Genomic DNA, 54,815 nt, shown 5'->3' on the forward strand with positions numbered 1-54,815 from the left:
CACGCGTAACTTCGGGATAAGCGTGACTCACCTTGCGCAAGCAGGACTGAGTGGCACAAGCCAGGGGGTAGCGACTGTTTATCAAAAACACAGGGCTCTGCGAAGCTGTAAAGCGACGTATAGGGTCTGACGCCTGCCCGGTGCCGGAAGGTTAAAAGGAGGGGTGCAAGCTCCGAATTGAAGCCCCGGTAAACGGCGGCCGTAACTATAACGGTCCTAAGGTAGCGAAATTCCTTGTCGGGTAAGTTCCGACCTGCACGAATGGCGTAACGACTTCCCCACTGTCTCCAGCATAGGCTCAGCGAAATTGAATTCCCCGTGAAGATGCGGGGTTCCCGCGGTCAGACGGAAAGACCCTATGAACCTTTACTATAGCTTCGCCTTGGCGTTAGCAGCAACATGTGTAGGATAGGTGGGAGGCTATGAAGCAGGGGCGCCAGTCTCTGTGGAGCCATCCTTGAAATACCACCCTTATTGCTGTTGGCGTCTAACCGCGGCCCGTCTATCCGGGTCCGGGACATGGCGTGGTGGGTAGTTTGACTGGGGCGGTCGCCTCCCAAAGTGTAACGGAGGCGCGCGATGGTGGGCTCAGAACGGTCGGAAATCGTTCGCTGAGTGCAATGGCATAAGCCCGCCTGACTGCGAGACTGACAAGTCGAGCAGAGACGAAAGTCGGCCATAGTGATCCGGTGGTCCTGCGTGGAAGGGCCATCGCTCAACGGATAAAAGGTACTCTAGGGATAACAGGCTGATTTTGCCCAAGAGTCCATATCGACGGCAAAGTTTGGCACCTCGATGTCGGCTCATCACATCCTGGGGCTGGAGCAGGTCCCAAGGGTATGGCTGTTCGCCATTTAAAGTGGTACGTGAGCTGGGTTCAGAACGTCGTGAGACAGTTTGGTCCCTATCTGCCGTGGGTGTTCGAGACTTGAGAGGATCTGTCCCTAGTACGAGAGGACCGGGATGGACATACCTCTGGTGGACCTGTCGTGGCGCCAGCCGCGCAGCAGGGTAGCTAAGTATGGAATAGATAACCGCTGAAAGCATCTAAGCGGGAAACTAACCTCAAAACAAGGTCTCGCTGAGGATCGTGGTAGACGACCACGTTGATAGGCTGGGTGTGGAAGCTCCGTGAGGAGTGAAGCTAACCAGTACTAATAATCCGATCGGCTTGATCGTTCCCTCAAATAAACGCACCCTACAGTGCTCGTTCTTCATACAATGTCTTCGCTTAACAAAGCCAAAAATATCGAAGGGGCGCCCCGAGATGTTTTTGTCGATGTTGTTCCCACTTCAAAGTACCGCAGGCAAAGCCGAGGACACTTTGATGTGAGAGCCATATCTTGTGTTCGATTGACCTGGTGGCTATGCCGGCCGGTCCCCACCCGATCCCATTCCGAACTCGGTCGTTAAGCCTGCCTGGGCCAATGGTACTTCGTCTTAAGGCGCGGGAGAGTAGGTCGCCGCCAGGTCTATCAAACACAAGAAAATAACCCTTCAGGCACACATATATAAAAGGCCGTATCGCTCAGCGTTCGGCCTTTTTTGTTGTCCAAAGCCCTGTTGGCGTGACTATGAATGTCGTGGCAAAAGTCGTGGGCGACTGCGTTTTTAGGATTGAGCGCCCAAGCGGTTTAGCTTAGGGTCCGCCCTGTCCAAGGCCCCCACGGGCCTTACGCCCTAACGGGCACCCGTAGCTCAGCTGGATAGAGCGTTGCCCTCCGAAGGCAAAGGTCGTGCGTTCGAATCGCGCCGGGTGCGCCATAAACAAACAGCCTCCCTCAAAAGGGGAGGCTGTTTGTTTATGGGGGACTCTGCCGGTTGGAGGCACCTGCGTTCGGCGCGACCCGGAAGGGCGCGCGACGCCGAAGGCGCCCCGAAGGGGTAAGCCGCGTTAAAACGCGGCGCATCAATCGCGCCGGGGGTGTAAATCTCAATAGATTGTCCTGTCTGGCTGAGGCTGCCGACGTTTTTTGAGCGGAATGTCTCTGGTTCCAACCGTCATTCCGCTCGTGTTCGCTCACCTGTTATAAGGCGGTTTTTGCAAACGCTACCTTGCAAAAGGTTTTGCGCAGAAGATCATTATTGGCCTGCATATTGGTGCGGCAGGCAACGATACCGTCCGGTCGCACCAGAACCGCACCGTGCGCCCCTACGCCGAAATGGGTGGAAAAGGCGTTGTCGGACGCGAACACAATATCACGCCCTACGGCGATGCCGTCGATAGGCAGGTCGCCGATAGCCGAAAGCCATGCCGGGTCTTCGCTGAGCATCACAAAACCCTTGCCGAACAGATCAAGTGTTGACAGGCGCTGTTCGTTGCGTCGGCCCCACAGATGGGGCGCGCGCGTACCCGGCTGACCGGCCCATTCGACGGGCGAAGCTGCCGCGGGCAGCTCACGTCCTGCGCCGATGACGGCGGCAGAGCGGACCAGTTGGCCAAACTCCATGGACTCATCACTCAACAGAGTATCAGGGATGAAGTCAGAACCTACCCACTTGGCATAATCCGGACGTGAGAAAGTCTGCTGATGACGCAACCAGCCAATAGGACGGCGTTCGGCGTCATAGGTCTCCAGCAGGGCTGGCGAGGCCGTGCCCGCCAATACGTACTGGAGTTTCCAAGTCAGATTCCACACATCGTCTATACCGGTGTTGGCTCCGAAGCCCCCGCGCGTTGGGGGAAGCTGGTGCGCCGCATCGCCAGCCAGAAAGATGCGACCTTGCGCATACTGGTCAGCAATGCGACCCGCCATCTCCCAGCGTCCGGTGGTAATCATTTCAAAAGGCATTTCCTGACCCAGGGCGCGCAAAACCGCCGTGTGCAGTTCCGTTTCGCTGCGTTCACGGTCGTCATCGAACATCAGGACCCAACGGCTGTCGCTATAGGTGGTCAGGAAGGCGTGGAAGTCGCTTTGCTCGATTTCATATTGCTGTATGCCGGAAACTAGGGCGGCATCGGCTTGCGGACAGTGAAAGAGAAGGCTTCGCAGGGTGCGCAGGTGGCCCACGCCGCTGCGGGTGATGCCGAGGCTTTCGCGTATAGGGCTGTTGGCCCCATCGGCGGCGATCAGGTAATCCGCAAAAATGTCATAGGCGGGGGAGCCATCGAGTGGGCGCACCCGAACCGTGACTCCGGCGTCTGTCTGGCCAAACGACAGGCATTCGACCCCTAGGCGCAGATCCGCGCCGCGATCCAGCGCCGCCTGACGCAAAATCGGCTCAAGCTTGTCCTGTGCGATTGAAGCGCCAGTGCAGGGTGAAAGTTCACCCGAATGCCGTGCGGATTGTCCCGGTGTCCAGTCCGTTTCTGCCAACCGCTCACCCGTCAGGCTTGTGACCGTGGCGCGGCGCAGACGCGTTTGGGGGGGAACCTGCGGGATATGATCGGCGATTCCCACAGTGCGAAAGTGTTCAAGCGTGGTCTCGGTAAAGCCGATGGCGCGCGGATGAGGTGAACTGCCCCTGTGTTTTTCGATCAGAATGTGAGGTACGCCTCGCCAGGCCAGAAAAAGCGAAGCCGACAACCCGACAAGGCTGCCGCCGATAATGATAACGGATGTCCGTTCCATGTGTTTTAAGGTCCTTCAGTCGTAAAGCCGCAGGCACGGCGAAGGACGAATACCTGACAACAGGGAAGGGCAAGTCGAACGCCCGGTTTTACCCTACGAACAAAGGCACACGTCCGCCTTTGTCGTGGTCCGCGGCCCTATGGGGCTGGATTATCACTCATGGCCAGAGCCACGAGTTGACCGGGGCTCACCACGCCGGTCCACCATTTTCGACTTTGATATCATAGGCCATGAGGAACTAATCTGCAAGCGTCGGCACAAAGGTGCGCAAAAACCCCCTGCGTCTTCGGACGCAGGGGGCGCAGAACGCTTCAAAATAAAAGCCCTTAGTCCAGCTTTACCACCACGACCGACTTGGCCGGGATGGTCAGTTCCAGCGTGCCGTTCTTGATCTTGCCGCCCTTGAAGGGGGCCAGAGAGATGGTTTCCGGCTGGCCCGGCACATTGTGAGCGTCCATCTTGTCCGCGGTCAGCACGTCACCCGACACCGATTTGGCTTTCAGCGTGCCGAGATTGATGTTCAGCACATAGCCTTCGGTCAGGTTGGTATTGGCGACGCCGATATAGGTCTTGCCGTCCTTGGCCCTGGCGGCGGTGACGTTAAAGGCCGGATAGTCCTGAAGCACGCCCTTGCCGTCCTTGCCTTGCAGGTTCGGGGCGGTGACGTCGAGCGGGAGGACGGTGGCGTCCTGGAAGGGCACGTACATCTTGTAGGCGTAATAGGTCGGCGTCAGGGCCATCTTTTCCTTGTCGGTCAGGATCATGGCCTGAAGGACGTTGATGGTCTGGGCGATATTGGTCATCTTCACGCGGTCGGTATGGCGGTGGAAGATGTTGAAATTATAGGCCGCCACAATGCCGTCGCGCAGGGTGTTCTGCTGATAGAGGTGGCCGGGATTGGTGCCGGGCTCGACATCGTACCAGGTGCCCCATTCATCGACATAGAGGGCGATGCGCTTTTTCGGATCGTGCTTGTCCATGGCCGCGCTGTGGTCACGGATGATCTGATCCATGCGTGAGGTCTGATAGAAGGTCGAGTACCACTGATCGACGGGGAAGTTGGTCGCCGGCCCCTTCTTGTCCCAGTTGGACGTCGGCAGGGTGTAGTAGTGCAGCGAGATGGCGTCCATGCGGTTGCCGGCGCGGCCGACCACGACGTCGGTCCAGTTGATGTCGCCGGCGTTGGAGCCCGAAGCGACGCGCACGGCCGAATTGTCGGCGCCCTTATGGAAGAAGGCGGAGAAGCGGCGGTATTCGTCGGCATAGTATTCCGGGCGCATTTCGCCGCCACAGCCCCAGCTTTCGTTGCCGATGCCGATGAAGGGCACTTTGAAGGGTTTGTCACGGCCATTGGCGCGGCGTTCCTGCGCCAGCGTGTCGTCGCCGGGCGAGGTCATATATTCGATCCATTCGCGCATCTCGGTCGGGTTGGACGAGCCGACATTGATCGAGACATAGGCTTCGGTGCCGACCTGCTCGACGAAATCGAAGAATTCGTGCGTGCCGAAGGCGTTGGTTTCCGGCGTGCCGCCCCACCAGTTGTTCTTGCGCGACGGGCGCTTGGCCGGATCGCCGATGCCGTCGCGCCAGTGATATTCGTCAGCGAAGCAGCCGCCGGGCCAGCGCACGACCGGCATCTTGATGGCTTTCAGCGCCGCCACCACGTCATTGCGGATGCCGCGCGTGTTGGGGATCGACGAGTCCTTACCCACCCAGATGCCTTCATAGACGCCAAGGCCAAGGTGTTCGGAAAACTGACCGTAGATCTGACGCGGGATTTCCAGACCCGGCTGATCCGGCTTCAGCGTGGCGTCGATTTTGGCCGGAGCCGCGAAGGCCACGGAGGCCGAACAGCCGATGGCGGCCGTCAGCGCCAGGGCGGTGAGTGTTTTGAACATGGGCTTACCTCTTTTGGGTGATGTGTCGGGCGGGATAGCTCTCTGGCAGGTGGCACTGCATCCCCGGCTTCTTATTATGTCCTACAATTAGCATGGCATTGGGTGAAATCAACTCTGTTCAAGCGCATTCCGAAAAGTGTGAGGCGGTTTTGGCTTCGCCGAACTCCGTTTCGCAGTCCAATGCGCGACCCCGTCCTATGCAACCGATTGAAGGACGGTCACGTGCGCATGACGGCTTTTTGAGCGCTGCGTGAACGCCAAAAGTGTAGGATGGTCAAAGGTTTGCGGCTCGGACTCAGCGACCGCATAGCGAAGCGACCTTTAATAATGGCATCCTTATGGCCCGTGCCGCCATTTAGAGCCCACGACATTGCGGTGCACCCCTGAGGGCTTACGCACCGCTTAACGGCCCGATTGTGTGGCCTGTGGCTTCCTTTGCGAAGTCCTTAAGACTGACGGTTTGACAGATGAGATTACCTGAGCGGCTGGACGCGCGGACAACGGCGCTGTTCCTCGATATCGACGGCACCCTGGCCCATATTCGACCGCGTCCGGAGGATGTCGGCCCGGAACCGCGCCGGACCGACCTGCTGGGCCGGGCGCGTCGGGTGCTGACCGGACGGCTGGCCATATTGTCGGGGCGTTCGATTGCGGAGATTGACTATATTACCGGTAATACGGTGCGGGCTGTGGCGGGTGTGCATGGGCTTGAGCGCCGCGATGCGGAGGGGGAGCGTCGCGATCAGATACTGACCGAGGCGGTGCGCCACGCGCTGGAACAGGCGTTGCTGGTGCTGGGGGCGCTGGCGGAGCAGAAGCCCGGTGTCCTGATCGAAACCAAGGGGCAGTCGATCGGTGTACACTACCGCCTCAATCCGCAGGCAGAGGGCATGGTGCGCACCATCACGGCCAATATCGCGCAAAATTCGCCTCTGGTGCTGCAACCGGGCGACCGCGTGGTCGAGCTGCGCGCGCCGGGCCCGGACAAGGGCGATGCCCTACGTGCCTTTATGAATGAGCCGCCGTTTGAAGGCTTCAGGCCGGTGTTTGTCGGCGACGACCTGACCGACGAACACGCCTTTCGGGCTGCCGCGCAATTGGGCGGCTTCGGCATATTGGTGGGGGAGGCGAGGGACAGTGCCGCGTCCTTCCGTCTGCCCAATGTGCAGGCCGTGCTCGACTGGCTGGAAGCGGGGGTAACCCATCATGCCTGATCAGTCGCCCTCCGTGCCGGTCACCGCGACCGCCTCCGCCCCGCGCAGCGGACCGCTCAGCCATACGCTCGATCTGGGGCTGATCGGCAATGGCACGGTGTCGGCCCTGATCGACGACCGCGGTAACTGGGTATGGGCCTGCATCCCGCGCTTTGACGGCGACCCGGTGTTCAGCAACCTTTTGAGCGGTGTGGCGGCGAACGAGGCAACAGCAGAGGGCGTGTGGGCCATCGACCTCATCGGCTTTGCGCGCGCCGAACAGGCCTATGAACGCAACAGCGCCGTGCTGCGCACCGTTCTCACCGACGAAAAGGGCGCGCAGCTTGAGATTCTCGACTTCTGCCCGCGCTTTCGCCACCACGAGCGGCAGTACCGCCCCGTGGCCTTCTGCCGTCTGCTGAGGCCGTTGAGCGGTGCGCCGCGTATTCGGGTACGATTGCGGCCCATGCGCGACTATGGCGCGCAGCGCGCGCCGCATTCCTTCGGCTCCAACCATATCCGCTTTATGGGCACGGACACCGATCTGCGCCTGACCACCAACTGCCCCGTGTCGCACCTGCTGAATGAGCGCACCTTCCGCGTCGAGGAGCCGCTGGCCTTCTTCCTGGGGCCGGATGAGCCGTTTTCAACCGGTATCCTGCAAGGGGTGCGCGACATGTACGAGCAGACCGACGCCTACTGGAAGCGCTGGGTGCGCACCCTGTCCCTGCCGCTGGAGTGGCAGGAGGCGACCATCCGCGCCGCCATCGCCCTGAAGCTATGCGTTTATGAAGAGACGGGCGCCATTGTAGCGGCCATGACCACCTCCATTCCTGAAGCCCCGGATTCCGGACGCAACTGGGATTACCGCTACTGCTGGATCCGCGACGCCTATTATGTGGTGCAGGCCCTGACGCGGCTGGGGGCCGTCGATATCCTCGAAAACTACCTGAAATATCTGCGCAATATCGTCGATCAGGCGGGCGACGGGCCGATCCAGCCCGTCTATGGCATCGGCTTCGGCCCGGAATTGCCGGAAACCGAGGCGACGGCCTTGCCCGGCTATGGCGGCATGGGGCCGGTGCGCGTCGGCAATCTGGCCTATATCCAGCATCAGCACGACGTCTATGGGCAGATCGTCCTGTCGTCGGTGCACGCCTTCTTCGATCAGCGCCTGCTGCAACCGGGGACGGAAAGCGATTTTCGCGCGCTGGAACGCATGGGCGAGCGGGCTTTGGAGGTGTTTGACAAGCCCGATGCCGGCCTGTGGGAATACCGCACCCTGTCCAACATCCATACCTATTCGGCCCTGATGTGCTGGGCGGCCTGCGACCGGCTGGAAAACGCGGCTCTGGCGCTGGGGCTGGCCGACCGCGCCGAGGTGTGGCGGGGCCACGCCCGCACCATCCGCGCCGCTATCGAGTCGCGCGCCTTCTGCGGCGAAGGCGGCAGTTTCAGCGCCTGTTTCGACCACGCACAACTGGACGCCAGCCTGCTTCAGATGATCGACCTGCGCTTTTTGACGCCTGACGATCCGCGCCATTTGGCGACGCTGGCGGCTGTCGAGGCCGGGTTGCGGCGCGGCGAGCACATGCTGCGCTACGCCGTGCCCGACGATTTCGGCGAGCCGGAAACGGCGTTCAACTTCTGCACCTTCTGGCTGATCGAGGCCCTGCACCATGCGGGCCGCAGCGATGAGGCGCGCACCCTGTTCGACGGGATGCTGAAACGACGGACGGCGGCCGGTCTGCTGTCCGAGGATACGGCCTACGACGACGGTCAGCTGTGGGGCAACTACCCGCAAACCTATTCGCTGGTCGGGATCATCAACTGCGCCGGGCTGCTCAGCCGCCCGTGGCGCGATGTCAGGTAAGGAGTAGAAGTCATGGGGCGACTAATCGTTGTATCCAACCGCGTCAACCCGCCGAGCGACGCCAGCGTCGGCACGCAGGGCGGGCTGGCCATGGCCCTGTCGGCGGCCCTGCGCGAAGAAAACGGCATCTGGTTCGGCTGGTCCGGGCAGACGACCGAGGCCTTTACCGGCCATCTGTCGATCCAGAAGATCGGCGGCGTCACCGTGGCCCTGACCGACCTGGAGGCGCAGGACGTACAGGAATATTACAACGGCTACGCCAACCGCACCCTGTGGCCGCTGTTCCATTACCGCACCGACCTCGTGGCCTTTGAGCGCAGCTTTGACGAGGGCTATTTGCGCGTCAATCAGCGCTTTGCCGATACCCTGTTCCCGCTGGTCGAGAAAGAGGACCTGTTGTGGGTGCAGGACTATCACCTGCTGCCGCTGGCCTCGATGCTGCGCAAGCACGGGGTGAGCAACCGCATCGGCTTCTTCCTGCACATTCCGTGGCCGGCCATGCGCGTGTTTCAAACCCTGCCCAAGCATCGCGAGCTGGTCGAAACCCTGTTCGACTATGACCTGCTCGGCTTTCAGACCGAAGACAGCCTCAATGCCTTTCAGGAATATGTGGTGCACGCCGCTGACGGCGAGAGGTTGCCCGATGGCCGTCTGCGCGCCTTTGGCAAGACGATCCGCGCCGGGGCCTTCCCCATCGGTATCGACAGCGAGGACTTTACGGCGGCCGCCACCTCGGACAAGGCGCTGGCCTTCTACAATCTGATGCGCAATTCGCAGGCCGGGCGCAAGATGATCACCGGGGTCGATCGGCTCGACTATTCCAAGGGGCTGGAGGAGCGTTTTCTGGCCTATGAGCAGTTCCTCAACAACCATCCGCGCATGGAAGGCGAGGTCTTCCTGATGCAGATCGCCACGGCGACGCGCGAAGAGGTCAATACCTATCAGGAACTGCGCGCGCGACTCGACAGCCTGTCCGGGCGCATCAATGGCGAACACGCCACCATTGACTGGGTGCCGGTGCGCTATGTCAACCGCGCCTATCGCCGGGATGAGCTGGCGGGTATCTACCGCGCCTCGCACGTCGGGCTGGTGACGCCGTTGCGCGACGGCATGAATCTGGTGGCCAAGGAGTTTGTGGCGGGGCAGGACGAACGCGATCCGGGGGTGCTTATCCTGTCGGAATTTGCCGGGGCGGCGGCGCAGATGCAGGCGGCGCTGATCGTCAACCCGTTCGACCGTCAGGCCATGGCCGAAGCCATTGCCGAGGCGGTGCATATGCCGCTCAAGGAACGCAGGCAGCGCCACGAAGACCTGATGCGCGGCGTGATGGCCGAGGACGTGGTGTGGTGGCGCAACGACTTTGTGGCCAAGCTGAAAGACGAAGGCGAGGTGACGCCCGACGGCGACACCTTTCCGGAAGACCAGCCCGACGACAGGGTCGTGACATTGCCTGTGGCGAGCTAGATCTCCTCCCCATTGCTACGCAATAGGGAGGAGGCGACATAACTTACGCTGCGGCCAGTTCGCTCAGGGCCTTGGCGGCGCTTTCAATCGCCGCGGCCTTGATGTCCGGACCGAAGGCCATGGCTTCCGAGCGGATAAAGGTCACGTCGGTGATGCCGATGAAGCCCAGCAGCGTGCGGATATGGCCTTCCTGAAAATCCATCACCGAGGCGGGGCCTTCCGAATACTTGCCGTCGCGCGTTTCGATGACCACGGCCTTCTTGCCCTTGACCAGACCTTCCGGGCCGGACTCGGTGTAGCGGAAGGTGCGACCGGCGCGCAGCACGTAGTCAAACCACGTCTTCAGCAGGGCCGACATGCCGAAATTATACATCGGCGCGCCGAGGACGAGGATATCAGCCGCCTCAAGTTCCGACACGCGCGCTTCGACGGTTTCGGCCAGGGCCGAGGCTTCGGCGCTTTCGCCGATATTGCCGAAGAAGCCGTTGATGTTCGAGGCGCTCAGCACCGGCAGCGGGTTGAGGCCGAGGTCGAGTTCGATGAACTGCGTTTTGGCGTCGGCCTTCAGCAGGCTATCCTTGTAGGTTTCGACCAGCTGGCGCGAGATCGAGCCTTCGCCCTTGATCGAGGAGTTGACGATGAGAACCTTGGACATGGTAGTCTCCTTGCGTAAAAGATAACCGTAACAGATACGATTCTATATTTGGGGTGAGCCTAACCCGTCAAGAGGGGACGGGTCAGACGTCAGGGGTTAAAACCGCCCGGCCTGATAGTCGGCAAAGGCCTGATAGATTTCCTGCGGCGTGTTCATCACGAACGGGCCGTGGCGGGCGATGGGCTCCTTCAGCGGCTGGCCCAGCACGACCAGCACACGGGCACCGTCAATCCCGCCGGTGAGCGGCAGTTCGGCCCCTTCGGTGAGAACCGCCGCCTGACCGCGCGCCACGCTCTGACCGTTGATCAGGGCATCGCCATCGAAGACATAGGCGAAACCGGCATGGCCTGCGGGCACAGGCAGGGTGAGGGCAGCCCCGCCGTCCAGCGACACATCGGCGATAAACGGCTTCGTCGTCGGCGACTGGATCGGCCCGGTCTGCCCCTGATAGGTTCCGGCCAGCAGCTTGACCCAGGCATCCGAATGGCGGACCACCGGGATGGTGTTCGCGGGCACGTCCTTATACTGCGGATTGAGCATCTTTTCCTTGGCGGGCAGGTTCAGCCACAGTTGAAAGCCCTGCATCAGGCCGTCTTCCTGCTCCGGCATTTCGGAGTGGACGAGGCCGCGTGCCGTGGTCATCCATTGCACGTCGCCGGGGCCCAGAAGGCCTTCATTGCCCTTGGAATCCTTATGGCGCATCCGCCCGGCAAGCATGTAGGTGATGGTTTCAAAGCCGCGGTGCGGGTGATCGGGGAAGCCGGCAATATAGGCCTGCGGGTCGTCCGAGCGGAACTCATCCAGCATCAGGAAGGGATCGACCTCCGGCAGGGCCTGCGTGCCCAAAACGCGGGTCAGCTTGACGCCCGCGCCATCGGTGGCCGGCAGGCCGCGCACGAGGCGGGTAACGCTGCGTTGTGTGGTCATGGTGGTGTCTTTCCAAACGGGGGAGCGGGGGCTCCCCGTGTTGACGAGACGTATAGCCGGGTTTATGCGTTGTCAGAAGCCTGCAAAAATGAACCCCGGTGTTTCACTCAGAGCAACGCTGGAAGGAAGGACACCCATGACCCCCGGAGTCGATCTCGACGATCTCAACGCCTTCTTTCTGGTGGTGGAAACCGGCTCCTTTGCGCGGGCGGCCGACCGGCTGGGGGTGGCCAAGTCCATCGTCTCGCGTCGCGTGGCGCACCTCGAAGACCAGTTGAAGGCGCGGCTTCTGACGCGCACGGCGCGCGGCACCCAGACCACCGATGTCGGGGCGCTCTATTACGCCAAGGCGCGCGAAGCCATGGCGCAGCTTGAGGCGGCGCAGGAGGCGGTCAATGACGCCATGCTGGAGGTTGCCGGGCCCATTCGCCTGTCCGCGCCGCTGACGTTCGGCGTGTCGCACCTGGCCCCCGTCCTGACCGAATTTGCCGTGCGCAACCCGCGCATCGAGCTGGATGTCAGCTTCGATGATCGCCGCGTCGATGTGCTGGCCGGGGGCTTCGACGTGGTGATCCGTATCGGCGAACTGACCGACTCGACGCTGATCGCGCGCCGCATCGGGCATATCAACGGCATGATCGTCGCCAGCCCCGACTATCTGAGTAAGAAAGGTACGCCGCAGACGCCCGACGATCTGGGGCAACTCGATTGCCTGCTCTACACCAATGTCGCCCCCGGCGACGTCTGGCGCTTCGTCGTCAATGGTGAGGAGCGCATGGTGCGTATCCCGGTGCGCCTGCGCTCGGACAATGGCGACATGCTGCTCAGCGCGGCGGTGGCCGGACTGGGCGTGGCGCGCCTGCCGGCCTTTATCAGCAGCGAGGCCATTGCGTCGGGGCAGGTGGTGCCCATCCTGCCGGAGTATAATACCACCGTGCCGCTATGCGCCGTCATGCCGCCCGGACGTTCGCGCACGGCGCGGGTGCGGGCGCTGGTCGATTTTCTGGCCCTGCGCTTCGCCAATGAGGTCTTGTAAACGCGCCGCCTACGGAAGATTGTTGCGGGTGCGAAAAGGGGCTTGTCAGGCTTGGTGAAACGTTTAAGTTCATATTTGACAACACGGAGGCGGTGATGGAACCGGAGGATTTCGACCGGTTGAGCGAAGGGGCGGCGGCCTTTCTGGGCCTGTCCCTCAGCGCGGACAGTCAGGCGGCGGTGAGCGCCACTCTGCGGCTTCTGCATCAGCACGCGGCCATTATCGAGGATGCGTTTAAGGACGCCGAGGCATGAGCGACACCCTCAGCGCGCTCGATCTGGCCGACGCCATTGCCCGCCGCGAGATCACGGCGGAGGCGGTGGTGCGTCAGGCGGTCGAGGCGGCGCTGAGTGATCCCTTTTGCGCCTTTACCCGCGTCTTTGCCTCCGAAGCCGTGGCCGCCGCGCAGGCCGTTGATCGCGGTGAGATTTCGGGGCCTCTGGCCGGGGTGCCCTTCGCCGTCAAGGACCTGTTCGACGTGGCGGGGCAGCTGACGACCGCCGGTGCTAAATTGCGCCTTGGCGCGGCAGCGGCGACGCAGGATGCGGAGGTAGTGCGTCGTGTGAAGGCCGCCGGTGCTGTGCTGATCGGCACGCTGAATATGGACGAATTTGCCTACGGCTTTGCGACGGTCAATGCCCATTTCGGCACCACGCTGAACCCACATGATCCGTCGCGGCTGGCCGGGGGCTCCTCCGGCGGGTCGGCGGCCGCGGTAGCGGCGGGGTTTGTGCCGCTGAGCTTGGGCTCAGACACCAATGGCTCGGTGCGCGTGCCCGCCTCGCTGTGCGGCGTGTGGGGGATGCGCCCGGCGCAAGGGGCGGTGCCGCTTTCAGGCGTGTTTCCGTTTGTCGAAGCGCTCGATACGGTCGGGCCGTTTGCCCGCAGCAGCCGTGACCTGCGCCGCCTGTACGAGGTGCTTGCCGGTGAGGCGCTGACCGGGGACAATCAACCGTTGCGCGTTGCGCGGCTGGACGGCTTTTTTGCGCGCAATGCCGCCCCGGAAGCCGTGAGCGCCGTCGATACACTGATGGCGCATCTGGGGGGCAGCGCCGTCGCCGATCTGCCGCAGGCCGAGGCCGGGCGTTCGGCGGGCTTTGTGATGACGGCGGGGCTGGGTGGGGCGCTGCATCTGGACACCTTGCGGGGGCGGGCGCAGGACTATGATCCGGCGGTGCGCGACCGGCTGATCGCCGGGGCCATGCTGCCCGCGGCCGTGCTGGATAAGGCACTGCGCTATCGTGATCATTATCGTAAGATTTTCTATCAACTGTTTGATCAGTTTGACGTTCTGATTACCCCGGCGACGCCCTGTTCCGCCCCGTTGATTGAGGCGGGAACCATCCTGATCGACGGCAAACCGGCCCCGGCGCGCGCGCATCTGGGGATTTATGCGCAGGCCATTTCGCTGACCGGCGTGCCGGTGATCGCCGCGCCGCTCAAGACCGAGGGCCTGCCCATCGGCCTGCAAATCATCACGCGACCGGGCCTCGAAGGCGCGCTGTTCGACCTGATGCACCGGCTGGAGGACGCGGGCGTCTTGGGCTTTACGCCACCGGGAGGGCGCGCATGATCCATACGGCGGCATCGCTCAGGGGCATGGTCACGGCGCCGCACCATCTGGCGGCGCAGGCGGGGCTCGATATCCTCAAACGCGGCGGCACGGCCATCGAGGCAGCCGTGGCCACGGCAGCAGCGCTGGCCGTCGTCTATCCGCACATGAATTCCATCGGCGGCGACAGCTTCTGGATCGTGCGCGAACCCGACGGGTCTGTGCACGGCGTCAGCGCCTGCGGCGCGACGGCGCAAGGGGCCACGCTCGACCTCTATCAGGGCCATGACCGCGTACCCTGGCGCGGGCCTTTGGCGGCCAATACGGTGGCTGGCACTGTCTCCGGTTGGGAGGCGCTGTTGCAGCGGGTGGCCGATCCCCTGCCGCTGGAGGCGCTGCTGGAAGCGGCCATCCATTACGCCGAAACGGGTGTTGTGGTGACCAAAGGCGGAGCCGACATCGCCGCTGCCAAGGACGCCGAGCTGAAGGATCAGTACGGCTATGGGGCGGCGTTCCGGTCTGATCATCAACCCTTGAAAGAGGGCGCGATCCTCACGCAACCGGCTCTGGCGACCACGCTGAAAGCGCTGGCAGCCAGGGGACTGCGCGATTTCTACGAAGGCGATCTGGCGCGCGTCATTGCGGCCGATCTCGGTCGCGCCGGGTCGCCGGTCTCTGGCGACGATTTGCGCGCCCACCGCGCCACGACGCCCGTGCCGCTGACCACGCGCCTTCGTGGGACGCAGCTTTACAATATGACCCCGCCGACGCAGGGCTTTGCGTCCTTGCTGATACTGGCCCTGTACGACCGGTTGGGGGTTAAGGGACACGACCATTTCGACCATCTGCACGGCCTGATCGAAGCCACCAAACAGGCGTTTTTGCTGCGTGATCAGCATATTGGCGACCCGGCCTATATGGATTTCGACGCGCAGGCCCTGCTGTCCGACGCAGCGGCGCTCGACGCGCTGGCGGCGACCATCGACCGCGCGCAGGCCCTGCCGTGGCCCTATGAGCCGCAACAGGGCGACACGGTGTGGTTCGGGGCTATTGACGCCGAAGGTCGTGCCGTAAGTGCCATTCAGAGCACCTATTTCGAGTTCGGTTCGGGCCTCGTCCTGCCGGAAACGGGCATTATCTGGCAGAACCGCGGGGCGTCGTTCCGTCTGGCCGAAAGCGGCTGGAACGCCCTGAAGCCGGGGCGCAAGCCGTTTCACACGCTTAATCCGGCGCTGGCGGTCTTTGAGGACGGACGGGTGATGAGCTATGGCACGATGGGCGGTGAGGGGCAGCCGCAGACGCAAGCCGCTGTTTTCAGCCGTTACAACGCCGGTATGCCCTTACAAGCCGCCCTCACCGCGCCGCGCTGGCTTCTGGGCAAGACCTGGGGCGAGGAGAGCGTCTCGCTCAAGCTCGAAGGCCGGTTTGAGGCGGAGTTAATTGAGAGCTTAAAGAAAGCGGGGCATCAGACGGAAATCGTAGCTGATTTCACCTCTATGATGGGTCATGCCGGGGCGCTGGTGCGTCATGCCGACGGGCGTATCGAAGGGGCCACCGATCCGCGTTCGGATGGCGGGGTGGCCGCATGGTAGAGGTGGGCGGATACCGCGCCGTCGCCCGCTGCGACGCCCTCAGACGCCCGCCGTTCAGCGAGGTGGCGGACAGCCTGTTCCGGCCTTACCTCAGCGAGGCGCACCGCGCGACGCTGGCGCAAGTACGCGAGTGGATGGAGGCGGCGGGCATGGCCGTGCGCCTTGATCCGGCAGGCAATCTGATCGGGCGGTATGAGACCGCCACTATACCTCCCCAGCTTGCTGGGGAGGGGGACCGCACGACGCGCGCAGCGCGAGATGCGGTGGTGGGGGCCGACTCCGATGTTAACCCCCCTCCGCCGATTCCGGCGGTATCCCCCCTGATATCAGGGGGGATGCTAAAACAGAAATCCCTCATCCTCGCCTCGCACATCGACTCGGTGCGCGACGCCGGGGCCTATGACGGGCCGCTGGGGATCATGCTGGCAATCGAGGTCGTGGCCGCCCTGCACGCGCAAAACAAGCGCCTGCCGTTTGCCATCGAGGTCTATGCCTTTGGCGACGAGGAGGGCTCGCGCTTTCCGGCCTCCATGCTCTGTTCGCGCGCCGTGTGCGGGCAGGTGGCGCGGGCCCAGCTTGATGTCGCCGACCGCGACGGCATCACCTTAGCCAGGGCGCTGAGCGATTTTGGACTGGATATCGATCGTTTTACGGAGGCGCGCCGCGACCCGTCCGAGCTGATCGGTTATGTCGAAGCCCATATCGAACAGGGGCCGGTGCTGGAGGCCGAAGGGCTGGCGCTGGGCGTGGTCACCGCCATTGCCTGTCAGAGACGCTATACGGTGACGGTCACGGGCGTCGCCGGTCACGCCGGGACCAACAGTATGGTCCTTCGCAAGGACGCGCTCACCGCCGCAGCGGAAATGGCGCTGGCGGTCGAAACCATAGGTCGCGCTGGGCTGGACGATCTGGTGGCCACGGTCGGGCGCTTCACGGTCGCGCCCAATGCGCCCAATGTCGTACCGGGCGAGGTGGTCTTCACCATCGACGTGCGGGCGGGCGAAGAGGCCCCGCGCAACGTCGCCGCCTCTGCCATCCTCAGCCGCATCGAGGCCATTGCCGCCGCGCGCGGGGTGACGGTGGCGCACCAGCTGATCCACGACCTCCCCCCCGCACCCTGCGACCCGTCAATGATGGATTTATTGTCCGAAGCCGTGCGTGAGGCCGGTCACACCCCGCGCCGTCTGGTGTCAGGCGCGGGCCATGACGCCATGGTCTTTGCCGGTGTGACGCCCACCGCCATGCTGTTTATTCGCTGCAAGGACGGAATCAGCCACAATCCTTTGGAAGCCGTCGAGCCGGCCGACGCCGAAGCGGCGTTTCAGGCGCTCTACGGCCTTGTACTCAAACTGGGGGAAGCCTCCGCATGACCGACTATTTCGGTGAGATCAATCCGCCGCAACGCCTGCTGATGGGGCCGGGGCCGGTCAATGCCCACCCGCGCGTGCTGCGCGCCATGTCGGCGGACCTTCTGGGGCAGTTCGACCCGGAAATGACCGCCTATATGAACGAAACCATGGCGCTCTATCGGCAGGTCTTCCGCACGCAGAACCGCTGGACCTTGCTGATCGATGGCACAGCGCGGGCGGCGATCGAGGCGGCGCTGGTGTCGCTGATCACACCGCAATCGAAGGTGCTGATCGTGCGCTTTGGCCGCTTTGGCTTGCTGCTGACCGAAATTTGCGAGCGGCTGGGTGCGGCCTATGCGACGGTGGATGCGCCCTGGGGTGAGGTGGTGCCGATGGCCGCCATCCGCGAAAAGGCGCTGGCGTACCGTCCGGATGTGATCGCCTGCGTGCACGGCGACACCTCCACCACCATGGCGCAGCCGCTGGATGGGCTGGGTGAGTTGTGCCGTGAGATCGGGGCCTTTTCCTATGTCGATGCCACGGCGACGCTGGGCGGGATGCCGATTGAGACCGACGGCTGGGGCGTCGATATCGTTACGGCGGGCTTGCAGAAATGTCTGGGCGGGCCGTCGGGTTCGGCGCCGATCACGATTTCCGACCGCGCGGCCGAGTTCATCTTTTCGCGCCGCCACACCGAAAAGGGCATCCGCGCCGCCGATGCCGAAGACGGCCACCGCCCGCGTATAGGCTCCAACTATTTCGATCTGGCCATGATCATGGACTACTGGTCCGAAAAGCGGCTGAACCACCATACCGAGGCCACGACCATGCTTTACGGGGCGCGCGAATGCGCCCGCGTGGCGCTTCAGGAGGGGCTTGAGGCCCGCTTTGACCGCCATACAAGGGCCGGGGCGGCTATGACGGCGGGGCTGCGCGCCATGGGGCTGCGCGTCTATGGCGATGACCGCTACCGCATGACCAATGTGACCGGCGTGTACATCCCCAAAGGCCTTGATGGCGGGCGCGTGCGTCAGCGGATGCGCGAAGACTTCGAAATCGAGATCGGCACGGCCTTTGGCCCCTTGCAGGGGCAGATCTGGCGCATCGGGGCCATGGGCTATAACGCCATGAAGTCCAAGGTGCTGACGACCCTGGCCGCGCTTGAGGCCTGTCTGGTCGCCGAAGGGGTGGCGGTCAATCTGGGGGCTGCGGTCCCCGCCGCGCGGGAGGTGTGGGGATGACCCCGCGTGACCTGATCGGCTATGGTCCGACACCCCCCGATGCGCAGTGGCCGGACGGGGCGCGCATCGCTGTGCAGTTCGTTATCAATTACGAAGAGGGTGGCGAAAACTCGGTCCTCAATGGTGACAAGGGGTCTGAGGCCTTCCTGTCCGAAATGGTGGGTGCCCAAAGCCATATCGGCGCGCGGGCCATGGCCATGGAAAGCCTTTATGAATACGGCGCGCGCGCCGGTTTCTGGCGGCTGCACCGCATATTTACCGAACGCAAGGCCCCGGTCACCGTCTATGGCGTGGCCACGGCGATGCAGATGAACCCGGCGGCGGTTGAGGCCATGCTGACCGCCGAGTGGGAGATCGCCAGCCACGGCTACCGCTGGATCGACTATCAAAACGTGCCGGAAGAGGTGGAGCGCGACCATATCCACAAGGCCGTAGAGCTGCACACGCAACTGACCGGGGCGCGGCCTCTGGGCTGGTATCAGGGGCGCACCTCGCCCCAAACGGCGCGGCTGGTGGTCGAGGAGGGCGGCTTTGTCTATGACGCCGACTCTTACGCCGACGATCTGCCCTATTACGACACGCGATACGGCAAAGCCCAACTGATCGTGCCCTATACGCTGGACGTCAACGATATGAAGTTCGTGGCCTATAACGGCTTTGCCGACGCCGAACCCTTCTATCGCTACCTGCGCGACACGTTCGATCAGTTGTACGCCGAAGGCAGCCGCATGATGTCGATTGGCCTGCATGGGCGCATTGCGGGTAAGCCGGCGCGGGCCGCCGCCGTGGCGCGCTTCCTCGACCACGTGCTGAGCCACGACAAGGTGTGGGTGACGCGTCGCATCGACATCGCCCGTCACTGGCTGAAGGTGCATCCCCATGCAGCTTAACGATCCTGTTCTCCTGAAAGAGGTGACCGAGGCCTTCTACGCCTATGAGGCGGCGCTGATGGCCGACGACATCCCGGCCATGGACCGCCTGTTTCGTGAGGCCCCGGAAACCATCCGCTTCGGCGTGGGCGAGGTGCTGTACGGCATCGAAGCCATACGCGCCTTCCGCCAGGGCCGGGGCGGCTCGCCGCAGCGCAAACTGGGCCGGGTCGAGATCACCGTCTATGGCGACGCCTTCGCTACCGCCCATGCCGAGTTTTTCCGGGACAACGCCGACCGTAGGGGGCGCCAGTCGCAGGCCTGGGGGCGCTTTGCCGACGGTTGGAAGGTGGTGTCGGCGCATGTGTCGATTGAGGGGGCGACATCATGAGCGATTTCAACCAATTGACTCGTAAAGCCTTTATCGAACGCTTCGGCCTGTTGTTCGAGCACAGCCCGTGGATCGTGGCGCAGGCCGAGACGATGCGGCCGTTCAAAGACCTAGCGGCGCTGCACGCCGGGTTGACGAAGGTGGTGGCGCACGCCGGGCCGGAGGCGCAACTGGCCCTGCTGCGCGCCCACCCCAAGCTGGCCGACAAGGCGCAGGTGAAGGCCGGTCTGACGAAGGAGTCGGCTTCGGAACAGGCGTCGGTGGGGCTCAATGCCCTGACGGAGGCCGAATTTGCGCGGTTTCATGAGTTGAACACCGCCTATGAGGCGCGCTTTGGTTTCCCCTTTATACTCTGTGTGCGGCTGGCCGGGGGCAAGGCGGATATCCTCGCGGCGATGGAGGCGCGGCTCGGCAACGACCCGCAGACAGAGTTTAGCACGGCCCTGGCGGAGGTGGATAAGATCGTCTGGCTGCGCCTCAAAGATGTGGAGGGCGCATGAGCCTCGAAGCCCATAATGCCCGCGTCCGGCACGACCTTGAGGCGCTGGGCTATCCCGGCAGCGACTGGCTGAGCCCGGCGACGCATCCGGAAGGTCCGGTGCACGACGTCATCATCATCGGCGGGGGGCAGTCGGGCCTCAGCGCCGCCTTCGCGCTGAAGCGCGAGCGCATCCACAACCTGCTGATCCTCGATGAGAGCGCCGAAGGCTTTGAAGGACCGTGGGAAACCTATGCCCGCATGATGACCCTGCGCACGCCCAAGGGCATCACCTCGATAGATATGGGCGTCCCCTCCCTGACCTTCCGCGCCTTCTGGGAGGCGCAGCACGGGGCCGAAGGCTGGGCGCGGCTTGACAAGATACCGCGCGGCGACTGGATGGCCTATCTGCGCTGGTACCGCCGCGTGCTGGACCTGCCGGTCAGAAACGGCGTGCGGGTCAGCGATATCGAGCCCATAGACGGCCTGTTCCGCGTGCACGCTTCGGATGGCAACTATCTGGCGCGCAAGGTCATTCTGGCCACCGGGATTCAGGGCGGCGGCGGCTGGCATACGCCGCAGATGATCAGGGGCCTGCCGCGGCATCTTTACGCTCACACCTCTGAGCCCATCGACGTGGCGGCGCTGACAGGCAAGCGCATCGGCATTTTGGGAGGCGGGGCCTCGGCCTTTGACAATGCCCACCATCTGCTCGACGCCGGGGCCGCCGAAGCGCACGTCTTTGTGCGGCGTGAGGCCCTGCCGCGCATCAACCCTATCCGGCACATGGAGGCGGCGGGCCTGATCCCGCGCTTTGCCGCGCTCAGCGACGGCGAAAAATACGCCGCCATGTCGCACTTTTTCAAATTCAATCAACCGCCGACCAATGACACCTTCAACCGGGCGGCGGCCTTTGCGGGCTTCCGCCTGCACACGGGTTCGCCCTGGCAGGGCGTGCGCGAAGACGGGGGGCAGGCGGTGGTGACGACGCCCAAAGGCGAGCACGCGTTCGACTTTCTGGTCATTTCCACCGGTCTGGTCACCGATCCGGCGCTGCGGCCCGAACTGCGGCGACTGGAGCCGGGCATTGCGCGCTGGGCCGATGTCTATGCGGCCCCGGAGGCGATCAGGAACCCGCTGCTTGACGCCCATCCCTATCTGGGCGCAGGCTTCACCTTCACCGGGCGCGACCCTGAGTGGCAGGCGAAACTGCATGGCCTGTTTGCCTTCAACTATTCGGCCCTGATCAATTTCGGCCTGTCGGCCTCGGCCCTGTCAGGGCTGAAATACGCCCTGCCGAAGCTGGCCAGCGCCGTGGCCGATCAGTTGTTCCTCGATCAGAAGACGGCCTGCCTCGACGCCTATTTTGCCTATGATGAGCCGGAATTTGTCGGCGAGTGGAGCGCCTCATGAGCCTTTCGACTCACGTCCTCGACACGGCCCACGGCACCCCGGCCCAGGGGGTCGGGTTGCACCTCCTCAGCGGGCGCGAAGTGCTGTTTGCCGGAAAGACCGATGCCGATGGCCGCTGCCCGGAGTTGCGCGAGCTGAGCCTGAGCGCCGGGCGGTACCGGCTGGAATTCGATGTGGCCGACTATTTCCGGGGTAAGGGCGTGACGCTGGCCGAACCGCCGTTTCTCGACCGCGTGGGCATCGACTTCGGTATGGATGGGGTGGGGCATTACCACGTGCCGCTGCTGGTCAGTCCCTATGGCTATTCGACCTACAGGGGGAGCTGATGGGGCGTTCACACCATGACCGATAAGCTGCGCTTCTACCTCGATGGTGAGATCGTCACCCTGTCCGGCATCGACCCGACGCAAAGCGTGCTCGACTGGCTGCGCTACACGGCGCGGCGCACCGGCAGCAAGGAAGGCTGTGCCGAGGGCGATTGCGGGGCCTGTACGGTGCTGGTGGGCGAGTTGGAAGGTGAGCGCCTAAACTGGCGCGCCGTCAATGCCTGTATCCTGTTTCTGCCCATGCTGGACGGCAAGGCGCTGATGACCGTTGAAAGCCTGAAAGGCGCGCATCCGGTACAATCGGCAATGGTTGATTTGCACGCCTCGCAGTGCGGTTTCTGCACGCCGGGCATTGTGATGTCGCTGGTCGGGCGTTCAATGGGGGCGTGCGGCACGCTGGGCGCCGATCCGGCGGAGGTGCTGGCCGGAAACCTGTGCCGCTGCACGGGCTACGGCCCGATCCTCAAGGCCGCCGAACAGGTGGCATCAGTGCCGTTTGACGACGCGCCCGTCCGTGAGGCGCTGCAAAAGCTCCACCGCGACACCCTGTTGGTCCTCAGCTACGAAGACCCGCTGGCCGGGCTGACGCGCCGGGCCTATGTGCCGTGCAATGTCGATGATCTGGCGGAAATCCTTATCGAAAACCCCGATGTGCGGCTGATCGCCGGGGCGACCGATGTCGGCCTGTGGGTCAGCAAGCAGCACCGCGTCCTGCCGGAAGTCGCCTTTATCGGTCACCTGATGCGCGACATCGAGGGGACGGCGCAGGGCGTGCGGCTGGGGGCCGGTGTGCGCTATTCTGAGGCGCGTGCGGCGCTGGCCGACCTGTCGCCCGATCTGGGCGAGCTGATCCGCCGCATCGGCGCGGTTCAGGTGCGCAATGCCGGCACCATCGGCGGCAATATCGCCAATGGCTCGCCCATCGGCGACATGCCGCCCGCCCTGATCGCGCTGGGGGCCGAACTGACCCTGCGCCGGGGCGAGACGCGCCGCACCCTGCCGCTGGAGGCCTATTTCCTCGACTATGGCCAGCAGGACCGCCAGCCCGGTGAGTTTGTCGAAAGCGTCTTTGTGCCCGCGCCGAAAGCCAGTGATGTGGTGCGTATCGTCAAGCTGTCGAAGCGTTTCGATTCCGATATTTCGGCGGTCTGCGCCGCCGTGCATCTGCGCTTTGACGGGGCGGTGGTGCAGGGCGCGCGGCTGGCCTTTGGCGGTATGGCGGGCACCCCCAAACGCGCTACGCACGCCGAGGCCGTCCTGACCGGTCACCCGCTGGCGCCGGAGCGGCTGGCACTGGCGGCCGAGGCGCTTCGCGCGGATTTCACGCCGCTCAGCGATGTGCGCGGGTCTGCGGACTATAGATTAACCGTCGCCGGTAATATTCTGAAAAAACTGTGGTTTGACATTCAGGGTCAAGGCGGTGATGTGCTGGGGGTGGCGCATGGCTGAGCACGCTCACACCCCCCCACCTCATACCCCAAAAGTCCATACCTCAAAGGTCCATACGTCTCTGGCCCACGACAGCGCCCCCCTGCACGTCAGTGGCACCGCCCTCTATGCCGATGATGTGGCCGAACCGGCGGGGATGCTGCATCTGGCCTTTGGGCGCGCCCCGCACGCCCACGCGAAGATCGTAAGTCTGGACCTCAGCGCCGTGCGCACCGCGCCGGGCGTGGTTGCCGTCTTCACTGCTGCCGACATCCCCGGCGACAACAATGTCGCGCCGGTGGCCAGGGATGACCGGCTGCTGGCCGCCGACGAAGTGGTGTTTATGGGCCAGCCGGTGTTTCTGGTCGCCGCCACCTCGGCCAAGGCCGCGCGTGTGGCGGCGAAGCTGGGCCGCATCGACTACGAAGCCTTGCCCGCCCTATTGAACATTGCCGAGGCCAAGGCCGCCCACAGCCTGATCGAGGCGTCGCAGGTCATGCGTCGCGGCGATATGGCAGAGCTTGCGGCCGCACCACATCGGATTCAGGGGGCCCTGGAGATCGGCGGGCAGGACCATTTCTACCTCGAAGGCCAGATCAGCGTTGCCACGCCGATGGAGCAGGGCGGGGTGCACCTTTTGTGTTCGACGCAGCATCCGTCCGAGGTGCAGCATCTGGTGGCACACCTTCTGGGCGTCACCTCCGCCGATGTGACGGTGGAAGTGCGGCGCATGGGCGGCGGCTTTGGCGGCAAGGAAACGCAGGCCTCGCTGTTTGCGGCGGCAGCGGCTTTGGTGGCGGCCAAAACCGGTCGCCCGGCCAAGTATCGCGCCGACCGCGACGAGGACATGCAGATCACCGGTAAGCGGCATGATTTCACCGCCAACTACGACGTGGCCTTTGATAACGAGGGGCGCATCCGGGCGCTGCGGCTGGAGCTGGCTTCGCGCTGTGGCTGTTCGACCGACCTGTCGCCCGCGATCAATGACCGGGCCATGTTCCACGCCGATAACTGCTATTTTCTTGAAAATGTTGAGATTGTCTCGCATCGCTACCGCACCCATACCGTTTCCAATACCGCCTTTCGCGGCTTTGGCGGGCCGCAGGGGATGCTGGCCATCGAGCGGGTGATGGACGCCATTGCCCTGCATCTGGGGCGTGATCCGCTGAGCGTGCGCCAGACCAACTTCTACGGCCCTGAGCGCAATCTAACGCCGTATCAGATGGCGGTGACAGATTTCGTTGCCGACCGCCTCGTTGAGGAGTTGAAAACCGCCGCCGATTACGACGTCCGCAAGGCTGAGATCGACGCCTTCAATGCGTCGCATCCCTATCTGCGGCGCGGCATTGCCTGCACGCCGGTCAAGTTCGGTATCTCCTTTACCACCAGCCACCTCAATCAGGCCGGGGCCCTGGTCCACGCCTATGTCGATGGCTCGATTGCGCTCAATCACGGCGGCACTGAGATGGGGCAGGGGCTGAATACCAAGGTGGCGCAGATCGTCGCCGACGTCTTCGGTCTGGGGCTGGAACGTATTCGCATCACGTCAACGCGCACGGACAAGGTGCCCAATACCTCGGCCACAGCGGCCTCCTCAGGGACGGACCTCAACGGCTGGGCGGCGTGGAACGCGGCCACTACCATCCGCGAACGGCTGGCCGAACTGATGGCTGCACGCAACGACGTGGCGGCGGACAGCGTGGTGTTTGAAGGCGGCGTGGTGCGCGCGGGTGACGAGGTGCTGGGCTTTGCCGAGGTCTGTCGGCTGGCGCATCTCAACCGGATTTCGCTGTCGGCCACGGGCTTCTACGCCACGCCGAAAATCCATTACGACCGCAAGACGCACACCGGGCGGCCCTTCCTCTACTTCGCCTATGGGGCAGCGGTGTCAGAGGTGCTCATCGACACCTTTACCGGTGAGCATAAGGTGCTGCGCGCCGATATCCTGCACGATGTCGGACGCTCCATCAATCCGGCGCTCGATCTGGGTCAGATTGAGGGCGCCTATTTGCAGGGGCAGGGCTGGCTGACCTTTGAGGAGCTGGTCTATGACGCCAAAGGGCGGCTTCTGACGCACGCCCCTTCGACCTATAAGATCCCCTGCGCCTCCGACCGGCCGGCCGTGATGAATATCCATCTGTGGCGGGCGGGCGACAACCGCGAACCGACCATCCACCGCTCCAAGGCCGTAGGCGAGCCGCCCTTCATGCTGGCCAACAGCGTGTTTTCGGCCCTGACCTGTGCGGTGGCGGCGGCAACCGGCGACCCGCGCCCGACGCTCGATGCCCCGGCGACGCCGGAACGTATCTTGCGGGCGGTTAAGGGGAGCAGCCTGTGAACTGGGTCGCCAAAGCCCTTGATCTGCTGGCTAAAGAGCCGCTGGCCATGGTCTCGCTGCTGGCCGTCGAAGGTTCGACGCCGCGCGAGGCCGGGACGCGGATGCTGGTCACCGCAAAGGCCATCTACGGCACGATTGGCGGCGGCAATCTGGAGTTTCAGTGCATTGATCAGGCGCGGCTGGCCCTGAAACACCCCCCCGGCACCTGGCGCATTCAGGACTATCCGCTAGGGGTGCTGCTGGGGCAATGCTGCGGTGGCCGGGTGCGGGTGATGATCGAGCACCTCGACCCGGCGGAGACGGACTGGCTGGAGGCCGTGCGCGGCCTTGACACCTTTACCTTGCGCAGCGATCTGCACGCCGGTGGGGTCCGCCGTCGCCTGAGCGAAGCGGTGCCCAATCTGTCAGCGCGCGGCCCGGTGCCGGTGGTCGGGGATCACCTGATCGAGCGCTTGGGTCAACCGTTGATGCCTGTGCTGATGTTCGGCGCGGGCCATGTCGGCATCGCCATTGCGCGCGTGCTGGAGGGCCTGCCGTTTCACCTGCGCTGGTGCGATGACCGCACCGATGTGCCGGAAGGCGTCCTGATTGGCGATGCCCAGACCCTGTGTGCCGAGGCCGAGGCGGGGACCGGCCTGACCCTGATCCTGACCCACGACCACGCGCTCGATTATGAACTGACCAGAGCGGCACTGCGCTCGCCCGCGCGGTTTATCGGCCTGATCGGCTCAGCCACCAAGCGCGCCCGCTTCTTCAGCCGTTTGCGCAAGGACGGCTTTGCCGAAGACCAGATCGCGCGTATCACCTGCCCCATCGGTCTGCCCGGCATTACGGGCAAGGCCCCGGAGGTGATCGCGGTTGCCGTCGCCGCGCAGTTGCTTCAAATTACAGATAAAATCCGCACCCTGACCGAGGATACCCGTCATGACCAAACCCTTCCCGTCGCTTGACGCCTTTATCGCCGGTCTGCCCAAGGCCGAACTGCACCTGCATATCGAAGGCTCGCTGGAGCCGGAGCTGATGTTCGCGCTGGCGCAACGCAACAAAATCGCCCTGCCGTTCAAATCGGTCGAAGAGGTGCGCGCGGCCTACGAATTTTCCAACCTTCAGGACTTCCTCGACATCTACTATCAGGGGGCCGATGTCCTGCGCACCGAAGACGACTTCCACGACCTCGCCAAGGCCTATTTCGACCGCGCCCACGCCGACAGCGTGCGCCACGCCGAAATCTTCTTCGACCCGCAAACCCATACCGACCGCGGTATCCCGATGTCGGTGGTGATGGACGGCCTGACCTCGGGCGTGAAGGCGGCCGAAGCCGAATACGGCCTGACCTCCAAGCTGATCCTGTGCTTCCTGCGCCACCTCGATGAGGACGCGGCCTTTGCCACCTTAAAGGCCGCCGAGCCGTTTCTCGACCGCCTGACCGGGGTGGGGCTCGACTCGTCCGAAGTCGGCCACCCGCCGTCGAAATTCGCCCGCGTGTTTGAGGCCGCCGGCGCTCTGGGCCTCAAGAAAGTCGCCCACGCCGGCGAGGAGGGGCCGCCCGAATACGTCCACGAAGCGCTGGATATCCTCAAGGTGGACCGCATCGACCACGGCAACCGCTCATTGGAAGACGCGCACCTGACTTCGCGGCTGGCGCGTCTGGGCCTGACGCTGACCGTCTGTCCGTTGTCGAACCTCAAACTGTGCGTGGTCAACGACATGGCGCAGCACCCCATCCGCACCATGCTGAACAAGGGCCTGCGCGCCACGCTCAATTCCGACGATCCGGCCTATTTCGGCGGCTATGTGAACGACAACTATCGCGCCGTGGCGGCGTCGGGTTTGGTCGATCGCGACGACCTGATCACGCTGGCACGCAATTCGTTTCTGGGGTCCTTCCTCAGCGATGCGGAGGTGTTTAAGCACCTCGATGCCATCGACACGTACACAAGTTAAGCACCTCCCCTGATTTCAGGGGAGGGTGGCCCGAAGGGCCGGGTGGGGTTATGCCCCCCTCAAGAGCGGATTTCGTTCAAATTGAATCGAAAATCCGCTCTAAGCTTTTGTTAGGTTGCGCATTTTATTCCGAAAACCGTGGCACACTTTTCGGAATGCGCTTTAACCCCCCTCCGGCTCGCCGACACCTCCCCCGTAAACAGGGGAGGAGGAAAGAAAAATGACCACACCCCGTTCTTTCAAAGGCACCTTCTTCCATGCGCCCGTCTGCGGCGGCATCGAGGTCCTGCGCGACACCCTGATCCGCTGCGACGCGGAGGGCCGAATCCTTGAGGTGCTGCGCCCCGACGCGCCGACCTATGCCGAAGCCCTGTCCGAAGAGCGCGTCGCCGGGCGGCTGGAAACCCTGCCTGAGGGCACCTACGCCCTGCCGGGTTTTTGCGACCTGCACATCCACGCGCCGCAGTGGCTGCAACTGGGCAAGGCGCTGGACGTGCCGCTGGAGGTCTGGCTGCAAAAACACACCTTCCCGCTGGAAGCGCGCTATGCCGACCTGTCCTTCGCGCGCCGTGCTTACGAAGGGCTGGTGGACGACCTCCTGTCGAACGGCACCACCACGGCCCTCTACTTCGCCACCCAGCATCAGGACGCCACGCGCCTTCTGGCCGACATCTGTCTGACCAAGGGGCAGCGCGCCCTGATCGGCAAGGTGGCGATGGACAATCCGGAGCAATGCCCGGACTTCTACGTCGAATCCACCGACGCCGCCCTGCGCGGCACCAAAGCCTTTATCGACCACGTGCGCAGCCTCAACAGCGACCTTATCAAGCCGGTGGTCACGCCGCGCTTTATCGCCTCGTGCACCGATGCGGCGCTGGAAGGGCTGGGCGACATCGCGCGCCGCTGCGGCTGCCACGTTCAGACCCACTGCTCCGAAAGCGACTGGGAACACAACTACGTCCTCGACCGCCACGGCCGCGAAGATACCGACAGTCTGGACCGCTTCGGCCTTTTGACACGGCACACCGTGCTGGCCCACGCCAACTTCATCTCCGACGCCAATATGCAGACGATCCATGACCGCGGCGCCGGCGTCGCCCATTGCCCGCTGTCCAACTACTACTTTTCCAACGCCGTCTTCCCCCTCAAACGCGCGCTGGAAAAGGGCGTGCGCGTCGGGCTCGGCACCGATATTTCGGGCGGGCCGTCGGCCTCGATCTATGACAATATGCGCTGGGCCGTCGCCTCGTCCCGCGCCCTGCACGACGGCGTCGATGCGCGCCTGCACTGGGACAACCGCGGCATCCGCGACAGCCAGATTGACTGGCGCACCGCCTTCTACCTCGCCACCAAAGGCGGGGCCGAAGCCCTGGACCTGCCCGTCGGCAGCTTTGAGCCCGGTCGCTATTTCGACGCGCAACTGATTGATCCGCAAGCGCCAACGGGGACCATCCGCCTGATGGACGACCTCGATAGCGACGCCGATGTGCTGCAAAAAATCGTCTATACGGCCTCAAAAGCCAATATCGCGCGCGTCTGGGTCGCGGCACAATGCGTCGTTGGATCGGTCTAAGGATTCCGGGGTCAGTTGACCCCGGACCCCGGATATGAGGGCGCGATTGCTTAAGACTGAGTGTGAGGTGGGGCAGGTTTAGCCACGAAAAGCACAAAAAGCACGAACGCGAGCCTGTGGCACAGGCCTGCGCCTGACGTATCAAATGCTGTGTTTTGCCACGCAAGATTTATAGAAACCACAGATGACACAGATTTCACAGATTATCCGTGTCTGTGTCACGCAGAGGCGCGTAGCGCCAATCTGTGCCATCTGTGAAATCTGTGGTTCAAAACCTTTCGGCGCGCAGCGCCCCTCACTCGCGCAGGCCGCACAAAGGTCAGGCCCCTGCGGGCCAGGCGTTTCAGCACAAAGAGGTTCGTGGCGTTCGTGCCGTTCGTGGTGACTCCTTCACCCCGTATCCAGCGGGAACAGATCAGGCCACAACAGGTTGAGATCCGCGCGGCTAAACTGCTTGAGCCCTTTCAGGATCGTCTCCCGCGTCTCGCCCCTGGCATAAAAGGCCCTGAGCCGGTCACCGTGGATGATTTCCACATCCTCGTCATGGATCAGACCGAAATCGTGGTACGCCAGCAAGGCATCTTGCGGCCGGGGGATGGCCACTGTGTTCAGGACGCGCTCACGCAAGGCCGCCTCCTGCGGCGTCAGGGGCCGCGAAGGCGGCTTGGGCATCCGAGGTTCGCGTTTAGCCTCCGCCGGCGGTACGGACGCGGGTTGAGGTTTGGCTTCGGGATGTGGCTCGGTCCGGGCGCGCGCCGCGGCCCTCATCCGTTCAATCTGCGCCTTGAGTTCACCGACGGGATCGCGGTCCAGCCAGTGGCCGGGTTCGTCGGGCGTATTTTTCAGCTTTTGATTGTCAACGGAGGCGATGGGGAGCCTATGGGCCTGCGTCTCGGACGCGTCGCAGCGGGCATAGAGACGCTCGATCATCAGCGCCGTGCGGACACCCTTGGCGACCTCGTCCGGCGTTTCGGGCGCGTCCATCGCGGTCAGCGCCCTCAGCATCCGGTCCGCATAGGCACGCAAATGCGCGCGCCGCTGTTCCGGGGTCAAAGGGGCTGCCATGTCCGTCGTCTCGGTCATGCGCCCAAGGGTAACCGCGCTTTTTCCGGTGGGGATAGATTTCGCGCCCCTAAACCGGGTGCAGGGGCCGTGCCCCTGCCCGCCGGAGGCTCTTGAACGGCCAAACACATCGGCCAAAAATCAGATAGAGAAACTGACACCACAGCCGCAGGACGATTTGGCCTGCGGATTGAGGATTTTGAACTGCGCGCCGACCAGTTCTTCGACATAGTCGATGATAGACCCGGCCAGCAGGGGGGCCGAGACCTCGTCGATCAGGGCCTGAGCGCCATCATAGGCGATGACGGTATCGCCGTCTTCGGGGGCTTCGACCAGATCGAGCTGGTATTGGAAGCCGGAGCAGCCGCCGCCTTCGACGGCGACGCGCAACAGGATCGGGTGCCCGGCGTCGGCGGACAGGCGGTTGAGGTGGCGCGCGGCGCTGGCGGAAAGCGTAATCGGGTTCATGGGCGCAATATAGCGCGGGGCGGGCGTGAGTTTTAGGGGGCTCAGTTATTTTTTGTCATGAATTTGCATTGCAAATTGGCGCGGAGAGGGGGATTTAGGGCGTGAACTCCACTGCGAAAGTCCGATCCCTGTGCACGATCCGCTGATCCTGACGCTTGCGCCCTATAGCGAAAACCACAGCCGCTCCCGCGGACGGTTGTACAGCGAGCCGGACAGCCTGACGCGCACGGCCTTTGCGCGGGATCGTGACCGGGTGATCCACTGCACGGCCTTCCGGCGGCTGAAGGGCAAGACGCAGGTCTTTGTGGCCGATAAGGGCGACTATTTCCGCACGCGCCTGACCCATTCGATCGAGGTGTCGCAGGTGGCGCGCTCGCTGGCGCATACGCTGGGGGCCGATCAGGACCTGGCCGAAACCATCGCCCTGTCGCACGATCTGGGCCATTCGCCCTTCGGTCATGCGGGCGAGGACGAGTTGCACAAGATGATGGAGCCGTGGGGCGGCTTTGACCACAACGTGCAGACCTTCCGCATCGTGACGCGGCTGGAGCATCGCTACCCGGCGTTTGAGGGGCTCAATCTGGCCTGGGAAACGCTGGAAGGGGTGATCAAGCACAACGGCCCCGTGGCGCACAAGCTGGGTAAGCCGGCGTGGAAGTCCGTGGCCGATTTCAGCGATTTCTGGGATCTGCGCCCCGAGACCTATGCGTCGCTGGAGGCGCAGATTGCGGCGATTTCCGACGACATCGCCTATAATAATCACGATGTGGACGATGGGCTGAGGGCCGGGCTGTTCACGCTGGCCGATCTGCGCGACATTCCGCTGATCGGGCCGGCGATTGCCGAGGTGGAAAAGGACTGGCCGCTGATCGACCAGCGGCTGCTGCGGCTGGAGGCCATCCGCCGCGTGATCGGCTTTATGATCCGCGATGTCTGTCTGGAAACCGAGCGACGGTTGAAAGAAGACGGCATCGAAACGGCGGAAGATGTGCGCCGCGCCGGGCGTCAGATGGTGGCCTTTTCGCGCACGGTCAACGAAGACCTGTCGCGCCTGCGGGCCTTTCTCTATGCACGCATGTACAAGCACTATACCGTCAACCGCCACCGTTCGCAGGCACGTCGCGTGCTGAGCGATCTGTTCCGGCTGTTTATGGAGGAGCCGGAGGTGCTGCCGCCCAACTGGTACGGGCGGGTGTGCACCAAGGACACCGAAACCCAGCGCGCGCGCGTGGTCTGCGACTATATTGCGGGCATGACGGACGCCTATGCCATCGAACAGCACAAGCAGTTGTTCAGTATTTCATAGGGGACGACTCTATTCGACAGCGAGGAAGTTACCCCTTCGGCTCCAGCAGGTCCCACAGATTGCCGAACCGGTCGCGGAACACCGCCACCGTGCCATAGGCTTCGTGGCGCGGGACCTCGGTGAAGACCGCGCCCGCTGCCTCGAACCGTGCATGGTCGCGGGCAAAGTCGTCGGTGAACAGGATCAGAAAAACGCGGCCGCCGGTCTGGTTCCCGATGGCGGCGCGTTGGGCCTCATTCGAGGCCTTGCCCAGCAGCAGGCGCGTTTCGCTCGAACCGGGCGGGGCGATCAGCACCCAGCGCTTACCGCCGCCCAGGTCGCTATCCTCGATCAGGTCAAAGCCCAGCCCGCCACAGTAATGGGCGATGGCCTCATCGTAATCGGGCACGACAAGGGTAACGGCGGCGATGTGGCTCATCTTGAGGATTTCTTGACCAGAAACATGGCCGCGTCGGCTTCGGCGATCCATTCTTCGGCCGAGGCCTGCCCTTCGTAGGCGCGCACACCGAACGAGCCGCCGACGCGCAAATACAGGCCCTGATGCTCAAAGGTCGCGATATTCAGCTCGGCCTCCAGCTTCTGCGCCTTGGTGCGGGCGACGGAGAGGTCGGCGTGGCGCAGCAGGATGGCAAATTCGTCCCCCCCTAGACGCCCCACCGAATCGCCTTCGCGCACATTGGCGTTCAGCCGTTCGGCAATATGGATCAGGGCCTTGTCACCGGCGGCGTGGCCATAGGTGTCGTTGATAGCCTTGAAGCCGTCCAGATCGAGATAGATCAGGCAGGCCGGATCGCCATAACGGCGGCTGTCACCCATGGCGCGGCCCAGATCGCGCAGGAAGGCGCGCCGGTTGAGGGTCGGCGTCAGTACATCGTGGTCAGCGTGTTGCTCGGCCAGTGCCACCTGCTCGCTCAGGGCCTTGATATCGGCCTTGAGGCGGATGTTTTCGCGGATCAGGCTGTCGATCAGAGCCCGCGCGGCCAGAGGCCATTCGTCCCCTGTCTGGGGCTCTGGCACCTGGGGTGTGGCGGCAGGGGGCGCGACGGGGCGAGGGGCACCCCCAAACTGGCTTTGCAGCAGGGCCTGCATCGACGCCGTTAGTCCGCCCGCGGACAAGGCGGAGGGCTCAGAATCGGCAGAGGCTGAGGGCGGCAAGGCGGTCATGCGGCCAAGATTAGCGGCGTTTGGGGCGCGAGGCGAGTGCTATTTGCACAGACGCCCCTTGCAGGCCGGGGCCTAATCCTATAGTTCGCGGCCTTTCAGCTTTCGGAGGTGGGCATGACCGCGTCGAAACCCAGAGTCGCCATCATTATGGGCTCGCGCTCGGACTGGCCGGTCATGAAAAAGGCCGCCGAGGCGCTCGACGGCCTAGGCGTCACCTATGAGGCGCGCGTCGTCTCGGCGCACCGCACGCCTGAGCGCATGGTCGCATTCGCCAAATCCGCCAAGACTGAGGGTTTTCAGGTCATTATCGCCGGCGCCGGTGGCGCGGCCCACCTGCCGGGCATGACGGCCTCGCTGACCCCGCTGCCGGTGCTGGGCGTGCCGGTGCCAGTGCGTGACGGGTTGAAAGGCCTCGATTCTCTCCTGTCGATCGTGCAGATGCCGGGCGGTGTGCCGGTCGGCACGCTGGCGGTTGGGGAAGCGGGTGCCAAGAACGCCGGGCTTCTGGCAGCGCAGATTCTGGCCCTGTCCGACCCCGAACTGGCGATCCGCGTCGAAGCCCTGCGTCAGGCGCAGACCGACGGCGTGCCCGATAGCGTTGAGGACTAAACCATTGAAACCGCTGCCTTTGGGGTCAAAAATCGGCATTCTGGGCGATGGTCAGTTGGGGCGTATGCTGTCGCAGGCGGCGTCACGGCTGGGCTTCAAGGTGGTGGTCTATGGTCCGGACGCCGAATCGCCGGCGGCCAGCGTCTCGGCGGTGTCGAAGGTGGCGCGCTATACGGATGAGGCGGCGCTCGACCGCTTTGCCGCGGCGTCGGACGTGATTACGTTTGAATTTGAAAACGTGCCGGTCGCTTCGCTCGACTATCTGGTGTCCAAAGGCGCGAAGGTCGCCCCCGATGCGCGGGCGCTGGGCATTACGCAGGACCGTATCCTCGAAAAGCGCTTTGCCCGCAGCGTCGGCATCGGCACGGTCGATTTCTATGAGATCAACAGCCTTGACGATCTCGAAAAGGCGATTGCAGCCAACGGCTTGCCCGCGCTTCTGAAGACGCGCCGCGAAGGCTATGACGGCAAGGGTCAGGTGTGGATTCGCGCCGCCGAAGAGGCGAAAGCGGCCTTCGACAGCCTCAATGGCCGCCCGGCGATTCTGGAGGCCAAAGCCGATTTTCAGCGCGAAGTCTCGGTGATCGCCGCGCGCGGCTACGACGGTACGGTGAAGACCTATCCGGTCGGGGAAAACCACCACGTCAGCGGCATTCTTTCGACGACTCTGGCCCCGGCGGTGGTGTCGGACACGCTGAAAACGCGCGCGGAGATGATTGCCAGGAAAGTGCTGGAAGGCCTTGATTATGTGGGTGTTCTGGGCGTCGAGCTGTTTGTGCTGGAAGGCGATGCGCTGATCCTCAACGAGATCGCGCCGCGCGTACACAATACCGGCCACTGGACGCAGGACGGCTGCCTGTGTGATCAGTTCGAGCAGCATATCCGCGCCGTCGCTGGCTGGCCGCTGGGCGACACCACAGCGCGTTTTCAGGTCGAAATGACCAATCTGCTGGGGCCGGATGTGCTGGCCTGGGAAGCGCTGTCGCAGGAGCCGGACTCACGGCTCTACATCTATGGCAAGGATGATCCGCGTCCGGGCCGCAAGATGGGCCATATCAACCGGTTGAAGGCGAGTCTCTAGCGGCTGTGCCGCCCCCTCCGTCATTTTGCCGATGGCAAAAATCCACCTCCCCACCTTCGGTAGGGAGGAGATTAAGCCGCGGCCCCAAAGCGCAGCTTGCCCAGAAATTCCACAGCCCCCAGAAGCGCGTCTTCCGGCTTCAACGGCAGTTTGGCCTTGAATTTTTCAAACGCCATCACCTGCTCGATATTGCGGGCGATCTGTTCGTGCTGGGCCTCGACCCCTTGCGTCAGGCGCGTCATCAGGGCCGTCGCCAGAATCCCCGACACGATGGCGCGTTTGGAATAGTGGTTCTCGTCCAGCGCCTTATCTCCCGCCTTACGCCATACAAGGTCAGCCGAGTCCCACAGCAGGCTGCGGTACAGCCCCAGATGCTGCGGCAGGCACAGGTGCCCGATCAGGCGGTGCGTCGCGCGCTCATCGGCGCAGGCGGCATCAATGCGGCGGTTGAGCAGGAAGCCGATGCGTTCACGCACTTTCATAGCAGACAGTTGGGCCGCAACCTCATCGCTCTCAAGCGCGGCGTCGCCCTGACGCCACAGGATCGCGGCGACGTCTGACGGTCCGTTGGGACAGATCAGTTCGATTTCGGCGGGGCTGAGCCCGATTCGCGCTCCTGCCACGCGCACGGTGACGCGGGTCAGGCCCAGATCGGGCATCCGTTCAGCACAGGCCGAGGCCAGTGACTGTTCCAGTTCGGTAAGGGCATTTGCGGACATGGCCGCAGAATAGGCCCAAGCCCGCCCCGCGCCAAGACCAAATCGCGCCTGCGTCAAAAGGCAACAGCCTGATAAAATGTTTAATCCGGCGTTTTTCAAAGGCGGTGCGGCTTGAATTGGGCGCGGGCTTGATGTAATGGCTTCGCCCACACGCCCGCAGACCACGGTTTGCGGGCAGCTTGTTTTCACCCTCCGCCCTTTTATGGCCCGAACTTCAAAAGGGCGAGGCGGTCCGTCGCAAGGCTTTACGGCCCGGCGGAACAGACAGAATGGAGAGATACCTCTGGTACAGATCTTTGTCCGCGACAACAACGTCGATCAGGCCCTGAAGGCGCTGAAGAAGAAGATGCAACGTGAAGGCTCCTTCCGCGAAATGAAGCGTCACGTCCACTACGAAAAGCCGTCGGAAAAGCGCGCTCGCCAGCAGGCCGAAGCCGTGCGTCGCGCCCGCAAGCTGGCGCGCAAGCGTCTGCAACGCGAAGGCGGTGCGACCACGAGCCGCTCGAAGTAAGTCTTACGGACAATTGCCGTTCGATAAAAAAGCGTCGAAGCCTCAGGCTTCGGCGCTTTTTTCTTTTCGGCACTTTTTGCATTGCAAAATCTGTTTGCCGCGGCATGAATGGCGGCATGTGGGGTAAGTCGATGAAACACCAGAAAGACACGCAGCCGAACGAGGCGCTGATTGCCATTCGCACTATTGCCATGCCGGCAGATACCAATCCGGCCGGCGATATTTTCGGTGGCTGGCTGATGTCGCAGATGGACCTCGCGGCCGGAAACGTGGCCGCGCGCCGCGCCGTCGGCCGTGCCGCCACCATCGCGGTTGAAGGCATGACCTTTCACACGCCGGTGCGCGTAGGCGACGAAGTGTCGGTCTATGCCGAACTGATCTCGACCGGGCGCACCTCGATGAAGATCCACGTACAGGCGTGGCGGCGCTCACGCGACTCCGACGTGCGCATCAAGGTGACCGATGCCGACTTTACCTTTGTCGCCATCGACGAAAACGGCAATTCGCGCCCGCTGCCCCTGCCGTGAGTTAAGGCATAGCCTTGCGCAGGGCTTCGTTCATGCGGCTCTGCCAGCCCGCCCCGGTGGCCCGCCAGGCCGCCAGAACATCGGCGTCCAGCCGAAGATGCACGGACTGTTTCGGTGTCTCCAGCGGCGGGCGACCACGCCGGATAGAGGCCGCCAGTTCCGGGAAGACCTCAGCAAACGGCCGCATATTGGCAAGTTCTTCATCGGTTGCCTCTGGCGCGTCTGGGTCAGAAGCGATCATGGCCTGAATGCGCGCCTCTTCTTCGTCCGTAATCGGTGGAATTTTAGTCTTGGGCATAGGCGATTCTTTCTTTCTTGCTCGCCGGACGCATCGAAATGACGTGTAGCGCTTCGGTGCCCAGCGGGCGGAAGATAACGGCAATAATAACCTGTCCTTCAAACTCACCGATAGAGCGGTTGCGGCCATATTTAGCGCTCATAACCTTTGAGGCTTCGAAAAAGCCGATCGTCAGGTCGGCAAAATCCAGCCCGTGCTTTTCGAGGTTTCTCAGACGCTTCGGTTCGTCATAGAGGATCAGCATGATTATTGTGTACACGTTAATTTGCAGCGGGTCAATTATCGTGTCGTAACACTGTCTTTATAAAGACGTTGACCAAAGCCGCGCGCCTTGTCATTTTCTCCGCCAATCAGGGAGGCGGCTATGGCCAAGGCATCGGTAACGGACCGGCTTGTTGCATGGTTTACCGTGTGGGACGAAGACAAGACGCGCAGCGTGCTGAATATCACGCTGGCCGTGCTGACCGGCCTTCTGTTCGGCATGGTGCTGGATACCATCCTGCGTCAGGTGGGAAACTATATGTTTCCGCCGCCACCGACCTTCGATATGGCGACGCCTGAGGAGATCGCCAAACTCCTCGATACCATGCCCCCTGACGCCTACATCATCAAGATCGTGTCCTGGGCTCTGGGCACGTTCGGCGGGGGCTATCTGGCCGTGCGTATGGCTAAGGTTGGGGCCTTTCCGGCATGGATCACCGGTGTTCTTCTGGTGGCCAGCTATATGATCCATATGACCTTCATCCCGCACCCCACCTGGGTGGTGATGATCTGCCTGCCTCTGTGCGCGGTTTCGGCCTTTGCCGCCGGACTGCTCGGCAACTATATGCAGTTGCGCCAGACGCGGCGCTGAGCCTGCCTTCAACGGCCCGATACGGTCAGCCTCTTCGACCGTTTCTCATTTGGACCTGGCGTCGATCCGGAGCAGGGTCGGGGTCTTGTCCAGCGTTACGCGCGCCGCTGTACTGTGCGCCGCTGGTTCAAACACCGGATGCCCGTCCCTGGTTTTAGGAAGTGCGGCGGCCTTGCCATCGGCGGCCACGGCCTGTCCGCTCGACGCCCCCACAAAGACAATGCGATCAAGATTGGGCACGGCGAGGCTCATGACACCGGCGGCCTTTTTGGCTCCGGCGTGCGCCTGATCGACGGCCTTTTTGAGATCCGGGGCGGCATAGGCGGTGGCGGGCGGCAGGGCGGCCGCGATCAGCAGGTTCAGGCCGATCTTGCTGCCGTCGGGGCGCGTGACGGTCACCGGGGCCTTGGCCTTCAAAGCGGCGACGGGGGGCAGGGGCGTCAGGGTGTTATCCGCCGCCACACCCAGCGGCGTTTCGCCATTGTGCTTCAGGACCAGCTTCACATCCGACAGCCGGGCCCCGGTAACCGACAGCCGGTAGGCCAGACGAAAGTGCGTGCGCTCCGCAGCGGGCAGATTCAGATAGTTCAGCAGAAACGGAAAGATGTCGGTGCAGGGCACGTCCTTGGTCTCGGCCCGCGCCGCCCCCGCACCACTAAGGGTGAGGGCGACGGCAGACAGCACAAAGCCGCGACGATGGAGAAATGACATGGAGGCCCCCTTGAGAACGAAACGATCCCGAACCTTCGTTCGGGATCGCGGCAAAATCACGGCCATATAGAAGGGCCTATTTCACGCGGTCGTCAATGCCGATGCGCGACGGCGCGGCGTCGAAGGTCACGCTGACCGCGCCGGGAAAGTCTGCCGGGACCAGATAGGGGGTTCCGCCCGGATAGGCATCGTCACGCGGCGATTTGGGCAAAACCTTCTGGCTGCCGTCGGACAGGGTCACGCGGCCATTGCCGGCACCGACGAAATAAAGACGGTCGGGCTTTGGCAGGGCGACAGCCAGCACGCCCCCGACCTTGCGCATGGCCGTATTGCTTTGCGTCACCGCCTTGGCCAGAGGGGCCACCATCATGGTCCTGGCCGGGGGTTCGCTCGCATAGACGCGCACGCGCATCGACACGCCCTTTTCCGGCCCGCTGACCAGCACCGTGGCCCCGCCGCGCAATTGCGCCAGCGTCGGCAGCGGCGTGATGCGTCCGTCACTGCCGATCGTCAGCTTCTGACTCTGGCCATTGTGTTTGAGTTGAATGCTGGCCCCTTGGGTGCCGCCCTTGATTTTGAGAATATAGGCCACGGTGATTTCATCGCGCTCAGAAGCCGGCAGAGCGAGAAACTTCGACAGAAAGGGAAAGGCCTGATCCGCGGAAACCTCGCGCTGCGTCTGCTGAGCAATGGCGGAAACGGGCATCAGACCGCCAGCCATCGGGGTAAGGCACAGGGCGGCCGCCAGCAGGGCGGGCTTGGCAGCTTTGACAAACATAGGCAGGTCCATCTTTCTGTTCTTTCTCTTGATTTACCCCCTCGCCGGGTACGGGCTTCGCCACCTTGGCCGCCGCCTCAATGGCGGCTTGAGCGGAACGATTCAGCTAGAAGTCATTCCGCTCTAGCCTAAGCCTTTTACAAAATTAAGGCTGAACCGCAGATGAAGAGATCAGAAAGGCATCAGGAGGAGAGGTGACGCGCCCTCATCAGCGCGTGCGCGGTCGAAATGATGTCGCGCAGGACTTCAAGGTCCACATCACTGAGACGTTTGATATAAAGACAGCCGCCGCCGGTCGTATGCTTGCCAAGGCGGGCGAGGTGATCGGCCTGTTCCGGTGCGCTGGCGAGTACATAAAGGGTCAGAGCGGCACTGCGGGCCGCGAAGGCGCTGAGCGGCCAGGGCACCCGGGTCTTGCCGCTGAGGTAGCTGTATTGACCGTAACCGATCAGGGACGTCCCCCACACGACCGGGGGTTCGCCGGTCACCTCGGCGAACAGTCCCAGCAGCGTGTGGGCATCGGCGCGCATCTTTTCCGGGGCTCTGGCGTCCAGAAAGGCGGCGGGATCGGCGTCGGTCGGCTGGGTTTTCGGTTCGGCCATGCCCCGAAGACTGTGGCGGTAACGCCGGTTTGTCAAGCAAAGGGCAGGTGAGCGGGCAGGCTTGGGGCGTCGGCGGCCCGGCCCCAGCGCGGCGGCAGTCCGTTCAGACCACGCACCCAGTCCTCGACCATGGCCGCCTGCTGCTCATAGCCATAGGCCGCATAAGACCGCCCCTGGATCAGGCGGTAGCGATAACGCCCGCGTTCGCGCCACAGATAGCGCCATAGGGTCATGCCGCTCTCGTATTGCCACACATGCGTCAGCTCATGCCCCAGCAGGGCCAGATGGTCCGCTCGTCCGGACAGATCGCCGGTCAGGTCGGGCCAGAAAATCCTGCGTCCGCGTACCACGATCAGTGGCCCGTGCCCCATCAGGCCCGCCAGTTGCGCGACCGGATGCGCCCGCCCGATCAGCCGCACGGCCTCGACCGGCACCGCTGCGATCAGTCCGGCGGGCAGGGCGGCGATTTCGGCGGGGGTGAGGGAACGCTCCATTGGTCGTATGTAGGCACTGCACCAACGCACGGGAAGGGCAATTGACGGCGGGCCATCGCCTGCCTATCGGAAAGGCTGAGGAGAAGCCCCCCCATGTCATTCGCACCCATGTCATCCGCACCCATGTCATCCGCCGCCTTGTCACCTGTCGTCTTTACCGGCCGCGTATCCGATGCCGAAGCGCGGGAATGGATCGCGGCCCTGTCCGCAGCCTTGCCGGACATGCCCGTGGTGCCGCTGAGCGCTGCCGACCCGCAGGCGGTCGAGGTCGCCGTCGTGGCCAATCCGGACCCGGCGGTGTTGCGAAGCCTGCCGCAAGTGAAATGGGTGCACAGCGTCTGGGCCGGTGTTGAACGGCTGGTGGCTGAATTGCCGGCGGACCTGCCCATCGTGCGGCTGGTCGATCCGGAACTGAGCCGCGTGATGGGCGAGGCGGTGCTGGCCTGGACCCTCTATCTTCAGCGCGACATGCCCGCCTATGCGCGTCAGCAGGCGGCCCGCCGCTGGCATCAGAGGCCCTACCGCGCGCCATCGGCGGTGACGGTCGGCGTGCTCGGGCTGGGCCATATGGGGCTGACGGCTGCGGCGCGGCTGCGGGAGGCGGGGTTCGGCGTCCTCGGCTGGAGCCGAACGCCTAGAAAGGCGGATATACCAGTGTTTACTGGCGAGGACGGTCTGAAGGCCCTGATGTCGCAAGCGGACATTCTGGTCAGCCTGCTGCCGGCGACGCCGCAAACGCGTGGCCTTCTGAATGCGGAGCGGCTGGGCTGGCTGCCGGAGGGTGCCGGGCTGATCAATTTCGGACGCGGCACCGTGCTGGACATCGAGGCGCTTCTCACAGCCCTCGATCAGAACCTGTCGCACGCTGTGCTCGATGTGTTCGTGTCTGAACCGCTGGAGGCCACCTCGCCCCTGTGGGCACATCCGCAGGTAACGGTCCTGCCGCACATCTCGGCCCCGACGAATGTGCACACGGCGGCGCAGGCGGTGGCCGATAATCTGCGCCGCTGGCGGGCGACCGGTGACCTGCCTCTGACCGTGGACCGTACACGCGGTTACTGAGGCGCGGTCATCTGCGGTGTCTTGCCAGATACGGTCTCGCGTGTAACCTTCCACCCGTAACGGCTGGAGGGCATTGGGTTATGAAGCGTCTGGTATCTGTATTCAGCATCGCCATCTGTCTGGCCGGGCCGGTTCTGGCGGCGCCCAGACCCGATCCGGTGCGCGAAGCCTCCGTCGATCAGCTTCAGGCGGCGATGACGCGTGGCGAGTTGTCGGCAGAGGCCATCACCAGGGCCTCTATCCGTCGCATCGAAGCCTATGACAAATCGCGCCAACTCAATACCGTGATCGTGCTCAATCCCGATGCGCTGGCCGAGGCGCGTGCGCTCGATGCCGAGCGTAAGGCGGGCAAGCTACGCGGGCCGCTGCACGGCATCCCTGTCCTGATCAAGGACAATGTCGAAACCAAAGACGCCATGCCGACCACGGCGGGCTCTCTGGCGCTGAAAGACAATGTGACGGGGCGCGATGCGCCGGTGGTGGCGCGGCTGCGGGCCGCCGGGGCGATTATCCTCGGCAAGACCAACCTGTCGGAATGGGCCAATATCCGCTCAACCCGTTCGATGAGTGGCTGGAGCGCGGTGGGTGGTCTGACCGGCAATGCCTATGATGCGCGCCGCTCGGCCTGCGGTTCGTCCTCGGGCAGCGGTACGGCGGTGGCCTGGAGCTTTGCCGTTCTGGCCGTCGGCACGGAAACCGATGGCTCGGTCGTGTGTCCGTCGGCCATGAACGGTCTGGTCGGGCTGAAACCGTCCATGGGGCTGATTTCGCGCACCCACGTCGTGCCCATCTCGCACAGTCAGGACATTCCGGGGCCGATGGGGCGCAGCGTGCGCGATGTAGCGCTGATGCTGTCGGCCATGGCAGGTAGCGACCCGGCGGACCCGGCCACACAGGCGGCCGATGCCCGCAAGGTGGATTACGCGGCAGGCCTGTCGCCCGATGCCCTCAAAGGCGTGCGCATAGGCGTTCTGCGCGACCGGACCGGCGGGCCGGGCAAGGTCGAGACGGCGTTCAATGCCGCGCTTAAACATCTGGAGGCCGCGGGCGCCGTTCTGGTCGATATTGCCGACTCCTCGGTCGAAGGGTTGGATGCCGCCGAACTGACTGTGCTTCAGACGGAGCTGAAGGCCGATCTCAATGCCTATCTGGCCACCACGCCGGCCACAGTGAAGACGCGCACCCTGTCGGAGGTCATCGCCTTCAATACTGCCGAAGCCGCCCGCGAAATGCCTTTCTTCGGGCAGGAGTTTTTTGAGGCTGCGGAAAAAACCAAGGGACTGGACGACCCGGCCTACAAGGCGGCGGCCAATCGTGCGAAGACCGTGGCCCGCAGCCATATCGACGGGCTTCTGAACGCCTATGGCGTGTCGTTGCTGGTCGCACCGACCTATGGTCTGCCGTGGCTGTCGGATGAGGTCAATGGCGATCAGTTTTCCGGCCCGTCGGCCAGTCAGTGGCCCGCCATGTCCGGCTATCCCCACCTGACCGTGCCCATGGGGCAGGTACAGGGCCTGCCGCTGGGTCTGTCCTTTATCGGTACGCAGTGGTCGGACGCTCAGTTGCTGCGCGCTGGCTATGCCTTTGAGCAGGTGGCGAAGGCCCGGGTCGCGCCGCCTCAGTGAACACAGCAGCGATAACCTCTTAAGGTAATTTTGACGGGTGGCCCCCCAGGCCGCGCCTTCATCCTTATGCGGCAGGGTTTAGGGTGTGCAGACCACAGAGCTGTTCCCCCGAGGATATTATGACCCGCCGTATCGTTCCCGTCGCTACGAAGGTGCTGAGCCTTCTGCCCATCGTTCAGACCCTGAGCGGTCGCGTGCCGTCGCCGAAGGTTATGGCCGCGGCGGGGCTTCTCAATACGCCCTATGTGCGCCGTCTGGCACCTGGCCTCAGCGGTTTGTTCAGCGTAGGGCTGGCGGTGGTGGCGGTCGCGGGCTTCGTCAACGACCTCCGAAGCCGCAAGGCGGCACCCGTTCGGCGGAGGGTGCGATGAGCGCCGTGTGTGTCGGCGACCCGACGGCCAGAGCGCGCCGGGCTTTGACGCTAAGCCTGTGGACCGCCGGGGTGGTGCTGATTACGGGCAGCGGAGCCGTTGCCGCGCGCATCGCCACTCTGGACGGTTCCATGCTCACTCAGGTCGAGGCGCGTCAGGACCCGCATAAACTCTTTCCGGCCAACGAAACGGTTGAGCGTGACCTTCTGGATGTTCGCCCGCCGGTGGGGGAAGAGGTCCGCCTCGCCAGCCTGTGGCCCGCGACCGAACCGCCGCCGGTTGCGCCCGAACAGGCCTACCCGGCGCAGGGCAGTGATAGCGCAGCAGCCGATATGGCCTACAGGCCCGATGAGGCGACCGAAGCGGCGGCCCTGGCCGAAACCACGCGGGCCCGGGCTGTGCCCGGCGTTATCGAATGCGCCGAAACCTGCTTCGATGCTCATCAGGCCGCAGCAGACACGGTCGAAACATCCGGCGGCGACACCACCTCTCTGCCTACGGTCACCCCCACTTCGGCGGCCAGAACCGAAACCGTGGCGCTGGACGACCTGCTTCCGAGGCAATAATCCCGCCGGCGGAAGAGGCGCAGCGCCCGAGGCTGGACGCCCCGAAGCATCCGCATTAAGCTCTCAGCTTTCACGGGAAAAGCGGCAGGAGCGGTGGATATGGTGATAGCGGCAAAGCGTAAAAGCGGGCTTCTGAGTGTTCTCAGCGTCGCCGCGCTTCTGTGTTACGGCGCTCAGGCCCACGCGCAGGTCCAGCCCGAAGGGCAGGCCCAGACGGAGGCTCTCAAAACCTGTATCTCGCGATCGGTAACACCGGACGATGAGCGCCTGATCCTGCGCTACGTCTTCTTCATGATGGCGCGTCATCCGGACGTGTCGCGCTACGCCACCATTTCAGAGCCCGAACGCAACGCGTTGGATCAGCAGGTCGGCACCATGATGACTCGCCTGATGGTCGATCAGTGCGGCAACGAAATCCGCGCGGTTTACAAGAGCGGCAATCAGAACGTTATTCAGGCGGCCTTCGGTCAGGCCTTTTCCGGCGTGGGGGAGCGCGGCATGAAGGATCTGATGGGGCATCCGGACGTGCAGGCGGCGTCCATGGGCTTTGTCAAATATATGGATATGAACCGGCTGATTAAGCTGTTTCTCCCACAATAGAGGGCCGCGGCGTTAACCTTAAGCGTTAACCGGAAACCGCCTCTTAAGATTTGGCGGGGTAAGGTGAGGGCGAATCACGAAGCTCTCCGGACTCCGCCTGCATGTTTCAGATTATCGGTATTGTCGTCCTCTTTGGCTGCGTCTTCGGCAGTTACCTGCTGTCGGGCGGCTCGATGGCGCCGATCCTGCACTCGCTCGCCTTCGAACTGATGGGCATTGGCGGCGCGGCCGTGGCCTCGGTCCTGATTTCCAACGACATGCACACCATCAAGGGGATGGGCGGCGGCATGGGCAAGGTGTTTGGCGGGGCCAAGTGGAAGCCTGCGGATTACCGCGATCTTCTGTCGCTTTTGTTTCAGTTGACCAAGACGATGAAGGCCAAGGGTGTCATCGCTCTGGAAAGCCATATCGAAAAGCCACACGACTCCTCGATCTTTTCGCGCTACCCCAAGATTATGAAGGATCACTTCGCCATCGACTTCATCTGCGACACCCTGCGTATGATGACCATGAACCTCGAAGACCCGCATCAGGTCGAAGACGCGATGGAAAAGCAGCTCGAAAAGCACCATCACGAAGCCATGCACCCTGCCCACGCCATGCAAAGCGTGGCCGACGCCCTGCCGGCGCTCGGTATCGTTATCGCCGTTCTGGGGGTTATCAAGACCATGGGGGCCATCACGGAACCGCCGGAAGTGCTGGGCGGCATGATCGGCGGCGCTCTGGTGGGTACCTTTCTGGGCGTTATGTTGGCCTATGGCCTCGTCGGGCCTTTCGCCACGCGCATGAACGGCGTGGTGGAAGAGGAGGGGGCCTTCTACAAGATCATTCAGGCGGTGCTGGTCGCGCACCTGCACGGCAATGCGGCGCAGATTTCGGTGGAAATCGGTCGCGGTAACATTCCGTCCGGCGCCCAGCCCTCGTTTGCCGAAATGGAAGAAGCCCTTAATAATATACCGAACGAGTAGATTAACCTTAAGAAACGGGCGAATCCGGCCCGCCGCAAAAGCCGCAACTTCCCGCCTCAGGGGTATTTTGAGGGGGAATTGCGGCTTTGTTGCGAGAGTTGATCACATATTTGTGAAAACACCCCTTGCGGGACTCAGCGGTTTTGCGTATGAAGGAGTCGGGCGCAGTTGCTAGGCGCTCTAACGTTAGAATCTAAGGATCTGGATCCATGACCTCTGAAATCGTCCGCAAGGCCCTGCTCGCCGCCGCCGCCGTCGCCGCTCTGTCGGTTGCCGCTTGCTCGAAGCCGGCTGAAGAAGCCGCCACCACCGAAGAATCCGCTCCGGCTGACGCTTCGGCTGACGCCTCGGCCACTGTCGAAGCTTCGGAAGCCGCTTCGCCGGCCGCCGTTGAAGCTCCGGCTGCTGAAGCTCCGGCTGCTGCTCACTAATCCCTCGCGCCTCACGGCGCTGGATTAGACAAGAGTTTGGAAGAGGTCGTTCCCGGGAACGGCCTCTTCTTTTTTGTGCGTGAGCCCGATGACCGATCCTCAACTCTATTTCGCCGAAGACGGCAATCCGCGCTCGGCCCGTTTTGACGACATCTATTATTCGTTGCAGGACGGCCTGTCAGAAACGCGGGCGGTATTCCTGAACGGTTGCGGCCTGCCGCAGGGCTGGGAGGGGCGGCGTCACTATACCGTCGCCGAACTGGGTTTTGGTACCGGGCTTAATATCGCCGCCCTGATGCAGCTCTGGGCGGCTCATCGTCCGCCGCAGGGGCATCTGCACCTCTTTTCCGTCGAAGCTTATCTGATGCCACGTGAGGCGGCGGCTCGTGCATTGGCCAGTTGGCCGGAACTGGCGCCCTTTGCCGAAGCGATTATCGCGCGCTGGCCGCCGCAACGGCGCGGCTTTCATCTGATGACCTTCCCCGAATGGGGCGTGACCCTCACCCTGGCGCTTAGGGATGTGCGCGATGCGCTCAACCAGTGGGAGGGCAAGGCCGATGCCTGGCTCCTCGACGGGTTTTCTCCGGCGCAGAACCCCGACATGTGGGCCGATGACGTGCTAAAGGCCGTGGCGGCGCACAGCGCGCCGGGGGCCCGGCTGGCCACCTTCACCGTGGCGGGCTTCGTGCGGCGGGGGCTTCAGGCCGCCGGGTTCGAGGTGTCGAAACGCCCCGGTTTCGGGCGCAAGCGCGAGCGGCTGGAGGCGGTCTTTGCGGGGGCGGTCGAAGCCCCTTTCGCGCCTGAGCGCATGGCCGTGATCGGCGGGGGCATCGCCGGGGCTTCGATCGTCCATGCCCTTCGCCATTACGGCCATCAGGCCACCGTTTTCGATATCGGGCCGCACGCGTCGGGCAATCCGGCGGGACTGGTCACGCCGCGGCTGGATGCCGGGGGCGGGACGATCAGCGCCCTGTTTGCCGATGCGCTCTATGCGGCGACGGACCTCTATGCGCGCCTGTGCCCCGAAGCCGTGCTGGCGCAGGGGGTGCAGCAACGGTGCGCCGACGCGCGCGATGCCGCGCGCTTTGCCAAAATCGCCGCTCAGCCGGACTATGCGCCGGGCGATATGGCGGCAGATGAGGCCGGCCTCCGCATGACGCGCGCCTTATCGGTGCGGCCGCCAGAGGTGGTCCGGGCGCTGCGGGGCGACGCACCGGTGATTGCCGAGACCGTTGTGCGCGTGGAGCCGGGGGTGCCGGTGCGCGTCGTCACCGACCGCGCGGTTCACCTTTTCGATCACGTCTTCCTCGCCTGCGGGGACGGGATTTTCGACCTGCCGTTCGCTGAGGCGCTCGATCTGCGGCCGGTGCGTGGGCAGATCGAAACCGCCAGCGCCCCGCCACCGGACGCCCGACCGCAGGCCTGGGGCGGCTATTATGTGCCGCTGCCGGACGGTTTCGTCTTCGGCTCGACCCATATTCGCGGCGACAGGGGCGTTGAGCCCCGCGAAGCAGAGCGCGCGCACAATCTCGACACCCTGCGCGCCGTCTTGCCCGCAGCGGCAGCGGTGGCCGAGGACGCTTCGGTGTCGCGCGCCGCCGTGCGCGTGACGACCCGCGACCACCTGCCGGTGATGGGACAGGTGGCACCGGGTGTGGCCATCCTGACCGGTCTGGGGGCGCGCGGCCTGTGTCTGGGGCCGCTGCTCGGCATGGCGGCGGCGGCGCAGGCGCTGGGGGTGCCGTCACCGCTGACTGTGGCATCCGCGCATCGGTTGCGCCCGGAAAGATTACAGGCTGTTCATAGTCATTAAATGGCCCGATTCCGCTCGCCTCATCGGGGAGGAACTGGCACCGTGAGTGCGATCCTGACCAAGGAATGATGCGATGAAGACTCTGATGACTGTCGCGGCGCTGGCCGCTGCCGGACTGACGACCCTCAGCCTGCTTCCGGCTCAGGCTCAGCAATCTTCGGCTCCGCCGGAGCGGGAGGCCCCGAAGGCGCAAAAAGACATGCGCAAATGCTTCCGCAGCGAAGATATCGACCGCTTCAATCCGATAGATTCGCGCACCATGGTCATCGAAACCTACGGGCACCAGCACTATCGGCTGGAACTCAGCGGGGCCTGCATGGGCATCGAAGACGCGTTTCGCATCGGTGTGCGCACACGCGGCGGGTCGATCCAGGTGTGCGGTGGCTTTGATGCCGAAATCCTCTATTCGGAGCCGGGTTCGGGCCGGCTGACGCGCTGCAATATCACCGATGTCAAGCCGATAACCAAGGACGAGGCCGACCGTATCGAAGGCGTGACGCCCCGGACGGCAGAAAACAGGGCCGGAGAAGGGACATAAGAGGGTAGAGAAATGAAAACCGTGGTGAAACTGGCGGCTGTGGCCGTCGTTGTGGCGAGCGGACTGGGGGCCTTGAGCCTGGCCTCGGCGGCACCGGAAGACACACCCGGGCCGGATGGCAAGCCGAAATGTATCGACGCCAGCCAACTCAATCGCAAAATGGTGGTCAACAAGACGACCGTCCTGATCGAAGACGGTTTCGGGCGGTCAGCCCTGCTGAAGCTTTCGGCCCCCTGTCAGAATCTCGACGATCTGGACAAGATCGGCTTTGAATTCTTCGGGGGCACGCAGATCTGCGACCGGCGCGACGTGAAGATTCTCTATTCGCGCTTTGACGAGGCCCCCGTGCGTTGTCTGGTCGAGTCGGTGACGCCGCTGACCAAGGAAGAGGCAAAAAAATACCAGTGAGCGGAAAGGATCAGAGATAGAGGACCTGACCGGGGTTCGGATTGTCCCGGCGCTGAATCACTTCGGCGCAGACCTGCCGGATGTCGTCAAACTGAAAGGGCTTGGGCAGGATAAAGTCCACCTTGGCGCGGCGGGCGGCATTGTGCGATTGGCTGGCCGCCTGTGGGACCCCCCTTACGAATGGCGGTCATTACCGCAATCGGCGTGTTGGGGGCCGCCTGACGGTAGGTGTCGAGATGGTCCAGCGAATTCTCTTCGGCCATGAAGATGTCGATAGCCAGCAAGGCCCACGTCTGACGGTTCAATTCTTTCAGCGCCGTCGCGCGGTCCGTCGCGACGCCCGAGCGGAAACCGGCCCGTTCAAATAGACGCCCGATCAGGTGGGCCTGAGTCAGGCTGTCTTCGATGATGAGTACGCTGGGTGTCATGGGCAGGCTCACTGGCATTTGCGTGCTTTCAGATTACGCCGTTCTGGTTAAATAGTTTTGAAAATCCGGATGGGTGAGCGGAAATTCGCCGGCCCGACCGATCTTGAGGAGAGACAGATGTTGCGTATCCATGGAAAAGCCTTGTGGGCGGCGCTGGGCATAGCGGGCGGCTTGACGGCGCTGGCACTGATGCCCCTGACGTCTCAGGCCGAAAACACCAAAAAAGCGCCGCCGCGCTGCGTCACCGGGCCGGGGATGGACACCACGGTCCTCGATCAGGAGACGGTGCTGGCCGAAGGGGCCGGACGCGGCGGTGTGCTGATCAAGGTGGATGGCTGTCGCCTGACGCCTTACGATGTTCTGGTGTTTGAGTACCGTGGCACGGTGCAGATCTGCGACCCGCTCGATGTGCAGCTTTCGGTGCGTCAAAGCGGCGGCGGCGGGTTCAAGACGCCCTGTTTCGTGCAGTCGGTAACGCCGGTCAGCGCCGAAGAGGTCAAGACGCTGCGCAAGCAGAAATATCAACGCACGGATCGTTAGAACGCATTGCGTTCAGTTTGAATCGAAATTCCGCTCTAACATTTTGTTTTGTCGCGCATTTGAGTCCGAAACGGAGTTCGGCGAAGCCAAAACCGTGGCATACTTTTCGGAATGCGCTCCAAGAGATAAGGGGGATAGCATGTCTCGACTGAGGCTTATAGGCGCGCTTATGGCGGGGGCGTCGTTTGCCGGCGGCGCTCTGGCGGAACCGTCGCCGAAACCCGACATCAGGGTCGCCGTCCCTCCGCAGGACGTGATCGGGATTGTTGAGGTGATCGGTGATGACCTGCTGATCAATTCGCTGGACGGTGCGCACCGCTTTAGCGGAGCGAAGGCCTGCACGGGGCTGAGCGACGCGCCGTTTGTGCACGTCCGCATGACGGAACAGAAGGTCTCTCTGGGCCACGGCGGTACGGCACAGGTGGTATACGGCACCAGCATGGCCAGCGTGCGGACCTGCACCGTGACCTATCAGGGTCTGTACTCGCCGCCGCCGCTTATGGAAGTGACTCCGCTGGAACGATAATCAAAAAGCCCGGAGCGATCCGGGCTTTTTTCATCAGTCATTGTCCATCTTGAGCGCGGCGATGAAGGCTTCCTGCGGGATTTCGACCTTGCCGAACTGCCGCATCTTTTTCTTGCCCTCTTTCTGCTTCTCCAGCAGCTTCTTCTTGCGCGTGGCGTCGCCGCCGTAACACTTGGCCGTCACGTCCTTGCGCAGGGCGCGCACGGTTTCGCGTGCGATGATGCGCCCGCCGATGGCCGCCTGAATGGGGATGACGAACAGGTGCTGCGGGATGAGGTCTTTCATCTTTTCGCACATGCCCCGGCCGCGCTGTTCGGCGCGGTCGCGGTGCACCAGCATGGACAGGGCGTCCACCGGCTCGGCATTGACGAGGATCGACATTTTCACGAGGTCGCCTTCGCGGTATTCCTCGATCGTGTAGTCGAACGAGGCATAGCCCTTCGAGATCGACTTCAGGCGGTCGTAGAAGTCGAACACCACCTCGTTTAGCGGCAGCTCATAGACGGCCATGGCGCGCGCACCGACATAGGAGAGGTCGGTCTGGATGCCGCGGCGGTCCTGACACAGCTTGATCACCGCGCCCAGATAGTCGTCCGGCGTGAAGATGGTCGCCTTGATCCACGGCTCCTCGATATGGTCGATCTTCACCGGGTCCGGCATGTCGGCCGGATTGTGCAGGTCGATCACGTCGCCATTGTTCATATAGATCTTATAGACGACGCTCGGCGCGGTAGCGATCAGGTCGAGATTGAACTCGCGGCTCAGGCGCTCCTGAATAATCTCAAGGTGCAACAGCCCCAGGAACCCGCAGCGGAAGCCGAAGCCCAGCGCCGCAGACGTCTCCATCTCATAGGAGAAGCTGGCATCGTTCAGGCGCAGCTTGCCCATCGCCGAGCGCAGGTCTTCGAAGTCCGCCGCATCGACCGGGAAGATGCCGCAGAAGACGACCGGCTGCACTTCCTTGAAGCCCGTCAGGGCCTGTGAGGTCGGCTTGCGCTCATCGGTGATGGTGTCGCCGACGGCGGCGTCCTGCACTTCCTTGATCTGCGCCGTGAAGAAGCCGACTTCGCCGGGGCCCAGCGCCTCGACATCGGTGGCCTTGGGCTGAAACACGCCCAGCTTGTCGATCTTGTAGGTGGCGCCGGCGTTCATCAACTTGATCTGCTGACCGGGCTTGAGGAAGCCGTCAAACACGCGCACCAGCACGACGACGCCCAGATAGGGGTCGTACCAGGCATCGACCAGCAGCGCCTTCAGCGGCGCCGTGGGGTCGCCCTTGGGCGCGGGCAGCTTGGTGACAATGGCTTCCAGCACGTCCTCGATGCCGATGCCCGACTTGGCCGAAGCCAGCACGGCCTCAGAGGCGTCAATGCCGATCACGTCCTCGATCTGGGCGCGCACGCGCTCCGGCTCGGCGGCGGGCAGATCGACCTTGTTCAGGACAGGGACGATTTCGTGATTGTTGTCGATGGCCTGATAGACATTGGCGAGCGTCTGGGCCTCAACGCCCTGCGACGCATCGACCACCAGAATCGAGCCTTCGCAGGCCGCCAGAGACCGCGACACCTCATAGGCGAAATCGACGTGACCCGGCGTGTCCATCAGGTTCAGGACGTAATCCTTGCCGTCCTTGGCCTTGTAATTCAGGCGCACCGTCTGCGCCTTGATGGTGATGCCGCGCTCGCGCTCGATCTCCATATTGTCGAGCACCTGCTCCTTCATCTCACGCGCGGTGAGGCCGCCGGTGAACTGAATCAGGCGATCGGACAGGGTGGACTTGCCGTGGTCGATATGGGCGACGATGGAAAAGTTACGAATTTGGGACAGTTCGGTCATGCGGGGGCGATAGCATGATGCGCCCTTAAGGGGAAGGGGGCAGGGGCACGGCCCCTGCACCCGGAAATTTATTCATTGAGAGGAATGCTCGCCGGTCATAGGGTCAGGTCATAACAGGGAGGGGAATTATGTCCTGGTTTTTGAATTTCGCAGGTAAGATCACGAAAACTGACGATTGGGATTTCTATTTTTTGAGGCTGGATGACAAACTGGCTTCTATTTTTGTGGACATGGGCCGAAAGGCACATGTACCCTTGCCCGGTTTTTCGTTGCTATGCACGCTGCATCTGACGATGCAAAATCCGCAGGCAGATGGACTATCCAGTCAGGACGAATACGAAACGCTGAATCACATCGAGGATACGCTCGAAAAGCAGGTCGGGAACAAAGCGGTCTATGTAGGCCGCATAACGACTGATGGTCGTCGTGATTTCGTCTTTTATGCCAAAGATTTCAATTCTTTTTCTAAATCTGTGAATGTGGCCATGAAGGCATTTGCGACTTATGCCTACGAAGTCAACCGGCGCCACGATGAAAAATGGTCTATATACAAGGAATTTCTCTATCCTTCACGTAACAATCGTCAGGGCATGATGAACCGCCGTGTTCTGGAATCATTAGAAACTCATGGCGATGACCTGACCATACCCCGTAAAGTGGATCATCGCGCCTATTTCGAAACACGGACAGACGCGGAAGCCTTCACAACGGGTATCAAAGCCTTGGGCTTCGCTATCGAGACGTCTAATCACCAGCAGGAGGAGGCGGCTATTTACGTTGATTTCCGCAGGCCGGACGCACCAGAGCACATAAACGATGTAACGGCTGAAATCCTGTCTCTGGTAGCCGTGCATAATGGCGAGTATGACGGTTGGGGGTGCGAAGTTACAAAAGCCTAAGAGTGCTTAAGCCCTTTCTTCTGCCGTAATTCAGCGAAGGCTTTCTGGATCGAGATACACTGTGAAGGATCGGCCATTACAGCGTCACAGGTTGGACCTACTTCTTGTTCCAGACAGTGCTCGAATTCCGATTGGGTAACAGCCTCACTTATCGAAACACCCTCAAATCCACCGCATCGCCCATCACCTTATAGCCCGCTATCGACGGGTGGATATGGTCGCCGGAATCGTAGTCGGGCTTGAGGCGCGTCGGGTCCGCCGGGTCAGCCATCAGCTTGTCGAAGTCGATCACCGCATCAAACGCCCCTGAGGTGCGTATCCAGCGATTGACCGCCTGACGGTCGGCTTCGGTCTGCGCATCGGGGTGATAGAGCGAAAAGCCCATAAAGGGCAGGATGGTCGCGCCGATGACTTTGATGCCGCGTTCCCGCGCCCGGCGGATCATCTGCTGATAGGCGGTGATCATATCCTCGACCCCTTGCGCATGGGCGGCGGCGCTCACGGGTGCGTCCTTGGTCAGGGTGCCGAGGTCGTTGACCCCTTCGAGGATGACCAGATACTTCACCCCCGTCTGACTCAGCACATCGCGTTCAAACCGCGCCATGGCGTTGGGGCCTGAGCCGTCGTTGAGGATGCGCCCGCCGCCAATGCCGGCATTGAGCACCGACAGGTGCCGCGTGCGCGGATCGGCCTGAAGCCGCCGCGCCAGTTGATCGGTCCAGCGCGCATTCATTCCCGGCTTGACGCCATAGCCGTCGGTGATGGAGTCGCCTAAGGCCACAATCGACGCCGCGCCCTGTCCGGTCCACACATCGACGCCCGAAACATGGAACCAGCGCTCCATGGTCTTCGCACCGTCCAAAGACGCCTCGGCCACGCGGTTGCCTTTGGCGAAGTAGGAGACCATGCGCGCGCCGGGGTGGCTGGTCTGGGGTGAGGCGGCTTCGGGCAGGTACAGCGACAGGGTCAGGTCGGTGAAGGGTTTGACGGTCATGACCACAGGGTCGGACACATACTCCGCTCCGGCAGGGATAGTGATCGCCGTGCGCCCACCAAAGGTCAGGCCGCGTGCATTGGTCGTGTCGATGCGCGAGGTCATCTGATCCGCCGAAATCGCCGCATGGGCCGCGCCGATCTTCAGCGGTTTGGTGCCGAACACATTGGACAGCCGCACACGAAACTGCTTCCCGCCCTGCGTCAGGCGCACGATCTGACGGAGGGTCACATCCGAGGCGATGTCCGGCGGCAGGGTGGTGTCGGGATTGGGGACCATCTGCGCCGAGGCCCAGGCCCCGACCCACGCCGTCCCCGCCGCCGCCGCAGAGGCGGGCAGGCTGACAAGCCCTGCACCGGCGGCGATCCCGCCCAGCAGGGCACGGCGGTCAATGGCGGTCATGTTTCGCTCCTGTAGCCTTTTGTCTTATGCGGCCATCATCACCGGCCTGACCGGCGTGTCAATGCACCGGTGCGACTTATCGGTTCAGGTCCTTAAACGAAAAAGACGGCGCGATCCGATGATCCGCCGTCCTTTTTCATAGACATCAAAACGCAGCTTACAGCAGGCTGGCCGCGGCAATCAAAGCGGCCATGGGAAGGATACCGGCAAACAGCAGATTTCCAACCATACCGAACGTGTCGCTCAACTTGATCAGGGTCATCTGATACTCTCCTTGTGTTGACGACGACTATATATGTTGCGACTGCGAAAAAGTTTAGGGGTCGATGTGTCGCAGCCTCATCACATCCGGTAAGCAATCGCGGCAAAAGCTGTTAAGCTTCGTGATCCTGAAGGTGGGAGGGGCGATATGCTGACATTCGAACGGTTGAAAGAGATCATTCTGGCCTATCCGGACACCGAAGAAACGACGTCCTGGGACGCGCGGTCGTTCAAGGTTAATGGCAAGGTGAT

57 protein-coding genes, 1 tRNA gene and 2 rRNA genes (2 of these 60 only partly in view) are annotated in these 54,815 nt (G+C 63.1%); 42 read left to right on the forward strand and 18 right to left on the reverse strand.

All coding sequences use genetic code 11. From position 1 onward, the window contains the following. The 3 genes from AACH73_RS12620 to AACH73_RS12630 form a co-directional block, all read left to right on the forward strand. Positions 1-1,179, forward strand: a 23S ribosomal RNA gene (locus tag AACH73_RS12620); it begins 1,599 nt to the left of the window's first position. A 178-nt stretch (positions 1,180-1,357) separates the two neighbouring features. Beyond that, a 5S ribosomal RNA gene (rrf, locus tag AACH73_RS12625) occupies positions 1,358-1,472 on the forward strand. 215 nt (positions 1,473-1,687) lie between these two features. Continuing rightward, positions 1,688-1,764: transfer RNA gene (locus AACH73_RS12630), tRNA-Arg, on the forward strand. A 263-nt stretch (positions 1,765-2,027) separates the two neighbouring features. Here the strand turns inward: AACH73_RS12630 and AACH73_RS12635 are convergent. Both AACH73_RS12635 and AACH73_RS12640 read right to left on the reverse strand, forming a co-directional pair. Then, positions 2,028-3,572, reverse strand: a complete 1,545-nt coding sequence (locus AACH73_RS12635) for an FAD-dependent monooxygenase (protein WP_338736155.1) — start codon at positions 3,570-3,572, stop codon at positions 2,028-2,030. A 326-nt stretch (positions 3,573-3,898) separates the two neighbouring features. Further along, entirely contained in the window at positions 3,899-5,470 is a 1,572-nt protein-coding gene (locus AACH73_RS12640; RefSeq protein WP_272741535.1) for an alpha-N-arabinofuranosidase, read from the reverse strand. 467 nt (positions 5,471-5,937) lie between these two features. Here AACH73_RS12640 and otsB point away from each other — a divergent pair, with 467 nt between their 5' ends. Genes otsB through otsA form a run of 3 tightly spaced genes read left to right on the forward strand, consistent with a single transcriptional unit; the run spans position 5,938 to position 10,000 of the window. Beyond that, positions 5,938-6,684, forward strand: a complete 747-nt coding sequence (otsB, locus tag AACH73_RS12645) for a trehalose-phosphatase (protein ID WP_272741536.1) — start codon at positions 5,938-5,940, stop codon at positions 6,682-6,684. Then, a complete protein-coding gene (locus tag AACH73_RS12650; protein WP_338736156.1) occupies positions 6,677-8,536 on the forward strand; it encodes a glycoside hydrolase family 15 protein in 1,860 nt (619 codons plus the stop codon). Before otsB ends, AACH73_RS12650 begins: the two co-directional genes overlap by 8 nt. A gap of 12 nt (positions 8,537-8,548) precedes the next feature. Beyond that, positions 8,549-10,000, forward strand: a complete 1,452-nt coding sequence (otsA, locus tag AACH73_RS12655) for an alpha,alpha-trehalose-phosphate synthase (UDP-forming) (RefSeq protein ID WP_272741538.1) — start codon at positions 8,549-8,551, stop codon at positions 9,998-10,000. Between the two features lie 43 nt (positions 10,001-10,043). Here otsA and AACH73_RS12660 read toward each other — a convergent pair whose 3' ends face one another. Then, on the reverse strand, positions 10,044-10,655 hold the full coding sequence (locus tag AACH73_RS12660; protein ID WP_272741539.1) for an NAD(P)H-dependent oxidoreductase: 612 nt from the start codon (positions 10,653-10,655) through the stop codon (positions 10,044-10,046). A 96-nt stretch (positions 10,656-10,751) separates the two neighbouring features. Next, positions 10,752-11,582: a pirin family protein gene (locus tag AACH73_RS12665; protein ID WP_272741540.1), complete on the reverse strand. Its 831-nt coding sequence runs from the start codon at positions 11,580-11,582 to the stop codon at positions 10,752-10,754. A 136-nt stretch (positions 11,583-11,718) separates the two neighbouring features. Between AACH73_RS12665 and AACH73_RS12670 the strand changes: the two genes are divergently transcribed. The 16 genes from AACH73_RS12670 (at position 11,719) to guaD (ending at position 29,112) form a co-directional block, all read left to right on the forward strand. Further along, positions 11,719-12,618 carry a LysR family transcriptional regulator gene (locus AACH73_RS12670; protein WP_272741541.1) on the forward strand — a complete coding sequence of 300 codons (900 nt, stop codon included), beginning with the start codon at positions 11,719-11,721 and terminating at the stop codon, positions 12,616-12,618. A 95-nt stretch (positions 12,619-12,713) separates the two neighbouring features. After that, positions 12,714-12,872 carry a hypothetical protein gene (locus AACH73_RS12675; protein WP_272741542.1) on the forward strand — a complete coding sequence of 53 codons (159 nt, stop codon included), beginning with the start codon at positions 12,714-12,716 and terminating at the stop codon, positions 12,870-12,872. Beyond that, positions 12,869-14,191 (forward strand): AtzE family amidohydrolase, encoded by a 1,323-nt coding sequence (locus AACH73_RS12680; RefSeq protein WP_338736157.1) that lies wholly within the window; start codon positions 12,869-12,871, stop codon positions 14,189-14,191. The genes AACH73_RS12675 and AACH73_RS12680 overlap by 4 nt, the downstream gene beginning before the upstream one ends. Beyond that, on the forward strand, positions 14,188-15,762 hold the full coding sequence (locus tag AACH73_RS12685) for a gamma-glutamyltransferase (protein ID WP_338736158.1): 1,575 nt from the start codon (positions 14,188-14,190) through the stop codon (positions 15,760-15,762). Before AACH73_RS12680 ends, AACH73_RS12685 begins: the two co-directional genes overlap by 4 nt. After that, positions 15,756-17,132: an allantoate amidohydrolase gene (locus AACH73_RS12690; RefSeq protein ID WP_338736159.1), complete on the forward strand. Its 1,377-nt coding sequence runs from the start codon at positions 15,756-15,758 to the stop codon at positions 17,130-17,132. Before AACH73_RS12685 ends, AACH73_RS12690 begins: the two co-directional genes overlap by 7 nt. After that, a complete protein-coding gene (locus AACH73_RS12695) occupies positions 17,129-18,352 on the forward strand; it encodes an alanine--glyoxylate aminotransferase family protein (RefSeq protein ID WP_338736160.1) in 1,224 nt (407 codons plus the stop codon). The genes AACH73_RS12690 and AACH73_RS12695 overlap by 4 nt, the downstream gene beginning before the upstream one ends. Continuing rightward, complete coding sequence (puuE, locus tag AACH73_RS12700) at positions 18,349-19,242, forward strand: allantoinase PuuE (protein ID WP_338736161.1); 894 nt, start codon at positions 18,349-18,351, stop codon at positions 19,240-19,242. Before AACH73_RS12695 ends, puuE begins: the two co-directional genes overlap by 4 nt. After that, entirely contained in the window at positions 19,232-19,612 is a 381-nt protein-coding gene (gene hpxZ / locus AACH73_RS12705; RefSeq protein WP_272741548.1) for an oxalurate catabolism protein HpxZ, read from the forward strand. Before puuE ends, hpxZ begins: the two co-directional genes overlap by 11 nt. Further along, positions 19,609-20,112 carry a 2-oxo-4-hydroxy-4-carboxy-5-ureidoimidazoline decarboxylase gene (gene uraD / locus AACH73_RS12710; RefSeq protein ID WP_272741549.1) on the forward strand — a complete coding sequence of 168 codons (504 nt, stop codon included), beginning with the start codon at positions 19,609-19,611 and terminating at the stop codon, positions 20,110-20,112. Before hpxZ ends, uraD begins: the two co-directional genes overlap by 4 nt. Continuing rightward, entirely contained in the window at positions 20,109-21,503 is a 1,395-nt protein-coding gene (locus AACH73_RS12715) for an NAD(P)/FAD-dependent oxidoreductase (RefSeq protein WP_272741550.1), read from the forward strand. Before uraD ends, AACH73_RS12715 begins: the two co-directional genes overlap by 4 nt. Next, a complete protein-coding gene (gene uraH, locus AACH73_RS12720) occupies positions 21,500-21,829 on the forward strand; it encodes a hydroxyisourate hydrolase (protein WP_272741551.1) in 330 nt (109 codons plus the stop codon). Before AACH73_RS12715 ends, uraH begins: the two co-directional genes overlap by 4 nt. 15 nt (positions 21,830-21,844) lie before the next feature. Continuing rightward, entirely contained in the window at positions 21,845-23,278 is a 1,434-nt protein-coding gene (xdhA, locus tag AACH73_RS12725; RefSeq protein WP_272741552.1) for a xanthine dehydrogenase small subunit, read from the forward strand. Then, complete coding sequence (gene xdhB, locus AACH73_RS12730; protein WP_338736162.1) at positions 23,271-25,595, forward strand: xanthine dehydrogenase molybdopterin binding subunit; 2,325 nt, start codon at positions 23,271-23,273, stop codon at positions 25,593-25,595. The genes xdhA and xdhB overlap by 8 nt, the downstream gene beginning before the upstream one ends. Beyond that, complete coding sequence (xdhC, locus tag AACH73_RS12735) at positions 25,592-26,545, forward strand: xanthine dehydrogenase accessory protein XdhC (RefSeq protein WP_272741554.1); 954 nt, start codon at positions 25,592-25,594, stop codon at positions 26,543-26,545. The genes xdhB and xdhC overlap by 4 nt, the downstream gene beginning before the upstream one ends. Next, positions 26,520-27,539 (forward strand): adenosine deaminase, encoded by a 1,020-nt coding sequence (locus AACH73_RS12740; RefSeq protein WP_338736163.1) that lies wholly within the window; start codon positions 26,520-26,522, stop codon positions 27,537-27,539. The genes xdhC and AACH73_RS12740 overlap by 26 nt, the downstream gene beginning before the upstream one ends. Before the next feature lie 220 nt (positions 27,540-27,759). Further along, positions 27,760-29,112 carry a guanine deaminase gene (gene guaD / locus AACH73_RS12745; RefSeq protein ID WP_272741556.1) on the forward strand — a complete coding sequence of 451 codons (1,353 nt, stop codon included), beginning with the start codon at positions 27,760-27,762 and terminating at the stop codon, positions 29,110-29,112. A gap of 390 nt (positions 29,113-29,502) precedes the next feature. Here guaD and AACH73_RS12750 read toward each other — a convergent pair whose 3' ends face one another. Both AACH73_RS12750 and AACH73_RS12755 read right to left on the reverse strand, forming a co-directional pair. Continuing rightward, a complete protein-coding gene (locus tag AACH73_RS12750; protein ID WP_338736164.1) occupies positions 29,503-30,177 on the reverse strand; it encodes a hypothetical protein in 675 nt (224 codons plus the stop codon). A gap of 138 nt (positions 30,178-30,315) precedes the next feature. Next, positions 30,316-30,642, reverse strand: coding sequence for an iron-sulfur cluster assembly accessory protein (locus AACH73_RS12755; RefSeq protein ID WP_126423551.1), 327 nt, complete (start codon positions 30,640-30,642; stop codon positions 30,316-30,318). A 130-nt stretch (positions 30,643-30,772) separates the two neighbouring features. On the opposite strand from AACH73_RS12755, the gene AACH73_RS12760 reads away from it, so the two are divergent. Beyond that, positions 30,773-31,948 (forward strand): deoxyguanosinetriphosphate triphosphohydrolase, encoded by a 1,176-nt coding sequence (locus AACH73_RS12760; RefSeq protein ID WP_272741558.1) that lies wholly within the window; start codon positions 30,773-30,775, stop codon positions 31,946-31,948. Between the two features lie 28 nt (positions 31,949-31,976). Here the strand turns inward: AACH73_RS12760 and AACH73_RS12765 are convergent, their stop codons facing one another. Both AACH73_RS12765 and AACH73_RS12770 read right to left on the reverse strand, forming a co-directional pair. Then, a complete protein-coding gene (locus AACH73_RS12765) occupies positions 31,977-32,366 on the reverse strand; it encodes a VOC family protein (protein ID WP_272741559.1) in 390 nt (129 codons plus the stop codon). After that, positions 32,363-33,112 carry a GGDEF domain-containing protein gene (locus AACH73_RS12770; RefSeq protein WP_272741560.1) on the reverse strand — a complete coding sequence of 250 codons (750 nt, stop codon included), beginning with the start codon at positions 33,110-33,112 and terminating at the stop codon, positions 32,363-32,365. The genes AACH73_RS12765 and AACH73_RS12770 overlap by 4 nt, the downstream gene beginning before the upstream one ends. Before the next feature lie 114 nt (positions 33,113-33,226). On the opposite strand from AACH73_RS12770, the gene purE reads away from it, so the two are divergent. Continuing rightward, positions 33,227-33,721, forward strand: a complete 495-nt coding sequence (purE, locus tag AACH73_RS12775; protein WP_272741561.1) for a 5-(carboxyamino)imidazole ribonucleotide mutase — start codon at positions 33,227-33,229, stop codon at positions 33,719-33,721. Positions 33,722-33,725: 4 nt separating this feature from the next. Further along, complete coding sequence (locus AACH73_RS12780; protein ID WP_272741562.1) at positions 33,726-34,802, forward strand: 5-(carboxyamino)imidazole ribonucleotide synthase; 1,077 nt, start codon at positions 33,726-33,728, stop codon at positions 34,800-34,802. Positions 34,803-34,873: 71 nt separating this feature from the next. Here AACH73_RS12780 and AACH73_RS12785 read toward each other — a convergent pair whose 3' ends face one another. Beyond that, on the reverse strand, positions 34,874-35,521 hold the full coding sequence (locus AACH73_RS12785; protein WP_338736165.1) for a COQ9 family protein: 648 nt from the start codon (positions 35,519-35,521) through the stop codon (positions 34,874-34,876). A gap of 277 nt (positions 35,522-35,798) precedes the next feature. Here AACH73_RS12785 and rpsU point away from each other — a divergent pair, with 277 nt between their 5' ends. Together rpsU and AACH73_RS12795 are read left to right on the forward strand one after the other, a co-directional pair. Then, on the forward strand, positions 35,799-36,032 hold the full coding sequence (rpsU, locus tag AACH73_RS12790) for a 30S ribosomal protein S21 (protein WP_338736350.1): 234 nt from the start codon (positions 35,799-35,801) through the stop codon (positions 36,030-36,032). 131 nt (positions 36,033-36,163) lie between these two features. After that, positions 36,164-36,559, forward strand: coding sequence for an acyl-CoA thioesterase (locus AACH73_RS12795; protein ID WP_041659479.1), 396 nt, complete (start codon positions 36,164-36,166; stop codon positions 36,557-36,559). A gap of 1 nt (position 36,560) precedes the next feature. Here the strand turns inward: AACH73_RS12795 and AACH73_RS12800 are convergent, their stop codons facing one another. Next, on the reverse strand, positions 36,561-36,857 hold the full coding sequence (locus AACH73_RS12800; protein ID WP_272741565.1) for a BrnA antitoxin family protein: 297 nt from the start codon (positions 36,855-36,857) through the stop codon (positions 36,561-36,563). Next, the gene (locus tag AACH73_RS12805) at positions 36,844-37,116 is read right to left on the reverse strand and encodes a BrnT family toxin (protein WP_272741566.1); all 273 of its coding nucleotides are present in this window, start codon (positions 37,114-37,116) and stop codon (positions 36,844-36,846) included. The genes AACH73_RS12800 and AACH73_RS12805 overlap by 14 nt, the downstream gene beginning before the upstream one ends. A gap of 105 nt (positions 37,117-37,221) precedes the next feature. Here AACH73_RS12805 and AACH73_RS12810 point away from each other — a divergent pair, with 105 nt between their 5' ends. Beyond that, positions 37,222-37,710, forward strand: a complete 489-nt coding sequence (locus AACH73_RS12810; RefSeq protein WP_272741567.1) for a hypothetical protein — start codon at positions 37,222-37,224, stop codon at positions 37,708-37,710. A 45-nt stretch (positions 37,711-37,755) separates the two neighbouring features. Here AACH73_RS12810 and AACH73_RS12815 read toward each other — a convergent pair whose 3' ends face one another. The 4 genes from AACH73_RS12815 to AACH73_RS12830 form a co-directional block, all read right to left on the reverse strand. Continuing rightward, entirely contained in the window at positions 37,756-38,421 is a 666-nt protein-coding gene (locus tag AACH73_RS12815) for a hypothetical protein (protein WP_272741568.1), read from the reverse strand. Between the two features lie 76 nt (positions 38,422-38,497). After that, entirely contained in the window at positions 38,498-39,199 is a 702-nt protein-coding gene (locus AACH73_RS12820; RefSeq protein WP_272741569.1) for a hypothetical protein, read from the reverse strand. Between the two features lie 182 nt (positions 39,200-39,381). Then, positions 39,382-39,801, reverse strand: a complete 420-nt coding sequence (locus AACH73_RS12825) for a DUF1801 domain-containing protein (protein WP_338736166.1) — start codon at positions 39,799-39,801, stop codon at positions 39,382-39,384. Positions 39,802-39,833: 32 nt separating this feature from the next. Then, complete coding sequence (locus AACH73_RS12830; protein WP_338736167.1) at positions 39,834-40,295, reverse strand: hypothetical protein; 462 nt, start codon at positions 40,293-40,295, stop codon at positions 39,834-39,836. Between the two features lie 93 nt (positions 40,296-40,388). Between AACH73_RS12830 and AACH73_RS12835 the strand changes: the two genes are divergently transcribed. The 10 genes from AACH73_RS12835 to AACH73_RS12880 all read left to right on the forward strand — a co-directional run bounded on the left by AACH73_RS12835 (position 40,389) and on the right by AACH73_RS12880 (position 48,677). Further along, on the forward strand, positions 40,389-41,357 hold the full coding sequence (locus AACH73_RS12835; protein ID WP_272741572.1) for a glyoxylate/hydroxypyruvate reductase A: 969 nt from the start codon (positions 40,389-40,391) through the stop codon (positions 41,355-41,357). Between the two features lie 80 nt (positions 41,358-41,437). Beyond that, on the forward strand, positions 41,438-42,982 hold the full coding sequence (locus tag AACH73_RS12840) for an amidase (protein ID WP_338736168.1): 1,545 nt from the start codon (positions 41,438-41,440) through the stop codon (positions 42,980-42,982). A 119-nt stretch (positions 42,983-43,101) separates the two neighbouring features. Next, entirely contained in the window at positions 43,102-43,353 is a 252-nt protein-coding gene (locus tag AACH73_RS12845; protein WP_272741574.1) for a hypothetical protein, read from the forward strand. After that, on the forward strand, positions 43,350-43,919 hold the full coding sequence (locus AACH73_RS12850; RefSeq protein ID WP_272741575.1) for a hypothetical protein: 570 nt from the start codon (positions 43,350-43,352) through the stop codon (positions 43,917-43,919). The genes AACH73_RS12845 and AACH73_RS12850 overlap by 4 nt, the downstream gene beginning before the upstream one ends. A gap of 99 nt (positions 43,920-44,018) precedes the next feature. Continuing rightward, positions 44,019-44,519, forward strand: coding sequence for a hypothetical protein (locus AACH73_RS12855; protein ID WP_338736169.1), 501 nt, complete (start codon positions 44,019-44,021; stop codon positions 44,517-44,519). Between the two features lie 101 nt (positions 44,520-44,620). Beyond that, positions 44,621-45,487 (forward strand): flagellar motor stator protein MotA, encoded by an 867-nt coding sequence (motA, locus tag AACH73_RS12860; protein ID WP_272741577.1) that lies wholly within the window; start codon positions 44,621-44,623, stop codon positions 45,485-45,487. Positions 45,488-45,696: 209 nt separating this feature from the next. Beyond that, positions 45,697-45,918: a hypothetical protein gene (locus AACH73_RS12865; protein ID WP_272741578.1), complete on the forward strand. Its 222-nt coding sequence runs from the start codon at positions 45,697-45,699 to the stop codon at positions 45,916-45,918. A gap of 88 nt (positions 45,919-46,006) precedes the next feature. Continuing rightward, positions 46,007-47,731 (forward strand): tRNA (5-methylaminomethyl-2-thiouridine)(34)-methyltransferase MnmD, encoded by a 1,725-nt coding sequence (mnmD, locus tag AACH73_RS12870; protein ID WP_338736170.1) that lies wholly within the window; start codon positions 46,007-46,009, stop codon positions 47,729-47,731. Between the two features lie 73 nt (positions 47,732-47,804). Then, the gene (locus AACH73_RS12875; protein ID WP_338736171.1) at positions 47,805-48,269 is read left to right on the forward strand and encodes a DUF6491 family protein; all 465 of its coding nucleotides are present in this window, start codon (positions 47,805-47,807) and stop codon (positions 48,267-48,269) included. A 12-nt stretch (positions 48,270-48,281) separates the two neighbouring features. Next, complete coding sequence (locus tag AACH73_RS12880; protein WP_338736172.1) at positions 48,282-48,677, forward strand: DUF6491 family protein; 396 nt, start codon at positions 48,282-48,284, stop codon at positions 48,675-48,677. Positions 48,678-48,763: 86 nt separating this feature from the next. Here the strand turns inward: AACH73_RS12880 and AACH73_RS12885 are convergent, their stop codons facing one another. Then, positions 48,764-49,105, reverse strand: coding sequence for a response regulator (locus AACH73_RS12885; protein ID WP_338736173.1), 342 nt, complete (start codon positions 49,103-49,105; stop codon positions 48,764-48,766). A 117-nt stretch (positions 49,106-49,222) separates the two neighbouring features. Here AACH73_RS12885 and AACH73_RS12890 point away from each other — a divergent pair, with 117 nt between their 5' ends. Both AACH73_RS12890 and AACH73_RS12895 read left to right on the forward strand, forming a co-directional pair. Further along, complete coding sequence (locus AACH73_RS12890) at positions 49,223-49,645, forward strand: hypothetical protein (protein ID WP_338736174.1); 423 nt, start codon at positions 49,223-49,225, stop codon at positions 49,643-49,645. 139 nt (positions 49,646-49,784) lie between these two features. After that, positions 49,785-50,171, forward strand: a complete 387-nt coding sequence (locus tag AACH73_RS12895; RefSeq protein ID WP_338736175.1) for a hypothetical protein — start codon at positions 49,785-49,787, stop codon at positions 50,169-50,171. Between the two features lie 33 nt (positions 50,172-50,204). Here the strand turns inward: AACH73_RS12895 and lepA are convergent, their stop codons facing one another. Then, positions 50,205-52,007: a translation elongation factor 4 gene (lepA, locus tag AACH73_RS12900; RefSeq protein WP_338736176.1), complete on the reverse strand. Its 1,803-nt coding sequence runs from the start codon at positions 52,005-52,007 to the stop codon at positions 50,205-50,207. Positions 52,008-52,135: 128 nt separating this feature from the next. Here lepA and AACH73_RS12905 point away from each other — a divergent pair, with 128 nt between their 5' ends. Next, positions 52,136-52,906 (forward strand): DUF695 domain-containing protein, encoded by a 771-nt coding sequence (locus AACH73_RS12905; RefSeq protein ID WP_338736177.1) that lies wholly within the window; start codon positions 52,136-52,138, stop codon positions 52,904-52,906. Between the two features lie 148 nt (positions 52,907-53,054). Here the strand turns inward: AACH73_RS12905 and AACH73_RS12910 are convergent, their stop codons facing one another. Next, on the reverse strand, positions 53,055-54,302 hold the full coding sequence (locus AACH73_RS12910; protein ID WP_338736178.1) for an SGNH/GDSL hydrolase family protein: 1,248 nt from the start codon (positions 54,300-54,302) through the stop codon (positions 53,055-53,057). A gap of 409 nt (positions 54,303-54,711) precedes the next feature. Between AACH73_RS12910 and AACH73_RS12915 the strand changes: the two genes are divergently transcribed. Beyond that, on the forward strand, positions 54,712-54,815 hold the start of the coding sequence (locus AACH73_RS12915) for an MmcQ/YjbR family DNA-binding protein (RefSeq protein WP_338736179.1). 238 nt of this gene lie beyond the right edge of the window; the window shows 104 of its 342 coding nt (coding positions 1-104); the start codon lies at positions 54,712-54,714; its stop codon lies beyond the right edge, outside the window.

Origin of the sequence: Asticcacaulis sp. DW145, from assembly GCF_037101385.1 — a bacterium.
Classification (GTDB): Bacteria; Pseudomonadota; Alphaproteobacteria; order Caulobacterales; family Caulobacteraceae; genus Asticcacaulis; species Asticcacaulis currens.

Bases quoted from the DNA above. Each gene is read 5' to 3' on its own strand.
- AACH73_RS12685 (WP_338736158.1), top strand. From the start codon at position 14,188: ATGATCCATACGGCGGCATCGCTCAGGGGCATGGTCACGGCGCCGCAC.
- AACH73_RS12810 (WP_272741567.1), top strand. From the start codon at position 37,222: ATGGCCAAGGCATCGGTAACGGACCGGCTTGTTGCATGGTTTACCGTG.
- AACH73_RS12825 (WP_338736166.1), bottom strand. From the start codon at position 39,801: ATGGCCGAACCGAAAACCCAGCCGACCGACGCCGATCCCGCCGCCTTT.
- motA (WP_272741577.1), top strand. From the start codon at position 44,621: ATGTTTCAGATTATCGGTATTGTCGTCCTCTTTGGCTGCGTCTTCGGC.
- AACH73_RS12640 (WP_272741535.1), bottom strand. From the start codon at position 5,470: ATGTTCAAAACACTCACCGCCCTGGCGCTGACGGCCGCCATCGGCTGT.
- AACH73_RS12715 (WP_272741550.1), top strand. From the start codon at position 20,109: ATGAGCCTCGAAGCCCATAATGCCCGCGTCCGGCACGACCTTGAGGCG.
- puuE (WP_338736161.1), top strand. From the start codon at position 18,349: ATGACCCCGCGTGACCTGATCGGCTATGGTCCGACACCCCCCGATGCG.
- xdhA (WP_272741552.1), top strand. From the start codon at position 21,845: ATGACCGATAAGCTGCGCTTCTACCTCGATGGTGAGATCGTCACCCTG.
- guaD (WP_272741556.1), top strand. From the start codon at position 27,760: ATGACCACACCCCGTTCTTTCAAAGGCACCTTCTTCCATGCGCCCGTC.
- AACH73_RS12680 (WP_338736157.1), top strand. From the start codon at position 12,869: ATGAGCGACACCCTCAGCGCGCTCGATCTGGCCGACGCCATTGCCCGC.
- otsB (WP_272741536.1), top strand. From the start codon at position 5,938: ATGAGATTACCTGAGCGGCTGGACGCGCGGACAACGGCGCTGTTCCTC.
- AACH73_RS12850 (WP_272741575.1), top strand. From the start codon at position 43,350: ATGAGCGCCGTGTGTGTCGGCGACCCGACGGCCAGAGCGCGCCGGGCT.
- AACH73_RS12765 (WP_272741559.1), bottom strand. From the start codon at position 32,366: ATGAGCCACATCGCCGCCGTTACCCTTGTCGTGCCCGATTACGATGAG.
- AACH73_RS12905 (WP_338736177.1), top strand. From the start codon at position 52,136: ATGTCCTGGTTTTTGAATTTCGCAGGTAAGATCACGAAAACTGACGAT.
- AACH73_RS12875 (WP_338736171.1), top strand. From the start codon at position 47,805: ATGAAGACTCTGATGACTGTCGCGGCGCTGGCCGCTGCCGGACTGACG.
- AACH73_RS12820 (WP_272741569.1), bottom strand. From the start codon at position 39,199: ATGTTTGTCAAAGCTGCCAAGCCCGCCCTGCTGGCGGCCGCCCTGTGC.
- AACH73_RS12750 (WP_338736164.1), bottom strand. From the start codon at position 30,177: ATGGCAGCCCCTTTGACCCCGGAACAGCGGCGCGCGCATTTGCGTGCC.
- AACH73_RS12650 (WP_338736156.1), top strand. From the start codon at position 6,677: ATGCCTGATCAGTCGCCCTCCGTGCCGGTCACCGCGACCGCCTCCGCC.
- purE (WP_272741561.1), top strand. From the start codon at position 33,227: ATGACCGCGTCGAAACCCAGAGTCGCCATCATTATGGGCTCGCGCTCG.
- AACH73_RS12835 (WP_272741572.1), top strand. From the start codon at position 40,389: ATGTCATTCGCACCCATGTCATCCGCACCCATGTCATCCGCCGCCTTG.
- AACH73_RS12910 (WP_338736178.1), bottom strand. From the start codon at position 54,302: ATGACCGCCATTGACCGCCGTGCCCTGCTGGGCGGGATCGCCGCCGGT.
- AACH73_RS12665 (WP_272741540.1), bottom strand. From the start codon at position 11,582: ATGACCACACAACGCAGCGTTACCCGCCTCGTGCGCGGCCTGCCGGCC.
- AACH73_RS12785 (WP_338736165.1), bottom strand. From the start codon at position 35,521: ATGTCCGCAAATGCCCTTACCGAACTGGAACAGTCACTGGCCTCGGCC.
- AACH73_RS12670 (WP_272741541.1), top strand. From the start codon at position 11,719: ATGACCCCCGGAGTCGATCTCGACGATCTCAACGCCTTCTTTCTGGTG.
- mnmD (WP_338736170.1), top strand. From the start codon at position 46,007: ATGACCGATCCTCAACTCTATTTCGCCGAAGACGGCAATCCGCGCTCG.
- AACH73_RS12885 (WP_338736173.1), bottom strand. From the start codon at position 49,105: ATGACACCCAGCGTACTCATCATCGAAGACAGCCTGACTCAGGCCCAC.
- AACH73_RS12855 (WP_338736169.1), top strand. From the start codon at position 44,019: ATGGTGATAGCGGCAAAGCGTAAAAGCGGGCTTCTGAGTGTTCTCAGC.
- AACH73_RS12675 (WP_272741542.1), top strand. From the start codon at position 12,714: ATGGAACCGGAGGATTTCGACCGGTTGAGCGAAGGGGCGGCGGCCTTT.
- AACH73_RS12865 (WP_272741578.1), top strand. From the start codon at position 45,697: ATGACCTCTGAAATCGTCCGCAAGGCCCTGCTCGCCGCCGCCGCCGTC.
- AACH73_RS12660 (WP_272741539.1), bottom strand. From the start codon at position 10,655: ATGTCCAAGGTTCTCATCGTCAACTCCTCGATCAAGGGCGAAGGCTCG.
- otsA (WP_272741538.1), top strand. From the start codon at position 8,549: ATGGGGCGACTAATCGTTGTATCCAACCGCGTCAACCCGCCGAGCGAC.
- AACH73_RS12895 (WP_338736175.1), top strand. From the start codon at position 49,785: ATGTCTCGACTGAGGCTTATAGGCGCGCTTATGGCGGGGGCGTCGTTT.
- AACH73_RS12890 (WP_338736174.1), top strand. From the start codon at position 49,223: ATGTTGCGTATCCATGGAAAAGCCTTGTGGGCGGCGCTGGGCATAGCG.
- uraH (WP_272741551.1), top strand. From the start codon at position 21,500: ATGAGCCTTTCGACTCACGTCCTCGACACGGCCCACGGCACCCCGGCC.
- AACH73_RS12755 (WP_126423551.1), bottom strand. From the start codon at position 30,642: ATGAACCCGATTACGCTTTCCGCCAGCGCCGCGCGCCACCTCAACCGC.
- AACH73_RS12770 (WP_272741560.1), bottom strand. From the start codon at position 33,112: ATGACCGCCTTGCCGCCCTCAGCCTCTGCCGATTCTGAGCCCTCCGCC.
- xdhB (WP_338736162.1), top strand. From the start codon at position 23,271: ATGGCTGAGCACGCTCACACCCCCCCACCTCATACCCCAAAAGTCCAT.
- AACH73_RS12740 (WP_338736163.1), top strand. From the start codon at position 26,520: ATGACCAAACCCTTCCCGTCGCTTGACGCCTTTATCGCCGGTCTGCCC.
- AACH73_RS12635 (WP_338736155.1), bottom strand. From the start codon at position 3,572: ATGGAACGGACATCCGTTATCATTATCGGCGGCAGCCTTGTCGGGTTG.
- AACH73_RS12830 (WP_338736167.1), bottom strand. From the start codon at position 40,295: ATGGAGCGTTCCCTCACCCCCGCCGAAATCGCCGCCCTGCCCGCCGGA.
- AACH73_RS12840 (WP_338736168.1), top strand. From the start codon at position 41,438: ATGAAGCGTCTGGTATCTGTATTCAGCATCGCCATCTGTCTGGCCGGG.
- hpxZ (WP_272741548.1), top strand. From the start codon at position 19,232: ATGCAGCTTAACGATCCTGTTCTCCTGAAAGAGGTGACCGAGGCCTTC.
- AACH73_RS12845 (WP_272741574.1), top strand. From the start codon at position 43,102: ATGACCCGCCGTATCGTTCCCGTCGCTACGAAGGTGCTGAGCCTTCTG.
- lepA (WP_338736176.1), bottom strand. From the start codon at position 52,007: ATGACCGAACTGTCCCAAATTCGTAACTTTTCCATCGTCGCCCATATC.
- AACH73_RS12695 (WP_338736160.1), top strand. From the start codon at position 17,129: ATGACCGACTATTTCGGTGAGATCAATCCGCCGCAACGCCTGCTGATG.
- uraD (WP_272741549.1), top strand. From the start codon at position 19,609: ATGAGCGATTTCAACCAATTGACTCGTAAAGCCTTTATCGAACGCTTC.
- AACH73_RS12815 (WP_272741568.1), bottom strand. From the start codon at position 38,421: ATGTCATTTCTCCATCGTCGCGGCTTTGTGCTGTCTGCCGTCGCCCTC.
- AACH73_RS12690 (WP_338736159.1), top strand. From the start codon at position 15,756: ATGGTAGAGGTGGGCGGATACCGCGCCGTCGCCCGCTGCGACGCCCTC.
- AACH73_RS12795 (WP_041659479.1), top strand. From the start codon at position 36,164: ATGAAACACCAGAAAGACACGCAGCCGAACGAGGCGCTGATTGCCATT.
- AACH73_RS12880 (WP_338736172.1), top strand. From the start codon at position 48,282: ATGAAAACCGTGGTGAAACTGGCGGCTGTGGCCGTCGTTGTGGCGAGC.
- AACH73_RS12800 (WP_272741565.1), bottom strand. From the start codon at position 36,857: ATGCCCAAGACTAAAATTCCACCGATTACGGACGAAGAAGAGGCGCGC.